This is a genomic window from Azonexus sp. R2A61 (assembly GCF_021401135.1).
In the GTDB taxonomy this organism is placed as follows: Bacteria; Pseudomonadota; Gammaproteobacteria; order Burkholderiales; family Rhodocyclaceae; genus Azonexus.
Map to the genome: position 1 here is coordinate 335592 of NZ_JACBFO010000003.1, position 53319 is coordinate 388910.

General features: G+C 62.8%; 60 protein-coding genes and 4 tRNA genes (2 of these 64 running past the window's edge). 35 read left to right on the forward strand and 29 right to left on the reverse strand.

All coding sequences use genetic code 11. From position 1 onward, the window contains the following. The 4 genes in view from L0962_RS11330 to L0962_RS11345 are tightly spaced (at most 60 nt apart) and all read left to right on the forward strand, a layout consistent with a single transcriptional unit that may run on beyond the window. Positions 1–349, forward strand: the final stretch of a protein-coding gene (locus tag L0962_RS11330) for a YCF48-related protein (protein WP_234086924.1). The gene continues 584 nt to the left of window position 1, outside the view; the window shows 349 of its 933 coding nt (coding positions 585–933); its start codon lies off the left edge, out of view; the stop codon is at positions 347–349. A gap of 20 nt (positions 350–369) precedes the next feature. Beyond that, a complete protein-coding gene (locus L0962_RS11335) occupies positions 370–2763 on the forward strand; it encodes an RND family transporter (RefSeq protein WP_234086544.1) in 2394 nt (797 codons plus the stop codon). 60 nt (positions 2764–2823) lie between these two features. Beyond that, positions 2824–4794, forward strand: coding sequence for a DUF1302 family protein (locus tag L0962_RS11340; RefSeq protein WP_234086545.1), 1971 nt, complete (start codon positions 2824–2826; stop codon positions 4792–4794). A gap of 22 nt (positions 4795–4816) precedes the next feature. Beyond that, entirely contained in the window at positions 4817–6133 is a 1317-nt protein-coding gene (locus tag L0962_RS11345; protein ID WP_234086546.1) for a DUF1329 domain-containing protein, read from the forward strand. Between the two features lie 157 nt (positions 6134–6290). Here L0962_RS11345 and L0962_RS11350 read toward each other — a convergent pair whose 3' ends face one another. From L0962_RS11350 to L0962_RS11405, 12 genes are all read right to left on the reverse strand, one after another. Then, positions 6291–6635, reverse strand: coding sequence for a hypothetical protein (locus L0962_RS11350; protein ID WP_234086547.1), 345 nt, complete (start codon positions 6633–6635; stop codon positions 6291–6293). Between the two features lie 107 nt (positions 6636–6742). Further along, a complete protein-coding gene (locus L0962_RS11355) occupies positions 6743–6913 on the reverse strand; it encodes a hypothetical protein (RefSeq protein WP_234086548.1) in 171 nt (56 codons plus the stop codon). A gap of 82 nt (positions 6914–6995) precedes the next feature. Continuing rightward, positions 6996–7964, reverse strand: a complete 969-nt coding sequence (locus L0962_RS11360) for an arsenic resistance protein (protein WP_234086549.1) — start codon at positions 7962–7964, stop codon at positions 6996–6998. Positions 7965–7970: 6 nt separating this feature from the next. Next, a complete protein-coding gene (locus L0962_RS11365) occupies positions 7971–8360 on the reverse strand; it encodes a DUF6858 family protein (protein WP_234086550.1) in 390 nt (129 codons plus the stop codon). Positions 8361–8369: 9 nt separating this feature from the next. Further along, on the reverse strand, positions 8370–8720 hold the full coding sequence (locus tag L0962_RS11370) for a NifB/NifX family molybdenum-iron cluster-binding protein (protein WP_234086551.1): 351 nt from the start codon (positions 8718–8720) through the stop codon (positions 8370–8372). Between the two features lie 6 nt (positions 8721–8726). Further along, a complete protein-coding gene (locus L0962_RS11375) occupies positions 8727–9026 on the reverse strand; it encodes a cyd operon YbgE family protein (protein WP_234086552.1) in 300 nt (99 codons plus the stop codon). Beyond that, positions 9016–9132, reverse strand: coding sequence for a cytochrome bd-I oxidase subunit CydX (gene cydX, locus L0962_RS11380; RefSeq protein WP_234086553.1), 117 nt, complete (start codon positions 9130–9132; stop codon positions 9016–9018). The genes L0962_RS11375 and cydX overlap by 11 nt, the downstream gene beginning before the upstream one ends. 12 nt (positions 9133–9144) lie before the next feature. After that, positions 9145–9768 carry a ubiquinol-cytochrome c reductase iron-sulfur subunit gene (gene petA / locus L0962_RS11385; RefSeq protein ID WP_234086554.1) on the reverse strand — a complete coding sequence of 208 codons (624 nt, stop codon included), beginning with the start codon at positions 9766–9768 and terminating at the stop codon, positions 9145–9147. 11 nt (positions 9769–9779) lie between these two features. After that, positions 9780–10922, reverse strand: a complete 1143-nt coding sequence (cydB, locus tag L0962_RS11390) for a cytochrome d ubiquinol oxidase subunit II (RefSeq protein WP_234086555.1) — start codon at positions 10920–10922, stop codon at positions 9780–9782. 9 nt (positions 10923–10931) lie between these two features. Then, complete coding sequence (locus tag L0962_RS11395; protein ID WP_234086556.1) at positions 10932–12488, reverse strand: cytochrome ubiquinol oxidase subunit I; 1557 nt, start codon at positions 12486–12488, stop codon at positions 10932–10934. Then, entirely contained in the window at positions 12478–12669 is a 192-nt protein-coding gene (gene cydP, locus L0962_RS11400) for a cytochrome oxidase putative small subunit CydP (RefSeq protein ID WP_234086557.1), read from the reverse strand. Before cydP ends, L0962_RS11395 begins: the two co-directional genes overlap by 11 nt. A gap of 34 nt (positions 12670–12703) precedes the next feature. After that, the gene (locus L0962_RS11405) at positions 12704–12994 is read right to left on the reverse strand and encodes a hypothetical protein (RefSeq protein ID WP_234086558.1); all 291 of its coding nucleotides are present in this window, start codon (positions 12992–12994) and stop codon (positions 12704–12706) included. 3 nt (positions 12995–12997) lie between these two features. Between L0962_RS11405 and ahpF the strand changes: the two genes are divergently transcribed. Then, on the forward strand, positions 12998–14554 hold the full coding sequence (ahpF, locus tag L0962_RS11410; RefSeq protein WP_234086559.1) for an alkyl hydroperoxide reductase subunit F: 1557 nt from the start codon (positions 12998–13000) through the stop codon (positions 14552–14554). Positions 14555–14637: 83 nt separating this feature from the next. Continuing rightward, entirely contained in the window at positions 14638–15111 is a 474-nt protein-coding gene (locus tag L0962_RS11415; RefSeq protein WP_234086560.1) for a hypothetical protein, read from the forward strand. A 70-nt stretch (positions 15112–15181) separates the two neighbouring features. Here the strand turns inward: L0962_RS11415 and L0962_RS11420 are convergent, their stop codons facing one another. Then, positions 15182–15802, reverse strand: coding sequence for a cytochrome b/b6 domain-containing protein (locus L0962_RS11420; protein ID WP_234086561.1), 621 nt, complete (start codon positions 15800–15802; stop codon positions 15182–15184). Then, the gene (locus L0962_RS11425) at positions 15799–17436 is read right to left on the reverse strand and encodes a tetrathionate reductase family octaheme c-type cytochrome (RefSeq protein ID WP_234086562.1); all 1638 of its coding nucleotides are present in this window, start codon (positions 17434–17436) and stop codon (positions 15799–15801) included. Before L0962_RS11425 ends, L0962_RS11420 begins: the two co-directional genes overlap by 4 nt. Positions 17437–17645: 209 nt before the next feature. Here L0962_RS11425 and L0962_RS11430 point away from each other — a divergent pair, with 209 nt between their 5' ends. Together L0962_RS11430 and L0962_RS11435 are read left to right on the forward strand one after the other, a co-directional pair. Further along, positions 17646–17879 carry a DUF3567 family protein gene (locus tag L0962_RS11430; RefSeq protein WP_234086563.1) on the forward strand — a complete coding sequence of 78 codons (234 nt, stop codon included), beginning with the start codon at positions 17646–17648 and terminating at the stop codon, positions 17877–17879. Positions 17880–17926: 47 nt separating this feature from the next. After that, positions 17927–18136, forward strand: a complete 210-nt coding sequence (locus L0962_RS11435; protein ID WP_234086564.1) for a DUF3460 family protein — start codon at positions 17927–17929, stop codon at positions 18134–18136. A 90-nt stretch (positions 18137–18226) separates the two neighbouring features. On the opposite strand, the gene L0962_RS11440 is transcribed toward L0962_RS11435, so the two are convergent. Together L0962_RS11440 and L0962_RS11445 are read right to left on the reverse strand one after the other, a co-directional pair. Next, positions 18227–20923: a bifunctional acetate--CoA ligase family protein/GNAT family N-acetyltransferase gene (locus tag L0962_RS11440; protein ID WP_234086565.1), complete on the reverse strand. Its 2697-nt coding sequence runs from the start codon at positions 20921–20923 to the stop codon at positions 18227–18229. Positions 20924–21014: 91 nt separating this feature from the next. Then, positions 21015–21419 (reverse strand): OsmC family protein, encoded by a 405-nt coding sequence (locus L0962_RS11445; RefSeq protein WP_234086566.1) that lies wholly within the window; start codon positions 21417–21419, stop codon positions 21015–21017. Positions 21420–21447: 28 nt separating this feature from the next. Between L0962_RS11445 and L0962_RS11450 the strand changes: the two genes are divergently transcribed. After that, the gene (locus tag L0962_RS11450; RefSeq protein ID WP_234086567.1) at positions 21448–21963 is read left to right on the forward strand and encodes a bifunctional 2-polyprenyl-6-hydroxyphenol methylase/3-demethylubiquinol 3-O-methyltransferase UbiG; all 516 of its coding nucleotides are present in this window, start codon (positions 21448–21450) and stop codon (positions 21961–21963) included. On the opposite strand, the gene L0962_RS11455 is transcribed toward L0962_RS11450, so the two are convergent. After that, positions 21956–22555 (reverse strand): arylesterase, encoded by a 600-nt coding sequence (locus L0962_RS11455; RefSeq protein WP_234086568.1) that lies wholly within the window; start codon positions 22553–22555, stop codon positions 21956–21958. The genes L0962_RS11450 and L0962_RS11455 overlap by 8 nt on opposite strands. Here L0962_RS11455 and L0962_RS11460 point away from each other — a divergent pair. Beyond that, positions 22554–23231 (forward strand): ABC transporter ATP-binding protein, encoded by a 678-nt coding sequence (locus L0962_RS11460; RefSeq protein WP_234086569.1) that lies wholly within the window; start codon positions 22554–22556, stop codon positions 23229–23231. The two genes, L0962_RS11455 and L0962_RS11460, sit on opposite strands and share 2 nt — an antisense overlap. Here L0962_RS11460 and hpnE read toward each other — a convergent pair. From hpnE to hpnC, 3 genes are read right to left on the reverse strand one after another with little or no spacing between them, the layout of a single operon-like run. After that, positions 23228–24445: a hydroxysqualene dehydroxylase HpnE gene (hpnE, locus tag L0962_RS11465; protein WP_234086570.1), complete on the reverse strand. Its 1218-nt coding sequence runs from the start codon at positions 24443–24445 to the stop codon at positions 23228–23230. The two genes, L0962_RS11460 and hpnE, sit on opposite strands and share 4 nt — an antisense overlap. A 4-nt stretch (positions 24446–24449) precedes the next feature. After that, positions 24450–25289, reverse strand: coding sequence for a presqualene diphosphate synthase HpnD (gene hpnD, locus L0962_RS11470; protein ID WP_234086571.1), 840 nt, complete (start codon positions 25287–25289; stop codon positions 24450–24452). Then, on the reverse strand, positions 25286–26101 hold the full coding sequence (gene hpnC / locus L0962_RS11475; RefSeq protein WP_234086572.1) for a squalene synthase HpnC: 816 nt from the start codon (positions 26099–26101) through the stop codon (positions 25286–25288). Before hpnC ends, hpnD begins: the two co-directional genes overlap by 4 nt. Positions 26102–26155: 54 nt before the next feature. Between hpnC and L0962_RS11480 the strand changes: the two genes are divergently transcribed. Further along, positions 26156–26240 (forward strand) — tRNA-Leu (locus tag L0962_RS11480). Positions 26241–26311: 71 nt separating this feature from the next. Here L0962_RS11480 and L0962_RS11485 read toward each other — a convergent pair. After that, a complete protein-coding gene (locus L0962_RS11485; protein ID WP_234086573.1) occupies positions 26312–27217 on the reverse strand; it encodes a LysR family transcriptional regulator in 906 nt (301 codons plus the stop codon). Between the two features lie 61 nt (positions 27218–27278). On the opposite strand from L0962_RS11485, the gene L0962_RS11490 reads away from it, so the two are divergent. From L0962_RS11490 to L0962_RS11505, 4 genes are all read left to right on the forward strand, one after another. Beyond that, positions 27279–27881: a cysteine hydrolase family protein gene (locus L0962_RS11490; RefSeq protein ID WP_234086574.1), complete on the forward strand. Its 603-nt coding sequence runs from the start codon at positions 27279–27281 to the stop codon at positions 27879–27881. A gap of 339 nt (positions 27882–28220) precedes the next feature. Next, positions 28221–28424 carry a cold-shock protein gene (locus tag L0962_RS11495; protein WP_234086575.1) on the forward strand — a complete coding sequence of 68 codons (204 nt, stop codon included), beginning with the start codon at positions 28221–28223 and terminating at the stop codon, positions 28422–28424. Between the two features lie 86 nt (positions 28425–28510). Continuing rightward, positions 28511–28765 carry a translation initiation factor IF-1 gene (gene infA, locus L0962_RS11500; protein ID WP_234086576.1) on the forward strand — a complete coding sequence of 85 codons (255 nt, stop codon included), beginning with the start codon at positions 28511–28513 and terminating at the stop codon, positions 28763–28765. Between the two features lie 77 nt (positions 28766–28842). Next, positions 28843–28980 carry a hypothetical protein gene (locus L0962_RS11505; RefSeq protein ID WP_234086577.1) on the forward strand — a complete coding sequence of 46 codons (138 nt, stop codon included), beginning with the start codon at positions 28843–28845 and terminating at the stop codon, positions 28978–28980. Between the two features lie 57 nt (positions 28981–29037). Here L0962_RS11505 and L0962_RS11510 read toward each other — a convergent pair whose 3' ends face one another. Further along, positions 29038–29250: a hypothetical protein gene (locus tag L0962_RS11510; protein ID WP_234086578.1), complete on the reverse strand. Its 213-nt coding sequence runs from the start codon at positions 29248–29250 to the stop codon at positions 29038–29040. A 180-nt stretch (positions 29251–29430) separates the two neighbouring features. On the opposite strand from L0962_RS11510, the gene L0962_RS11515 reads away from it, so the two are divergent. Continuing rightward, on the forward strand, positions 29431–30357 hold the full coding sequence (locus tag L0962_RS11515) for a bestrophin family protein (protein ID WP_234086579.1): 927 nt from the start codon (positions 29431–29433) through the stop codon (positions 30355–30357). A gap of 2 nt (positions 30358–30359) precedes the next feature. Here the strand turns inward: L0962_RS11515 and L0962_RS11520 are convergent, their stop codons facing one another. Together L0962_RS11520 and L0962_RS11525 are read right to left on the reverse strand one after the other, a co-directional pair. Then, on the reverse strand, positions 30360–31337 hold the full coding sequence (locus tag L0962_RS11520) for a DHHA1 domain-containing protein (RefSeq protein WP_234086580.1): 978 nt from the start codon (positions 31335–31337) through the stop codon (positions 30360–30362). Position 31338: 1 nt separating this feature from the next. Then, positions 31339–31539: a SlyX family protein gene (locus L0962_RS11525; protein ID WP_234086581.1), complete on the reverse strand. Its 201-nt coding sequence runs from the start codon at positions 31537–31539 to the stop codon at positions 31339–31341. Between the two features lie 237 nt (positions 31540–31776). Here L0962_RS11525 and L0962_RS11530 point away from each other — a divergent pair. From L0962_RS11530 to rpoS, 15 genes are all read left to right on the forward strand, one after another. Beyond that, positions 31777–31853 (forward strand) — tRNA-Val (locus tag L0962_RS11530). 134 nt (positions 31854–31987) lie between these two features. Beyond that, positions 31988–33904 carry a threonine--tRNA ligase gene (gene thrS / locus L0962_RS11535; protein WP_234086582.1) on the forward strand — a complete coding sequence of 639 codons (1917 nt, stop codon included), beginning with the start codon at positions 31988–31990 and terminating at the stop codon, positions 33902–33904. Positions 33905–33929: 25 nt separating this feature from the next. Then, a complete protein-coding gene (infC, locus tag L0962_RS11540; protein ID WP_234086925.1) occupies positions 33930–34457 on the forward strand; it encodes a translation initiation factor IF-3 in 528 nt (175 codons plus the stop codon). A 104-nt stretch (positions 34458–34561) separates the two neighbouring features. Next, positions 34562–34759, forward strand: coding sequence for a 50S ribosomal protein L35 (gene rpmI, locus L0962_RS11545; RefSeq protein ID WP_028995804.1), 198 nt, complete (start codon positions 34562–34564; stop codon positions 34757–34759). A gap of 11 nt (positions 34760–34770) precedes the next feature. Then, entirely contained in the window at positions 34771–35130 is a 360-nt protein-coding gene (rplT, locus tag L0962_RS11550) for a 50S ribosomal protein L20 (protein ID WP_234086583.1), read from the forward strand. A gap of 77 nt (positions 35131–35207) precedes the next feature. Beyond that, positions 35208–36254 (forward strand): phenylalanine--tRNA ligase subunit alpha, encoded by a 1047-nt coding sequence (pheS, locus tag L0962_RS11555; RefSeq protein WP_234086584.1) that lies wholly within the window; start codon positions 35208–35210, stop codon positions 36252–36254. A 21-nt stretch (positions 36255–36275) separates the two neighbouring features. Further along, positions 36276–38660, forward strand: coding sequence for a phenylalanine--tRNA ligase subunit beta (gene pheT / locus L0962_RS11560; RefSeq protein ID WP_234086585.1), 2385 nt, complete (start codon positions 36276–36278; stop codon positions 38658–38660). A gap of 10 nt (positions 38661–38670) precedes the next feature. Next, positions 38671–38979 carry an integration host factor subunit alpha gene (locus L0962_RS11565; protein WP_234086926.1) on the forward strand — a complete coding sequence of 103 codons (309 nt, stop codon included), beginning with the start codon at positions 38671–38673 and terminating at the stop codon, positions 38977–38979. Then, entirely contained in the window at positions 38963–39340 is a 378-nt protein-coding gene (locus L0962_RS11570; RefSeq protein WP_234086586.1) for a MerR family transcriptional regulator, read from the forward strand. The genes L0962_RS11565 and L0962_RS11570 overlap by 17 nt, the downstream gene beginning before the upstream one ends. A gap of 34 nt (positions 39341–39374) precedes the next feature. Further along, positions 39375–39451, forward strand: a tRNA-Pro gene (locus L0962_RS11575). A 107-nt stretch (positions 39452–39558) separates the two neighbouring features. Then, positions 39559–39882, forward strand: a complete 324-nt coding sequence (locus L0962_RS11580) for an H-NS family nucleoid-associated regulatory protein (RefSeq protein WP_234086587.1) — start codon at positions 39559–39561, stop codon at positions 39880–39882. A 2-nt stretch (positions 39883–39884) separates the two neighbouring features. Further along, a complete protein-coding gene (gene surE, locus L0962_RS11585; RefSeq protein WP_234086588.1) occupies positions 39885–40625 on the forward strand; it encodes a 5'/3'-nucleotidase SurE in 741 nt (246 codons plus the stop codon). 29 nt (positions 40626–40654) lie between these two features. Next, complete coding sequence (locus L0962_RS11590; RefSeq protein ID WP_234086589.1) at positions 40655–41287, forward strand: protein-L-isoaspartate(D-aspartate) O-methyltransferase; 633 nt, start codon at positions 40655–40657, stop codon at positions 41285–41287. Further along, positions 41284–42195 carry a peptidoglycan DD-metalloendopeptidase family protein gene (locus L0962_RS11595; protein WP_234086590.1) on the forward strand — a complete coding sequence of 304 codons (912 nt, stop codon included), beginning with the start codon at positions 41284–41286 and terminating at the stop codon, positions 42193–42195. Before L0962_RS11590 ends, L0962_RS11595 begins: the two co-directional genes overlap by 4 nt. 2 nt (positions 42196–42197) lie before the next feature. After that, positions 42198–43136, forward strand: coding sequence for an RNA polymerase sigma factor RpoS (gene rpoS / locus L0962_RS11600; protein ID WP_234086591.1), 939 nt, complete (start codon positions 42198–42200; stop codon positions 43134–43136). A gap of 24 nt (positions 43137–43160) precedes the next feature. Here rpoS and mltB read toward each other — a convergent pair whose 3' ends face one another. From mltB to L0962_RS11620, 4 genes are read right to left on the reverse strand one after another with little or no spacing between them, the layout of a single operon-like run. Then, entirely contained in the window at positions 43161–44183 is a 1023-nt protein-coding gene (gene mltB / locus L0962_RS11605) for a lytic murein transglycosylase B (RefSeq protein WP_234086592.1), read from the reverse strand. Beyond that, positions 44180–46123 (reverse strand): DUF3488 and transglutaminase-like domain-containing protein, encoded by a 1944-nt coding sequence (locus L0962_RS11610; RefSeq protein ID WP_234086593.1) that lies wholly within the window; start codon positions 46121–46123, stop codon positions 44180–44182. Before L0962_RS11610 ends, mltB begins: the two co-directional genes overlap by 4 nt. Then, on the reverse strand, positions 46120–47079 hold the full coding sequence (locus L0962_RS11615; RefSeq protein ID WP_234086594.1) for a DUF58 domain-containing protein: 960 nt from the start codon (positions 47077–47079) through the stop codon (positions 46120–46122). The genes L0962_RS11610 and L0962_RS11615 overlap by 4 nt, the downstream gene beginning before the upstream one ends. A 1-nt stretch (position 47080) precedes the next feature. Further along, positions 47081–48028, reverse strand: coding sequence for a MoxR family ATPase (locus L0962_RS11620; RefSeq protein ID WP_234086595.1), 948 nt, complete (start codon positions 48026–48028; stop codon positions 47081–47083). A 124-nt stretch (positions 48029–48152) separates the two neighbouring features. Between L0962_RS11620 and L0962_RS11625 the strand changes: the two genes are divergently transcribed. The 3 genes from L0962_RS11625 to L0962_RS11635 all read left to right on the forward strand — a co-directional run bounded on the left by L0962_RS11625 (position 48153) and on the right by L0962_RS11635 (position 50534). Beyond that, a complete protein-coding gene (locus tag L0962_RS11625) occupies positions 48153–49079 on the forward strand; it encodes a histone deacetylase family protein (RefSeq protein ID WP_234086596.1) in 927 nt (308 codons plus the stop codon). Positions 49080–49164: 85 nt separating this feature from the next. Then, complete coding sequence (locus L0962_RS11630; RefSeq protein WP_234086597.1) at positions 49165–50385, forward strand: aspartate kinase; 1221 nt, start codon at positions 49165–49167, stop codon at positions 50383–50385. A gap of 56 nt (positions 50386–50441) precedes the next feature. Further along, positions 50442–50534 (forward strand) — tRNA-Ser (locus tag L0962_RS11635). A gap of 108 nt (positions 50535–50642) precedes the next feature. On the opposite strand, the gene L0962_RS11640 is transcribed toward L0962_RS11635, so the two are convergent. Beyond that, on the reverse strand, positions 50643–51881 hold the full coding sequence (locus L0962_RS11640; protein WP_234086598.1) for an EAL domain-containing protein: 1239 nt from the start codon (positions 51879–51881) through the stop codon (positions 50643–50645). Positions 51882–52126: 245 nt separating this feature from the next. Between L0962_RS11640 and L0962_RS11645 the strand changes: the two genes are divergently transcribed. Continuing rightward, on the forward strand, positions 52127–53319 hold the 5' portion of the coding sequence (locus tag L0962_RS11645; RefSeq protein WP_234086599.1) for a Na(+)-translocating NADH-quinone reductase subunit A. The gene runs 148 nt beyond the window's last position; only the first 1193 of its 1341 coding nucleotides appear in the window; it begins with the start codon at positions 52127–52129; its stop codon lies beyond the right edge, outside the window.

A 53319-nucleotide genomic window follows, 5' to 3' on the forward strand; every position in this document is an offset into this window, starting at 1 on the left:
CGAGTTCTATCCCTACGCGGCGCTGTTCCGCAACGACCGGGAGGGTTGGGTCAGCGGCATTGCCGGTCAGGTGCTGCATACGGTCGACGGCGGCGCCAGCTGGAAAAAGCAGGTCAATGCCACGCAGGTCTCCCTCAATCGTCTGTTCATGCACGACGGTGTGCCGCACGCGGTGGGCAATGCCGGGGTGGTTGCTCGTCTCGTCGGCGACACCTGGCGTGCCGTGCCTTATCCGGACCCGGTGCCGGTCTTTCTCGGCGGCGGTGCTTCGCTGGCCGATCAGAAAGCCATCGTCATCGGTGGTCCGGGCGGTCTGTTGCGTGCGCTGGCCAGCGCGAATCAAGAATAAATTCCGGGAGCCATCGCATCATGGTGAGTCAATTCCGTCATTCCATCACGCACGCGCTGCATCGCGGCGAGGCGTGGATTTTTCGTAATCCCAAAATTGTCCTGTCGCTGGTTCTTGCCGTCACCGTGCTGTTCGGCATGGCCTTGCCCAAGCTGCGCGTGTTTACCGATTTTTCCGACCTGCTGCCGCAGAACCATGCCTACATCAAGGTGTACAACCGGCTGAAGGAGAATTTCGGCGGCGCGAACATGATCATCATGTCGGTCGAAGTCGAGCAGGGCACCATCTTCAACGACGAAACGCTGAAGCTGATCCACCAGGCGACCCAGGGGATCGACAACTTGCCGGGCGTCAATCACAACCTGGTCAGCAGCCTGACCCATCGCACGGCGCGCAAGGTCTTTCTCGACGATCAGGGCGGCTTCGCTTCCGAGTCCTACTACGATCCGTTGAAGCCGCGCCATACGGTCGCCGAACTGGAGCAACTGAAGAAGGATGTGGTCGCCAATCCGACCATCTACGGCCTGCTCGTCTCGCCGGACATGAAGGCGGCGCTGATCAAGGCGCAGCTCAACGAAGGCGACATCGACTATCCGACAACCTTTGCGGCCTTGCAGGAAGTGCGTGCGCAACTGGCGACGCCGGGGCACAAATTTCATATCACCGGCTCGCCGGTGCTGACCGGCTGGGTCTATACCTACCTGCATCAGATCGTCGAGATTCTCGCCTATACGCTGATTCTCCTGGCGACGCTGCTGATCGTGTACTTCCGGCGTTTGTACGGCATTGCGCTGCCCTTGCTCGGCATCGCGCTGTCGTCGATCTGGGGCCTCGGCTTCATGGCCCTGGCCGGCATCAACCTGGAACCGCTGTCGCTGCCGATTCCCTTCCTGATCGCAGCGCGGGCGACTTCGCACGGGGTGCAACTGGTCGTCCGCTACTACGAGGAGCTGGCGATCGTCCGCGATGGCCCGAAAGCGGCAAGAAACGCGCTGGATGCCCTGTTCCGTCCCGGGTCGCTGGCCATCATCGTCGATGCGGTGGGGATCGCGGTCCTGGTGCTCGGTGCCGCACCGTTCAACCACAAACTGGGTATCGCGGCCGGGTTCTGGGGATTCTCGGTGATCTTCACGGTGCATTTCATGGTGCCGCTGGCGCTGACCATCCTGCCGGCACCCAAGCGTCACGAGAACGGTAACGAGGGCGTGCGCAATTTCCTGGCCCGGGCCATGGCGCTGACCGGCGGTACCGACGGTGGTGCGCGCTCGATCCTGATCCTGACGCTGGTCGGTGCGATCGGCGCCAGCTATCTGGTGACCAAGGTTCAACTCGGGGAATCGGAACCGGGATCGCCGCTGCTGCATCGCGATCACGATTACAACGTGTCGACGACGGCGATCAACACGCGTTTTCCGGGTTCGGAAGAATTGCATGTCGTGGCGCGTACCGATGAAAAGGGCGGGATCAAGCGTCCCGAGGTGATGGCGGCGATCGAGCGCTTCCAGGCGCACATGCTGTCCGATCCGCAACTGGGCGGAACCAAGGCCATCCCGGGGGTCGTACGCGTGGTCAACAAGCTGATCCACAACGACGATCCGCGCTGGATGCAGTTGCCCGATGCGCAGGACGAAATCGGCGGCCTGATGTTCACCTACATGGCCTCCAGTCCGATTCCGGGTGCCCTCAAGGAGTTCGTGACGCCCGACGAGGATGAGGCGGACATGGTCTTCTACTACAAGGATCATCGGGCTGAAACGATCAACCGCATCGTTGCGCTGGCCGAGGAGGGCATCCGCAAGATCGAGGCCGAAGTCCCCGGCCTGCATATCGAACTCGGCGGCGGCATCATCGGCGTCACGGCGGCTGGCAACCAGGCCTTGCACACCGATCACATGATCATCATCCCGGCCGTGATGATCCTGGCCTTCCTGATCGTCATGGTCTATTACAGCTCCTTGCACGCCGGCTGGCTGATGGTCCTGCCGATGCTGTTCTCGACCTTGATGACCTATGCCTTCATGGCCGCCCTCGATATCGGCATCAACGTCAACACCGTGCCGGTGATCGCCGTCGGCGTCGGCGTCGGCATCGATTACGCGGTCTATTTCATGGATCGCATCCGCGAGGAGTTCGCGGCCCTGGGCGATATCAAGAAGGCGGTGATCAATGCCGTGGCGACGACCGGCTACGCAGTCAGCTTCACGGCGGCGACGCTGATCGCCGGCGTCGTCATGTGGATTTTCCTGTCCGATCTGCGCTTCCAGTCGGACGCCGCCGTACTGCTCTCCTTCATGTTGATCGTCAACGCGATCGCGGCGGTGCTGATCGTGCCTTCGTGGTGCGTGGTGTTCCGGCCGAAGTTCGTGACCGCGATTCACTACGACGAGGACGGCATCCTGGAAAACGACGAATAACACCCGGTCGACCGGGGAAATTGGCAAAAAACCTGTTCAACAGCCATTGGAGGGCTATTCATGGAGACAAAAGGAAACGGGGCGCACCGGGCGAAGCTGCTGACCGCATCGCTGGCTGCATTCGCCGGGACGGCGCTGGCCAGCGAGCTGCCGGCGCTGGGCGAGGATGAGTCGCCCTGGCAAGTCGATGTGACCTACGAGAATCACTCGGTCAGGCGGGAACATACCGGTCTCGCCAAATTCCGCAACACGCTGCAAGCCGAAGTGGACAAGCGGCTGGCTTCCGGCTGGCGCGTGCACGGCATCCTGCGCGGCAGCTGGGACGGTGTTTACCGGATGAACAGCGGCGAATACGGCAAAAAGGCGGGCGGTTCGATCGACATGCAGAGCACGACGCCGGGCGGCTATGTCACGAGCCCCTGGGGAACGGGGCCGGTCAATTACACGCTGGTTTCCGGCCTCGGCTATCCGGGGGCCGCCGGCAACGCCTTCGTCGACAACTACGGTCCGAACAATCCGAACGAAGGGCTGCGCGTGCTGGGTGATCGCTGGCACGACATCAACGGCGGGGTCGCCTTTGCGGTACCGGTTCGTCCCTGCGATTACGACAGCCGCGGCTGCCGCGATTTCGGTGGGTACGGGGACAAGAAGCTGTCGGAGCTGGAGGCGCCTGAATTCAACGAGCGTCTGGATTTCATCCGGGAACTCTATGCCACCAAAACCTACGATCTTGCCGATGGCAAGAGCCTGTTCCTCAAACTCGGCCGCCAGCAGGTGGTCTGGGGCCGTACCGACCTGTTCCGCGTACTCGATGTGATCAACCCGGTCGACTATTCGCGCAACAACATTTACGACGAGCTCTCCGACATCCGCATTCCGATGTGGATGATTCAGGCCGAGTACCGGATGGGGGCCAGCGAAACGATGCAGGATCGCAACCTGCAGTTCATCTGGAACATCGACAAGTTCCGGGCGAACAACCTTGGTCAGTGCGGCACGCCGAACACGATCCTGGATGCCGGCTGTTTCTTCCGCGGTATGGCCAACCTGTGGGACAACGGCGGCACGGTGTCCAACTTTGCCAACGTTGCGCCCGGCACCTTGCTGGCGACCAACTTCGGGCCCGGACAGATCGGCCTGAAGGACGTCCACTTGCCGGAGTGGAGTCTGAAGAACACGCAATTCGGGGTGAAGTACGAGGGGGTCACGATGAACGGCCTGTCCTTCTCGCTGAATGCGCTGACCTATCGTTCGCAACTGCCGTCGCTGCATGGCGGCAAGCGGGCGACCAACTCGTTTACCGGTGCCTACCAGAGTGCCTGGCCTTACCTGATCTCGTTCGACATGCATTTTCCGCGCGTCAACCTGATCGGCGGCTCGATGGACTTCCAGGTGCCGGCCGCCGGCGCCGCCGTGCGTGTGGAAGCGGCGTTTACCGACGGCGAGGAGTTTGCCAACACGGCGCGTCCCGAACTGTATTCGGAAAACAACGTGTTCCGTTCGGTGATCGGTGTGGACCGGCCGACCTTCATCCCCTTCATCAGCGAAACCTCGGCCACGTTGATCTCCGGTCAACTCTTCTATCAGCACATTTTCAATCACGAGTGGAAAAAGGGCGACCTGGGACCGGTCGGCATGCCCGACTGGAAGGACAGCGTGATCGGCACCTTGCTGATCAAGGCGTTCCTGAGGAATGGCACGGTCAGCCCGCAGTTCATCGTCGCCCACGATTTCATGGCACGGGCGACGGCACTGGCACCGCAGGTCGAGTGGAACATCAGCAACGATCTGAAACTGACCATCGGCGCCAACTACAAGGTTGCCGACGGACGCAGTCGCTGGGAGTTCGACGATTGCCGCTCGTGCAACCCGTTTGCCCCTTTCACCGCACCGAATGGCGATGCCAATCCGATGGTCGCCTATTCCCGCGGCCTGGCCGGCATGGAGCCGCAGGGACGTTTCCGGGCCGGCCCGATCGGTGCCGCGTTCAAGGAAAACGATCTGTTCCTGAAGTTGAACTACAAGTTCTGACCCACACCTGAGGAGACAACACATGAAAAAACGATCTTTCGCACTGCTTTCGCTGTTTGCCGTCGGCGCCGCAGGGACGGCCCTGGCTGCCACCGAGGCCGATGTCGAAAATTCCTTCAATCCCTACAAGGCCGGCATGCCGAGCTTTGCCGGGCTGAGTGCCGGCACCGTCATCAACAAGGGCAATGTCGACAAATTCAAGGATGTCCTCGGTGCCGGTGTGTACAAACTGATCAAGGACGGGGCGTTCGAGATGAAGGTGGGGCCGACGACCCAGTTCTCGATCTCCAAGGCCTATGTCGAAGCCACGCGCAGCAACCTGAACAAGACCAAGCTGGGCGACAAGCCGGGCGACATGATCAGCGGCTACGTGGCCGGCCGGCCCTTCCCCGAGGAGCCGGACGCCAAGGATCCGCGGGCCGGCGAGAAGCTGGCCTGGAACTACAAGTACGGCGTGAACTGGGGGGACGGCGCAATCATTTCGCCGTTCTACTGGAAGTACAAGAACATGCAGAGCGGGCAGGTGGAAAAGACCATCAAGTGGGATTTCCACTTCCTCAACTTCATGCACCGGACGAAGGACGCACCGGTCCCGGAAATCACGCCGAACCCGTCCGGCATCTTCCGCGCCATCTACGTCAAGGCGCACGAACCGCAGGATCTGAAGAACACGCAACTGCTGATCCAGCGTTTCGAGGATGATGCCAAGCTCGACGATGCCTATCTCTACCTCGGCTTCCAGCGGCGCGTGCGGCGGCTGGCGCAAGGCCAGGTCACCGATGCCTTCCTCGGCTCCGATCTGATGATCGAGGACTTCGAAGGCTATAACGGCCGCGTTTCCGACATGAAGTGGACCTACAAGGGCACCCGCAACGTGATGTTGCCGATGTGGAATCATGATGAACTGAAACTGGCCAGCGACATGCCGGCCGAGGCCGACGGCTACAAGTACGTCGATTTCGGCGGCCAGGGCGGTTGTTTTGCCGAGGGTAGCTGGCAGTTGCGCAAGGTCTATGTGCTCGAAGCGGTACCGGTGAACGCCAATCATCCGGTCAGCAAGCGGGTGTTCTACATGGATGCCCAGTTGCAGAACCTGAACGGCGCCAACGAAATCTACGATCGCAAGGGTGAATTGTGGAAGGTGTTTATGGTCGGCAAGTCGCACGCCGATCATCATCTGCCGGTCAACAAGGGGGCCGGCATCGGCATCGACGATGCCTTCTCGATGGTCGACCTGCAGTCCAAGCACTGCACGACTGGACAGTTCAAGGGGCAGGTCGATCCGAAGAAGAATCCGCCGCGGCTCTTCCAGGTGCAGAACCTGCGCGGCGGCGACTGATCTCTTTCTCTCAACACCCTTGGCGGGGTGTCTCTGCGGGATGGCGGCCGTTATCCGAACCGGCCAGCCATCTTTTTACGGGGGCCTGGCGCCCCCTTTTTTTGTGGTTTTTTTTATCGTTTGCTGCGGTCGACCGCAGCCATCCGGGAAAATCCGCTCAGCCTTTTCCGGCCTCGCGTACATCGCCCAGACGGGCGACGACCCGGTGTGCCGCTTCATTCAACTCGGGCAACAGCAGGTCGGCGGAGTCGCTCAGGCCGTTGTTGCTGAGATCGATGATTTCGTTGGCCAGCGCGTGAAAGTGGCGGTCGGCGGCGAGCAGGGCGGCGAGCAGGCTGTTGCTGCCTTCGGCCACCGCCGGTGCCAGGCAGCTTTCGAGCGTGCAGGCGCGATGCTCGGATAGCGGCATGTCGACGTATTCGCCGCCGGCAAAGGCGTTCAGGAACTGCCGCCGCCAGTGATTGTGCAACCGGATTGCGCCGTCGATATCGATCTGCGCCATGGACCATTCTCCCATCTGTGACTTGCCGCTCGTCGGCGGTTCTCCTTACGAGCCCGCATTATGCCGCAGCGGCGTCGGCAGACAGAAGTCCGGCGCGTTTTTTTCGTTCAGCCGAGTTGTTCCGCCTGCAATGCGCGGCGGCGCCAGCAGGCCGGGGTGGACAGGGCGGCAAGGTCGGGGCCGCGCTGGGCGAAGATCGCATGGGCCCGGGCCAGGCGCTTCTGTTCTTCCTCGGAGACACCGGCCAGCCGGTCGAACCATTTCTGCAGTTGCTTCATCGTGATGCTCCTTGCGAAATACTGGATAAGAAAACAGTATCTGCAGAATACACGAACAACTGGTGTTATGTACAGTATTTGTTTATTTGCCTTTCGGGCCGAACAGACGGTCGGTCAGCCTGACATACCAGGCCGCCGACTGCACCTGGATCACGTAGGCCAGCGTGATGACCAGTGCGGCGTCCGAACCGCCGCTGCCGAAGGCGTTCATGGCCAGCGCCAGGGCGATCGACAGGTTGCGCATCACCGTGCCGTAGACCAGCGCGATGGCGTCGCCGCGCGGCAGCAGGCTGCGCGCTAGCAGCGTGCTGAGCGCGTAGTTGATGCCGTAGAGCAGCAGCAGGGGCACGGCGACGACCAGCAGTTCCTGCGGCTGGGCGGCCAGCTGCTGCGCCTTCAGGGCCATCGCGACGAAAACGATGCCGAGTACGCCGAGCGTCGAGAACGGCGGGAAACGCGGTCCCCATTCCTTCTGGAAGGCCGCTTGGCCATGCTTGCGCACCAGCCAGGTCTGCGTCGCGTGGCCGGCGAGCATCGGCAGGAAGACGATGATGACGATCTGCAGGAAGACCGCCATCAGGTCTACCGGCACGCTGGCGCCCATCAGCCATTGCACGTAGAAGGGCGTCGCCAGCGAGCCGAGGATCAGGCCGAGAACAGTCATCTTGACCGCTGCGCCGAGGTTGCCGCCGGCAAAGCCGGTCCACGAAATGGTCATGCCCGAGGTCGGCAGCAGCGCGGCGAGCAGCAGGCCGATCGCGTAGTACGGACGTTCCGGAAACAGCCACAGGCCGAGGCCGTAGGCGACGAAGGGAATGATCAGGAAGTTGATCGCCTGGGCCAGTCCTTGCGCCTTGACGTCGCCGCCTTCGAGCAGCTTGGCGAGTTTCAGCGTGACCATCATCGGATAGACCATCAGGAAGGTCAGCGGCACGATCAGCGATTTCATCCAGCCGACCGGCGCCAGCAGACCGGTGACAAAGCCGAGCACCATCACCGACGGAATGGCGATGACGAGGTTCTTCGAAAGCAGCGAGAGCAATTTGAGCATGACGGTTTACCGGTCGCGCAAGGCCAGCGTCCAGCTTTCCATGGCCTGGTTGGCGGGCTGCATCGGTGCTTCCATGAAACTGACAACGAACTTTTCGGCATATTCGGCAATACCGATCGAGCGGGGACGGACGGCCAGCATCTGCGGCGTCGGGATGGCGAAGCCGAAGCAGAAGATGATGTCCACCGCAGCGAGTATCCCCGGTGCGATGTCGCCGCCGATCCTCGTTGTATGCGCGTGGTGGTCGAATACACCGATGAATTGCACCCTGGGGTTTTCAGCGATGCGTTCCTGGTAGTAAGCGATCAGCGCTGCCATCGAGGAGCGGGTGGTTTCATCTTTGCGGAGTTCCGTGACGAAGATCGGATACTTTTCCTGCAACAGGGTCTGTTTCATGAGCCTCTTTCAGTGGGAATGGTGATGGGATGGATTGGTCGATGCGATGGGAATGCCGGCGAGCAGGCGGTCGACCGCAGTGTCCGGATCGACGATGTCGGTAACGATGGGGCGGATCTTGCGGTCGACCAGCTGGCTGTGGAGTTTTTCACCGAGGCTGGCGGTGATCAGCAGATCGATGCCGGCCAGCACGGCGGGGAATTCGCCATGGCTGGCATGGAAGGTCGCTTCGATCGGCAGTTCGATCAGGCGCTTGGCGACCACTTGTCGGCCTTCGGTGTCGTAGATCAGGAAATTCCGGCATTTGCCGGCATGGGCCGTGATGGTCCGGCGATTCTGGGAGGTGACGGCGATGCGCATTTTCTTTCAGGCGAGTAAAGGCTGTCCGATCGCGTGCAGCCGCCAGACGGCGAGCGCCAGCGCGAACAGGCAGGCGGGGGTGGAAAACAGTCGCGCCGGCAAGGGATGACGCGGCAGGAAACCGACGCCGCGCACGAAGCCGGCGCTCATCGCCCAGCAAACGAGCAGTGCGGCAGGGTGGTCGGCACGGCCGGCGGCATCGGTTGCCAGCGCGGGCAGCACGGTCAGTGCCGCCAGGATGGCGAGGGCGATCGATAGCGGCAGCCAGGCGATGCCGGGCGAGTCGCGATGCGTTTCAGCGTTCATCGGGGCGGGGAAGGGCGCGTTCTTCCTCGAAATCGCCCCACAGCGTGTTGAGAATGGCGAGCAGCACGGCGAAGCCGATGCCGAGTACCCAGGCGAAATACCACATGATGTTTTCCTTTCAGGTCTTGTCGAATTCGTCGCTGCCGATGATCAGGCGGGTGTTCGTCAGATACTGGTGCGGCGGGATTTCCAGGTTGGTCGGGGCCGGTTTGTTCTTGAACACGCGGCCGGCGAAGTCGAAGGTCGAGCCGTGGCACGGGCAGAGAAAGCCGCCCGGCCAATCGGCGCCGAGCGCCGGGTCGCCGGGGGTGAAGGCGTTCGACGGCGAGCAGCCGAGGTGGGTGCAGATGCCCACGGCGACCAGCATTTCCGGCACCCGCGAGCGGGTTGCGTTGGCGGCGTAGGCGGGCTGCTGCGAGGCGACGGTCGAGCCGGGGTCGGCCAGCATCGGTTCGGCCTTTTGCAGCGCGGCGAGCATGGCCGGCGTGCGGTTGAGGATCCATACCGGCTTGCCGCGCCATTCGACGACCATCATCTCGCCCGGCGCCAGCTTGCCGATGTCGACTTCGACCGGCGCCCCGGCGGCGAGCGCGCGCTCGGAGGGCATCAGGCTGGAAACGAAGGGCACGATGGCGGTCAGCGCCAGCGCGCCGCCGGCACCGGCCGTGGCCATCATCCATTGGCGGCGGGCCGGGCTGTCGCAGACGGTGAAGGACTCACCGGAACACAGGCATTCGGACATGGCGTTCTCCCTTAGTAGGCGGCGTGGTCGTTCTCGCGGATGTAGGCGGCGGTGACCTTGCCGGCCATCACCTTGTAGGCCCAGCCGGTGTAGGCAATGATCAGCGGCATGAAGATCAGCGTCACCCAGAGCATGATGTTCAGCGTCAGCTGGCTGGAGACGCTGTCCCAGACAGTGAGGCCGGAGCGCAGGTCGGTCGACGAGGGCATCACGAAGGGGAACAGCGAGGCGCCGGCGGTGCCGATGACGCCGACGATGGCCAGCGACGAGGCGACGAAGGCGGCCAGCGTGGCGCGATTGACCGCCAGCAGCATGGCCGCCAGCGTGCCGGCGTAGGCCAGCGCCGGCAGCAGCAGCGTCGCCGGGTATTTGTCGTAGTTGGCCAGCCAGGCGCCGGGTTGGCGGATGACTTCCTTGTCGAGCGGATTGGGCAGGGCTGCAGGGTCGACCGTCGACACGATGGCAAAACCGTCGATGCCCTGCCACAGCCAGATGCCGGCCGCCGAGAAGGCGAGCAGCAGCAGGCTGCCGAAGATCAGCATGGCCGTCTGCGTGCGCCGCTGGACGGCGCCTTCGGTGCGGTGCATCAGGTAGATCGCGCCGTGGAAGGTGATCATCGCCGTCGACACGACGCCGCAGAGCAGGGCGAAGGGATTGAGCAGGGCCCAGAAGCTGCCGGTGTAGTAGGGCATCAGGTTGTCGGCGAAATGGAAGGGCACGCCCTGGAACAGGTTGCCGAAGGCGACGCCGAAGATCAGCGGCGGCACGGCGCCGCCGACGAACAGGCCCCAGTCCCAGGTCTGGCGCCAGGTCGGGTTGTTGATCTTGCTCCGGTAGTCGAAGCCGACCGGGCGGAAGAACAGTGCCCAGAGCACGGCCAGCATCGCCCAGTAGAAACCGGAGAAAGCGGTCGCGTAGACCAGCGGCCAGGCGGCGAAGATGGCGCCGCCGCCGGTGATGAACCAGACCTGGTTGCCGTCCCAGTGCGGGCCGACGGTGTTGATGACGATGCGCCGTTCGACGTCGTCCTTGCCGACGAAGGGCAGCAGCGTGCCGACGCCCATGTCGTGGCCGTCCATGATGGCGAAGCCGACCAGCAGGACGCCGACCAGCAGCCACCAGATGAGTTTCAGCGTGGGGTAATCGAAAAGCATGGTTGTTCCTCAGGCGTGAGCGTATTCGTTGTCATAGCGGCCGGTACCCAGGCTGCCCGGACCCTGCTTGGCGAAGCGCACCATCAGGTACATCTCGACCACCAGCAGCAGCGTGTAGAAACCGACGAAGCCGGCGAGCGAGCCGTAGAGGCTGCCGACCGACAGCGTCGATACCGACATGTGGGTCGGCAGCACGCCGTAGATGGTCCAGGGCTGGCGGCCGTATTCGGCGACGAACCAGCCGAGCTCGCAGGACAGCCAGGGCACCGGCAGCATCCACAGCGAGGCGCGCAGCAGCCACGGCTGGTCGGCGAAATTGCCCTTGATCGAGGACCACAGCGCGGCACCGAACAGCGCCAGCATCAGGAAGCCGAAGCCGACCATCAGGCGGAAGGTCCAGAACAGCGGGGCGACGCGCGGGATGGTGTCAGCTACGGCTTTGTCGATCATCTCTGGCGTCGCCTGGCTGACGTCGACGACGTACTTCTTCAGCAACAGGCCGAAGCCGAGGTCGCCGACGTGCTGTTCGAACAAGGCCTTGGTCTCGGCGTCTGCCGGGTTCTTGCGCAGCTTTTCCAGGGCGCCGACGGCGATCTGGCCGGACAGGATGCGTTCGCGGTTCTTCTCGCGGATTTCCTTGATCCCGGGAATCTGCTTGTCGAGCGAGCGGGTGCCGATGATGCCCATGACCCAGGGAATCTCGATGGCGAAATCGTTCTTCATTTCGGCTTCGTTGGGAATCGCGATCAGGTTGAAGCCGGCCGGTGCCGGTTCAGTTTCCCACATCGCTTCCATTGCCGCGAGCTTGGTCTGCTGCGCTTCACCGACGGTGTAGCCGGATTCGTCGCCGAGCACGATGACCGAGCAGATCGAGGTGAAGCCGAAGGCGGCGGCGATGCGGAAGCTCTTCTTGGCGAACTCGACGTCGCGCCCGCGCAGCAGGTAGAAGGCCGAGATCGACAGCACGAACATGGCGCCGGTGACGTAGCCGGCCGACACGGTATGGACGAACTTGGCCTGGGCGTCCGGGTTGAACAGCACGGCCCAGAAATCGACCATTTCCATGCGCATGGTCACGTAGCTGAATTCAGCGCCGACCGGATTCTGCATCCAGCCGTTGGCGATCAGGATCCACAGCGCCGACAGGTTGGTGCCGACGGCCATGAGGATGGTCACCAGTAGATGCTGCTTGCGCGACAGGCGGTCCCAGCCGAAGAAGAACAGGCCGATGAAGGTCGATTCGAGGAAGAAGGCCATCAGGCCTTCGATCGCCAGCGGCGCGCCGAAGATGTCGCCGACGTAGTGGGAGTAGTAGGCCCAGTTGGTGCCGAACTGGAACTCCATGGTGATGCCGGTGGTCACGCCGAGCGCGAAATTGATGCCGAACAGCTTGCCCCAGAAGCGGGTCATGTCCTTATATATGGTCTTGCCGGTCATCACGTAGGCGGACTCCATGATCACCAGGATCCAGGTCATGCCGATGGTCAATGGCACGAACAGGAAGTGGTACATCGCGGTGATCGCGAACTGTAGCCGGGACAGGTCGACGAGTTGCTCACTGAGCATTGCTTTCTCCTTGGCGTGGGGCGGCCGATGGATCTTGCGCGACATGACGGGCGACGGCGGCAGCATCCACCGGAACCCTGACGTCGCGGACGAAGCTCCACCAGATCATGGCGAGCAAGGTCAGCTTGAGGATGACGAGAATGACGAGTTCGCGGCGCAGGCGTCGGTCACGGGAATCCATGGCAGGCTCCAGATTGAATAACAGCTATGGCTTATCAATAGGCGTGCCAGTTGCCGATCGGGTTGTGTGCCGTTTCAAGGTATTGATTCAAAGGGAGTGAGGAAAATTTCGGCTGGCGGTTGCCACGGTCAACTGTCGGTTGTGGCAATAAATGTCCGTCAAAAATGGCGAAAATGACCTGTCGACCGCAGGGGCTGGCAGGCAGGGGGTGTGAATCGCCTTTGGCTATCGGAATGATTTGATGAATTGATTGGTTCAATCGGCTCCGGCTTTTTAAGATGCCAGCTGTCAATCCAATCGCACGCCAATCAATCAGGGAGCTCATGTCATGCTGGATACGCAAGTCAAGGAACAACTCAAGGCCTACCTCGAACGTCTGCAACGCCCGATCGAACTGGTAGCAGCGCTGGGCGACGATGCCGGGTCGCAGGAAATGCGGGCGCTGCTCGACGATATCGTCGCTTGCTCGGCCAAGGTTAGCCTGCGCGAGGAAGCCGACGCCCGGGTGCCGTCCTTCGGCATCGCGGTGCCCGGCGAAGCCGCCCGCATCCGCTTCGCTGGCCTGCCGATGGGCCATGAATTCACCTCGCTGGTACTCGCCCTGCTGCAGACCGGCGGCCATCCGCCCAAGGTCGATGCGGCGGTGATCGAGCAGATCAAGGGCCTGCCGGGCCCGCTCAAATTCGAGACCTTCATCTCGCTGTCCTGCCACAACTGCCCGGACGTCGTGCAGGCGCTGAACCTGATCGCCGTGCTCAACCCGAACGTGACCAGCACGATGATCGACGGCGCGCTGTTCCAGGCCGAAGTCGAGCAGCGTCAGATCATGGCCGTGCCGACGGTCTACCTGAACGATGCCGAGTTCGACCAGGGCCGGATGACGATCGAGGAAATCCTCGCCAAGGTCGATACCGGCGCCGCGGCGCGGGCGGCCGAGCAAATCGCCGGCAAGGAGGCGTTCGACGTGCTGGTCGTCGGCGGCGGCCCGGCCGGCGCGGCAGCGGCCGTCTATGCCGCGCGCAAGGGCATCCGCACCGGCGTCGTCGCCGAGCGTTTCGGCGGCCAGGTGATGGACACGCTGGGCATCGAGAACTTCATCTCGGTCAAGGAAACCGAAGGGCCGAAGCTGGCCATGGCGCTGGAAGAGCACGTCAAGGCCTACGACGTCGACATCATGAACCTGCAGCGTGCGGCAAAGCTGGTGCCGGCGGCCGAGCCGGGCGGGCTGATCGAGGTGCAGCTGGACAGCGGCGCATCGCTCAAGTCGAAGTCGGTGATCGTCGCCACCGGCGCCCGCTGGCGCGAGATGGGCGTGCCGGGCGAGAAGGAATACAAGGCCAAGGGCGTCTGTTTCTGCCCGCACTGCGACGGCCCGCTGTTCAAGGGCAAGCGGGTGGCGGTGATCGGTGGCGGCAACTCCGGCGTCGAAGCGGCGATCGACCTGGCCGGCATCGTCGCCCACGTGACGCTGCTCGAATTCGGCGACACGCTGCGCGCCGACGCGGTGCTGCAGAAGAAGCTGACCAGCCTGCCGAACGTGACGGTGATCAAGTCGGCGCAGACCACCGAAGTGACCGGCGACGGCCAGAAGGTGAACGGCCTGACCTACACCGACCGGACGAGCGGCGAGAGCCGGCACGTCGAGCTCGAAGGCATCTTCGTGCAGATCGGCTTGCTGCCGGCGACCGACTGGCTCAAGGGCACGGTAGACCTCAGCCGCTTCGGCGAAATCGAGATCGACGCCAGGGGCCAGACCAATGTGCCCGGCGTGTTCGCCGCCGGCGACTGCACGACGGTGCCGTACAAGCAGATCATCATCGCCATGGGCGCCGGCGCCACCGCTTCGCTCAGCGCTTTCGATCATTTGATCCGCAGCGGCCAGTAAGCGCCGATGCCGCTTCCCCGTCCGCCCGGCAAGGCGGATGGGGAAGTTTTCGTTTACGCTGCAAGTTCTGACAAGGAGTCCCCATGAATCCGAAAACCCTGTTGCCGCTGCTGTTCGTCGTTTGCACCCTCGGCGTCAGCGCGCAAAGCAACCCGCTGCAGACCGGCGATGCCTTGCCGGCCCTGAGTCTCAAGGATCAGCACGACAATCCGGCAAGCCTGCCGGCCGACGTCCGGCAGATCATCTTTGCCGCCGACAACGCCGGCGCCGGGCTGGCCGGCGACTGGCTGGACGCCCAGCCGAAGGACTGGCTGACGCGCACCCGGCGCGTCTATCTGGCCGACATCCACAAGATGCCCGGCCTGATCGCCCGCATGTTCGCCTTGCCGAAACTGCGCGACAAACCGTACAGCATCGTGCTCGGCCGGCAGGAAGCCGATCTGGCAGTCTTTCCGCGACGCAAGGATTGCGTCACGCTGCTGCCGGTCAACGACGGCAAGGTCGGCGAAGCGAGTTACGCTTGCGATGCGGCGAGCCTGCAGGCGGCGTTGAAGTAGCGCCGAGAAGGATGGGCAAAAAGGGCGGGGATGGACCCCGCCCGACACAGGCAAGGCGGTGCGGGTTTGTTCAGTGCGCTCCGTCGTCCCCGTCTACCTCTTCCCAGCCGGTGAGCATCGCCTTGATGTGAGCGAAAACCGTGTGGCCGGTGGTCGTCAGATAGACGTGGATGAAGAAGAAGGCGGTGATCAGGAAGGCGCCCAGCGTATGGGCGACGGCGACCCACTCGAGGTTGAGGTAGGTATCGATGCCGAGGTGCTGCCAGTCGCCGTAGAACAGGTAGAGCAGCCCGGAAACCCAGATCAGCGGCGAGATCACTGCGAGCAGCGCGAGGTAGGCCAGGCGTTGCAGCGGGTTGTGTTTCTGTACGGTGCTCTTGCGGAAAGGATGCGGTGCGTTGCGGAAGATGCCGATCAGGTAGTAATTGACCATCGCCAGCACGTTTTTCAACGATGGGATGTATTGCCGCCATTCGCCGGTCGTGAATTGCCAGAAGATCGTGAATGCCCACAGCGTTAGCAGCGTCCAGGCGGCTAGCGTGTGCAGGCGTACTGCTTTTGCGAAACCGATCAGTTCGTAGCTGCCGTGAATTTCGAAGCCGCTGATCATCATGCCGATGATCAGCAGGGCTTGCGACCAGTGCCAGAAGCGCTCGTAGCGCTTGTAGATGTAGATGCGTTGGGTGCTCATTGCTTGTTCTCCTGACGACGGGTGAGGATGCGGGCCAAACCGTGGATCAGCCCACCGCCGATAGCGCCGACGATGGCCAGGCCGCCGAATAGGTCGATCCAGGGGTTGCGGTCGCGGCCAGGTAGATAGATACCCTCGATCTTCGCCAGCCGTCCTGTCGCGTCACGGGTGTGACATTCGGCGCAGGGAACGGCCTTTTCCTTGGGGGCGACCATGTGGGTGATGAACCAATTCATCCGCGTTTCGATGAAGCCGAATTCGCCGCTGTAGGGCAGGCCGGCGTATTCCATTCCGGCCCGAATTGACTTTGCGTAGTCGTAGTTCTTCCACAATGCTGTGTCGTCGTCGCCGAACACGTGGTTGACCACCAGCGTGTCGTTGACCGGGTCGTAGGCCTGTTTGCCGCGCATCACCTTGAATGGCCAGATCCGTGATGAGGGATCGCCGGCCGAGCCTTCGATGCGGTTGAGTTCGAGCACGCCGTCGGTGGCGATGTAGGCCTCAAGCTTGTCGGTGATCGTGACCTGCTGGACGGTGCCGTTGTACCACTTGTATTCGGGGCGGACGTTCTCGCCGTAGGAAAAATCGCCCTTGGCCGCTGAATATGTCAGATGGCCGTGTTCATCCTTGATGAACAGCGGTTTCCCGTCGGCCCCCATCTTGCCGGCGGTGGACCAATCCCACAGCATCTTGGTCGGGATGCCGCCGCGGGCGAATTCGGGGATGTGGCAGGTCTGGCAGGCGACTTTTGCGGTGTGCGCGTTGAGTTTCGCCTGCCGGTGAGGTTCAAAGCCATGGCAGGATTCGCAGGTCGCTCGATTGCGGTCGTCCTTGGGCAGGTCGATGCCGTGCGGATCCCGGGCGGTCGCCGCATAACGGCTGCCCGAGGGCTGGTGGGCGTTGAAGGTATGGCAGTCGGAACAAGCCATGTCGGCACCGTCCTTGGCCATATGGACATCGAGTTCGCGCGACGGTGTCTTCAGCGAGGAGTCGAGGTCGCCGTGCTTGACGCCATCGCCGCCGCCACCACTGAAATGGCAGGCGCCGCAGTTGGCGCGACCGGGTTGGCCGACGTGCTGGGCGATCTTTGTCAGGTCGGGGGCCTTGAACGGTTTTTTGCCTGGCGGGCCTTCCATCGGTTCGAACTCGCGATCGGCATAGAGCGGATGGCCTGCGTTTGTGCCGAATTTCTTGTAGGTGCCTGTGGTGTCGTGGCAGGCCAGACAGTCGACGTTGTCCTGATTGGTGAAATCGAAGCCTTGGTCTGTCCAGCCATAACCGGCATGGCAACTGGTGCAGCGCGGTTCGTTGGAGAGCGGCGAGCCGCAGAAGTTGTTGGCGGCCCATTTTTTGCCTAACATTTTGCCGGTGGTCGGGCTTTTCGTTTCCCAGGTCCAGTGCACGCTTTTCATGACCTGGTGACCGGCGGTGTTGTGGCAGGTCAGGCAGGCCTTGGTAACCTCAGGGCCGCTTTTGAACGGGCCTTTCAGGAGATCCAGTTTGCTGTGGTCGGTGGTCGATCGCTCGACGGGGGTGGCGGCCGGCTGGCCGGCGACGGGTATGGCGACCGCCGGGGAATTCAGCAAGGTCAAGGCGAGGCAAAGGCCTGCGCACAGATTCACATGAAATCTCATGTGGGCTCCAGTGTCATGGTTGCAGGAGGCCGACCTCCCCAAGTCGGACACTTCCTGCGGCGCAGGCTAGCTTGTAGGGGATGGATTATAAGAAAATGCTGATTCATGGCAAGAAAAATGATTTTCTTGCGGTCGACCGCAGCACGCTTGAAAAATCGGCAGGGCGGCCGTAATTAGGATCGTGAACGTTGATATCGGGAGCGACTGCGATGAATGTCATCTACAACAGCGAACACTTTTCGGTGCTGGCCTATCCCGCCCAGCAGGGATTCGAACTGGTCGACAAGGACGCCGGCCGCATGCGTTTCCTGTACGGCGCCGCGGCTTCCGTCTTTCGTGCCGAGATCGACCGGATTCCCGAGGAAGCACGCGATTTCGAGACCATCGACGCCTTGCTCGACGGCTATTGCACCGGCAGTGCGAGTCCTATCGTCATTCATTGACGTGCTAGAATCGCCGCCATCGTAAAACTGTCCGAGGAAAGCCGAACATGGGTGTTGTCGATAGCGGTTACGTGTCCGATCACACGCGCTGGATGAACGAGCAGCTGGAAAAGAATCCGGAATGGGTCGAGGACCAGAAGGTCGGCCGCGCCCTGTGGTGGGACAAGAAGCAGGAAGTCGACGCAACGGCGCGCAATGCCGAGTCCAAGGTGGCGCAGAAGCCGTATCCCTACGACGTCAATTTCTTCGGCGAATAAGCCGCCGCAAGCCTTCTGCGGTCGACGTGCCGCAGACAGCAAAAAGCCGAGGTTTTCGCCTCGGCTTTTTTGTCGACCGCAGCCGGTATATCAGCCGGTCAGCGGCTTGACGACGCGCTTGACGGCGGTGTCCTCCGGGTGCGGATGGATGGTGAAGCCGAGACTGGTCATCAGCCGGAACATCTTGCTGTTGGTCGACAGCACGTCGCCGACCACGGCACGATACCCCTTCAGGCGGGCGCATTCGATCAGTGCCGCCATCAGCTTGCGGCCGACGCCGCACTTCTGCCAGTCGTCGCCGACGGCGAGCGCGAATTCGACCGATTCGCCGTCCGGGTTCAGCACGTAGCGGGCGACGCCGATCTGCGATTCCTTGCCGGTTTCCTCGTCGACCGTGGTGGCGACCAGGGCCATTTCGCGGTCGTAGTCGATCTGCGTGAAGCGCACCAGCATCGTCTGGGTCAGTTCGCGCAGCGTGTCCATGAAACGGTAGTAGCGCGATTCGTCCGACATGTTCTTGACGAAATCCTGCGTCATCTCGGCATCTTCCGGGCGGATCGGGCGGATGGTGACGATCTTGCCGTCGTTCATCTGCCAGTCCTGGACCAGGTGCACCGGATACGGGTAGATCGCCATGTGCGCATAGCGGTCGCCGGTGGCGCTGGCCGCGTGGTCGATGACGATGCGCGCATCGGCAGCGATGGCGCCCTGTTCGTCGACGATCAGCGGGTTGAGGTCGAGCTCGATGATCCACGGCAGTTCGCAGACCATTTCGGAGATGCACAGCAGCACTTCCTTGAGCGCCTCGCGGTCGACCGGCGGCATGTTGTGGAACTGGTCGAGGATCTTCGCGGCACGCGTCGAATCGATCAGGTCCTTGGCCAGGTACTTGTTGAGCGGCGGCAGCGCGACCGAGCGGTCGGAGAAGATCTCGACGTCGAAACCGCCGGCGCCGAAGGTGATCACCGGTCCGAAGATCGGATCGCGGAAGACGCCGATCATGATCTCGCGGCCGTTCGGGCGGGACAGGAAGGGTTCGATCGAGACGCCGTTGATCTTGGCGTTCGGATGGCGCTTCTCGACGGTGTCGATGATGTCGTGATAAGCGTTGCGCACGGCCGGCGCGTTCTGGATGTTCAGGCGCACGCCGCCGGCGTCGGACTTGTGCGGCAGATCGGGCGAATCGACCTTCATCGCCACCGGGAAGCCGATCTGCTCGGCGAGCAGCAGGGCTTCGGTGGCGGTGCGGGCGACCATGGTCTGGGCGACCGGCACCTTGAAGGCGCGCAGGATGGCCTTGGATTCCATTTCCGACAGCACCTTGCGCCGCTCGGCGAGCAGCGCCTCGATCAGCATCTTGGCGCCTTCGGCCTCGGGCCGGCCGTAGTGGCGGGTCGGTTCCGGCGTCTGCAGCAGCAGCTTCTGGTTGCTGTAGTATTTGGAGATGTGGTGGAACAGCTCGATCGCCGTTTCCGGCATGCGGAAGGCCGGGATGCCGGCGTCTTCCAGAGCCTTGCGCGCATCCGCCACCTGGGCTTCGCCCATCCAGCAACAGATCACGCGGCGGTTGAGCTTGTCGAAGATCGAAATGATCGCCTGGGCGACGCCCATCGGATCGGTCATCGCCTGCGGCGACAGCATGACCAGCGTGCTGTCCACGCCCGGATCCTGCGAAATGGCCAGCAGCGCGTCGCGGTAGCGTTCCGGCGTGGCATCGCCGCCGATGTCGATCGGATTGCTGTGCGACCAGGTGGCGGGCAGCACCTTGTTCAGCGTGCCCATCGTTTCGATGCACAGTTCGGCGAGCGGGATGTCGAGGTCGCCGGCGCGGTCGGCCGCCATGGCGCCCGGCCCGCCGCCGTTGGTGATGATCGCCAGCCGCTTGCCGGCCGGGCGGAACTTGGAGGCGAGCGCCTTGGCGGCATAGAACAGCTGGCCGACATTCTTGACGCGGACGACGCCGGCCCGGCGCACGGCGGCATCGAACACGGTGTCGGAGACGGCAGCCATGCCGGAGTGGGCGGTGGCAGCCATCGAGCCGGCCTCGTGGCGGCCGGCCTTGAGCAGGATGATCGGCTTGATCCGCGCCGCCGAGCGCAGCGCACTCATGAAGCGGCGGGCGTGGCGGATGCCTTCCACGTACATCAGGATGTAGTGGGTGCGGTTGTCGTAGATCAGGTAATCGAGGATTTCGCCGAAATCGACGTCGGCAGTCATGCCCAGCGAGATCACCGATGAGAAGCCGACCTGGTTGGCCTTGGCCCAGTCGAGTACCGCCGAGCACATCGCACCGGACTGCGAGACCAGCGCCAGGTTGCCCGGTGCGGCGCTGATCTTGGTGAAGGTGGCGTTCAGGCCGAGTTCCGGGCGGATGATGCCCAGGCAGTTGGGGCCGAGGATACGCACGTTGTAGGAACGGGCGATTTCCATGACCTTGCGTTCGAGCGCGGCACCGACGTGGCCGGCTTCGGAGAATCCGGCGGCGATGACGATAACGTTGCGCACGCCGCTGCGCCCGCATTGCTCGATCAGCTGCGGCACCGTTTGCGGCCGGGTGGCGATCACCGCCATCTCGACGCGGGCACCGATTTCCTCGATCGATTTGTAGGCCTGCTGGCCCTGGATCGTCTCGTGTTTCGGATTGATCGCGTACAGCCGGCCCTTGTAGCCCGAGCTGAGGATGTTCTTGAAGATGACGTTGCCGACCGAATTCTCGCGGTCGGAAGCGCCGATCACGGCCACCGACTTCGGTTCGAAGAGGGCGGTCAGATAGTGCTGTTCCAGCATGATGAGCCTCTCTGCAGGCAGTTATTGTGCAACGCAGAATTCTGGCATAAACCCCCGGTCAATGCCATGCAATGCAAGGGGTTATACGGGTTTACCGCAGGGTGTCGTGTACCACGAAGGCGGCGGTCAGCGCCCGGTGCACCGGACATTTGCCGGCAATTTCCAGCAAGCGCCGGCGCTGCTCGTCGTCGAGCGGGCCCTGCAGCTCGATATCGCGGCTGATCCGGTCGCGCGACACGCCGTCGATATCGACCTTGTCATGGCTCAGTTCGACGCGGATGCCGGTCAGCGGCCATTCCCGGCGCTCGGCGTACATGCGCAGGGTCATCGACGTACAGGCGCCGAGCCCGGCCATCACGAAATCGAAGGGTGCCGGTCCGGCATCGCTGCCGCCCATCGCGTACGGCTCGTCGGCAATCAGCCGGTGCTGGCCGGCAATCACCTCCTGCTGGTATCTTCCCTGGCCGTTCTCACTGACGATCACTGTTCCCGACATGGCAGCTCCTCCTCAAAACGTTTCACCGATGATACCGCCTTCGCCGTGGATCGCACGCCATCTGGCGGCCATTCCGGCCGGCGGCTGCGTGCTCGATCTGGCCTGCGGGCGCGGTCGACACGCGCGCCTGCTGGCCGCCGGAAATCATCCGGTGCTGGCGGTTGACCGCGACAGCGCGGCGCTGGCCGAGTTGGCCGGCGTGCCGGGCATCGCCACCGCCTGCCTCGACCTGGAAGGCGACGACTGGCCGCTGGCCGGCCGCCGTTTCGCCGGCGTCGTCGTCGCCAATTATCTGTGGCGGCCGCGGCTGGCCGAGGTTTTCGCGCTGGTCGAGCCGGGCGGCGTGCTGATTTACGAGACTTTCATGATCGGCAACGCGGCTTACGGCAAACCGTCGAATCCGGATTTCCTGCTGCGTCCGGGCGAACTGCGGGCTGCGGTCGACGCCGCCGGCTGGCAGGAAATCGCTTTTGCCGAAGGTTATGCCGAGGTACCGAAACCCTGCGTGCGGCAGGCCATCGCGGCGCGCCGGCCGCTCACTTGAGCAGCGGCTGCAACGCGGTCCACACCGGTTCGAGCAGCAGCGGCTGCGCGGCGGCGGTCGGGTGCAACTGGTCGGCCTGGAACAGTTCCGGCCGCGCGGCGACCGGTTCGAGCAGGAAGGGCAGCAGCGCGGTGCGGCGGCTTTTGGCGATGTCGCCGAAGGTGGCGAAGAACTGCTGGGCATACGGGCCGTAATTGGGCGGCAGGCGCATGCCGGCGATCAGCACGCGGGCACCGGACTTCTGGGCGGCCTCGGTCATCGCCTCGAGATTGGCGCGCATCTGGGTGACCGGCAGCCCGCGCAGGCCGTCGTTGGCGCCGAGCGCCAGGATGACGATGGTCGGTTGGTGCCGACGCAGCGCGTCGGCCAGCCGCGAACGTCCGCCGGCGGTGGTTTCGCCGGAGATCGACAGATTCACGACGCTATAATCCAGACGCTGCTCGCCCAGCCGTTGCTGGAGCAGCGACGGCCAGGCCTGTTCGGGCCGGATGCCGTAGCCGGCGGATAAGGAATCGCCCATCACCAGCAGGTTTCGGGCGGCGCAGGCGGGCAGGGCGGTGAACAGGGCAATCAGGACAAGGATCAGGCGCATGGCGGATGACAGGGCGGTAGTCGAGGTGATCGGGCTGGGCAAGACGGTGGATAACGGCGGTGTGCCGCTGACCATCTTGGAGGATATCGCCTTCCGCGTGGCCGCGGGTGAAACGGTGGCGATCGTCGGGGCCTCCGGCTCCGGCAAATCGACGCTGCTCGGCCTGCTGGCCGGGCTGGATCAGCCGAGTGCCGGCGAGGTGCGTCTCGACGGCGTATCGCTGGCCGGGCTCGACGAGGATGCGCGGGCGGTGCAGCGCGGCCGGCTGCTCGGTTTCGTGTTCCAGTCCTTCCAGTTGCTGCCGGCGCTGACCGCGCTGGAGAACGTGATGCTGCCGCTCGAGCTGGCCGGTTTGCCGCAGGCCGAGGCGACGGCGCGCGGCTGGCTGGAGAAGGTCGGCCTCGGTCACCGTCTGGCGCATTACCCCAAGCACCTGTCGGGCGGCGAGCAGCAGCGCGTTGCGCTAGCCCGTGCCTTCGCGCCCGATCCGCGGCTGATCCTGGCCGACGAGCCGACCGGCAATCTCGACGCGGCGACCGGCCGGCAGATCATCGAATTGATGTTCGAGCTGAACGCGACGCAGGGCAAGACCCTGATCCTGGTGACGCACGACGAGGCCATCGCTGCGCGTTGCGGTCGCGTGCTGCGTATCCAGTCCGGCCGGCTGGCAGCCTAGGCGAGCAGCGCGCGCGCTGCGCGCAGGCCGCTGCGGACGGCGCCTTCGAGCGTTGCCGGGTAATCGGCCCAGGTGGCGTCGCCGGCCAGTACCAGCGAGCGGTGCGGCGTTCGCCAGTCGGGCCGCGGCTGCTGCGGTCGACTGCTGAAGGTCGCCCTTTTTTCGCGGATCACCTTGTGCCAGCTGGCGGTTTCGCCGGGCCGGATTTCCCGGGCCAGGGTTGCGGCCAGTTCGTCATCGCCCAGCATTTCCCAGGCGCCATGCCCGCTCAGGACGCAGCCGAACAGGCCGTTGCCGCGGTCGACGACCCATTGACCGGTTTTTCCATGCACCGCGAACAGCGGGAAGGAAAGCGCGGTTTCTGCCGGAAACTGCAGGTAGACCGTAGCAATCGGCTCGTAGTCGAAGTCGATGGCGGCGGGCGGATGGAGGGCGCCGAGATGCTGCGGCGCGACGGCGAGTACGGCGGCATCGAAAGTTTCGCCGTCGATCCCGATGCCGTCGGCGCGTGGCTGCAGGGCGCCGATCCGCCGGCCGAAATGCAGCGTCGCGCCGTGCGCCGTCAGCCAGCGGCAGGCCGGGTCGGGCAACAGTTCGCCGAGCGTGACGCGTGGCAGCAACAGGTCGGTATCGGCGCGGCGGGCGCTGCCCAGGCTGTCGCGCAGGACGTTGGCGAACAGTTGCGCGCTGGCGCGTTCGGCCGGTGTGTTTAGCGCCGCTAGGCAGAGCGGTTCCCACAGGTGGCGGCGCAGCGTGCCGGTCTGGCCGGCGGCGTCGAGCCAGGCGGCGACCGTGACGTCCTGCGCCAGCCGGAAGCCGCGCCATTTGACGCTTTGCATCCAAAGGGCGGTTTTCAGCTTTTCCGGCCAGTCGACCGCAGCAGCGCCGAACAGGCCGGCGGCGACGTTGAGCGGCGCCGGCAGGCGTGGCAGGGCGAGGTGGAAACCGCTGTCGTCGATCACCTGCAGCGGGCGACGGTCGAACAGGCGGTCGGGGTCGGCGCCGAGTTTGCGCATCAGCGCCAGCGTGTCGCGGTAGGCGCCGAGCAGGATGTGCTGGCCGTTGTCGAGCGGTCGGCCGTCGATGTGCACGCTGCGCGCCCGGCCGCCGGCAACGCGGCCGGCCTCGAACAGCGTCACTCCGGCGCCGCCGGCCGTCAGCTCGACGGCGGCGGCGAGACCCGCCCAGCCGGCGCCGACGACGGCGACTTTCACGGGGTCAGCCCTTGATCCAGGTCTTGGCGGCCAGCCACAGCTTGCGCGTGGCGGGCAGCGAGATGCGCTGGTGCAGCACCTGGAAGTTTTCGGCGCGGATTTCGTCGAGCAGCGTGCGGTAGATCGCCGCCATGATCAGGCCGGGCCGCTGATTCTTGCGGTCGACCGCCGGCAGCAGCGAAAACGCCTGTTCGTAGTATTGCTGGGCGCGCTCGTACTGGAACTGCATCAGCGCCGTGAAATTGTCGGAATACTTGCCGTTCAGCAGGTCCGAGGCGGGCACGTTGAAGCGCTGCAGTTCGTCGACCGGCAGGTAGATGCGGCCGCGCCGCGCGTCCTCGCCGACATCGCGGATGATGTTGGTGAGCTGGAAGGCCATGCCCAGGTCGTGCGCGTATTTCAGTGTCTGGCGGTCCCGGTAGCCGAAGATTTCGGCCGACAGCAGGCCGACCACGCTGGCCACGCGGTAGCAATACAGCGACAGCCCCTTGAAGTCGAGATAGCGCGACTGCTGCAGGTCCATCTCCATGCCGTCGATGATTTCCAGCAATTGTTCGGCCGGCAGATGGACCGTCGCGCCGACCGCCTTGAGCGCCAGGCCGACCGGATGCTGCGGTTCGCCGTCGCCGTCGCCGACGCGTAGCACTTCCTGGCGCCACCAGGTGAGCTTGGTCGAGGCCAGCGCCAGATCGCTGCATTCGTCGACCACGTCGTCGACCTCGCGGCAGAAGGCGTAGAGCGCCATGATCGCCTGGCGCCGTTCGAGCGGCAGGAACAGGAAGCTGTAGTAGAAGGAGGAGCCGCTGGCGGCACACTTCTCCTGGCAATAGTCGTGCGGATTCATGGCTTCATTCTAACGGAGCGGCCGAGCATGACGGCCCAGTCGCGCAGGCCCAGCGTCGGGCGCTGGCGGAATACGTCGCCGCGCACCGCCTGGATACGGTCGAGGATGCGCAGGCCGCCCTGCACGGTCAGCCGGATTTCCCAGCCCAGCCGGCCGGGCAGGGCGTGAACCAGCGGCGTGCCGCGGCGCATCAGCGAACGCGCGCGGTCGACCTGGAAATCGATCAGTTTTTGCCAGCCGTCGGAACATTCGCCCCGGGCGATATCTTCCTCGTCGATGTCGAAGCGCTTCATCTCGACGATGGGCAGGTAAATCCGGTTTTTTTGCCAGTCGACCGCAACATCCTGCAGGAAGTTGATCAACTGCAGCGCCGTGCAGATGCAATCCGATTGTTCGAGATGTCCGGCTTCCGTCCGCCCGAACAGGTGCAGCACCAGCCGGCCGACCGGATTGGCCGAGCGCCGGCAGTAATCGGCCAGTTCTGGATAATCGCTGTAGCGCGCCTGGACGACGTCCTGTGCAAAGGCGTCGAGCAGGTCGTGGAACAGCTGGATCGGTAGCGCGTGTGCCGTAATGACCTTGGCCAGTTCGCGAAACAGCAGCGTGCGCGGCGTGCCGCCGGCGGCGATGCAATCCAGTTCGTCGCGGTAAACGCCGAGACCGGCCAGCCGCTCTTCCGGTGTTGCCACGCCTTCGTCGGCAATGTCGTCGGCGTTGCGCGCAAAACGGTAGATGATCTCGATCGGCCGGCGCAGATGCGCGGGCACCAGCAGCGAGGCGACGGGGAAGTTTTCGTAGTGATCGACAGGCATGGGGCGGCAAGTATAGGGGTGAAGCGGTCGGCAGTGATAGAATGCGCGCCGCCCGCCCAGGTGGCGAAATTGGTAGACGCACCAGATTTAGGTTCTGGCGTAGAAATACGTGGGGGTTCGAGTCCCTTCCTGGGCACCAGCGGTCGACAGAAGGCTTTCAGCGATGAAAGCCTTTTTGTTTTCCGGCGACCGCCAGCCTGGCTGCCGATATCACGCAAAGCTGGCTTCGTCGCGGCGAAAGCGTTCGACCAGCCAGTCACTGACGGTACGAATGCGCGGCACGTCGCGCAGTTCGCGCGGTACGACCAGCCACATCTCGCGGCTGAGCACGCTGTCGTTGCCGGACAGACAACGCAAACCGGCATGGCGTTCGCCGACCAAGCGCGGCAGGATGGCCAGGCCGAGGCCGTCGGCCACGGCAGTCGCCAGCGCATCCAGATTGTTGCAGCGGAAAGTCACGTTCTGCTGGCCGATATGCTCGGACAGCCAGCGCATTTCCGGCACCTGGTCCAGCGAACGTTCATAGGCGACCCACGGTGCCGTCTGCCAGGAACTCGCCAGCAGCGGTTGCCCCGGTCCGTAAACGCCGTAACCGAGCCGCCCCAGGCAGCGGACCACCAGATCGCCGTCGGCCGGCCGCGCCAGGCGCACGGCGATGTCGGCTTCGCGACGTCCCAGATCGAGCGATTTGCTGCTGGCGATGATCTCGATCGCCAGTTCGCGATAGCGGCTGCGCAGATCGGCCAGTTGGCGGGCGAGATAGTGGGCGGCCAGCGCGTCGACCGCAGTGATCCGGATCACGCCGCGGACCTGCGTCTGACGGTCGGCGGCCAGGTGGCACAGGGCGGCCATTTCCGCCTCCATGCGCTGTCCGCGGGCCAGCAATTCCTCGCCGACTGGGGTCGGCGTCATCTGACCCCGCAGACGCTCGAACAGCGGTGTGCCCATCGCCGATTCAAGTGTCCGCAGGCGGCGCGCCACTGTCGTCTGGTCAACGCCCAGTTCCCGTGCCGCGGCAGCCAGCGAGGCGCAGCGGGCGAGCACAACGGCGTAGCGTATGTCGTTCCAGTCCGGCGTTGCTGCAAAATTGCCGGCGGCGGTGGCAGGTTTATCCATTTCGCGTGGGCCGTGCCAAGCCTATGCTGGCGGCCATTCAAACCCCAAAGGAGATCGCATCATGCCCAAGCCCGTCACCCTGCGCAACCTGAGCGGATTGCCCGCCGAACCGCCTTCTCTGGCGGAGTCGGCTCTGGTTCTGATCGATTGCCAGAATACCTACCGCGAAGGGGTCATGGCGCTGAGCGGTGTGGAAGCCGCACTCGATGAAGCCGCCAGTGTGCTGGCCCGCGCCCGCCGGCTCGGCGTACCCGTGATCCACATCCAGCACGATGCCGGTCAAGGTACGCCGTACGACATCAGCGCGCCGGTCGGCGCGATTGCCGACAAGGTGGCCCCGATCGCCGGCGAATCGGTGATCGTCAAGCATTACCCGAATTCCTTCGTCGGTACCGATCTCGAGCAGCAGTTGAAGGCGACCGGCCGCAAGCATGTCGTGTTCGTCGGATTCATGACTCACATGTGCGTCAATTCGACGACGCGTGGCGCCTTCAATCTCGGTTTTGCACCGACGGTTGTCGCTAGTGCCACGGCCACCCGCAATCTGGCCGATCCGCAGGGCAATATCGTTCCGGCAGCCGTACTCCAGGCCGCCAGCCTGGCTGCACTGGGCGACCTGTTTGCGGTTGTCGTGCCGGATGCCGCCGCACTGCCCGACGCCTGATCAGCCGGTCGGGCTTGACTTTCCGCCACGAAGCATCCGCCGCTTTTCCGGCCGAGGCTTCGTGGCGGTCGAGCGGGATAGGACAGTGGAAGCAAAATGCCAGTCCGGGGCTTCCGCTGATTCCGGCGAATGCCTTGTTGGCTCTCGTTTGGCAAGAATGTTTGCCATTGGCAAGATTCTCCTGTATCGTGCGCGTCAGCGAATTTAAGTAGTGTCGTTGTTTAGTCGGTTTAGTACCCGTAGTTCTACGGCGCCTTTCCCTTCATTCGTACCTCGCCGTCTTGATTCGCCCCTTCCCCGGGGCTCCGCCCCGTTAAACACATTACGGAGATTCAAGACATGGCTACTGGCATCGTCAAATGGTTCAATGATTCCAAGGGTTTCGGCTTCATCACCCCGGACGGTGGTGGCGAAGACCTGTTCGCTCACTTCTCGGCAATTCAATCCAAGGGCTTCCGCACGCTGGCCGAAGGCCAACGCGTTTCGTTCGACGTGACGACCGGCCCGAAGGGCAAGCAAGCCAGCAACATCCAGGTGGCCTAAGCCACCCCGCAAGCCGGGCCTGCGGCCCGGATGCCTATCACCGGGGGCGGTCCCGTCCCCGGTTTTCATCCTTCACTGGAGCCAATATGGCTAAAGAAGAATTGCTGGAAATGCAAGGCGTTGTCGCGGAAGTGCTTCCCGACTCCCGTTTTCTGGTCGAACTGGAAAATGGACATTCGCTGATTGCCTATACGGCAGGCAAGATGCGCAAGCATCACATCCGCATCATCGCCGGCGATAAGGTTACTCTGGAACTGTCACCCTACGATCTTTCCAAGGGACGCATCACGTTCCGTCAGATCGAGGGGCGTACGCCTCCGACGCCGCGAACCAGGCGTTGAGCCTGGACGGGTGGTATTTGAAAGACTGAATGAATCTGGAACAACAACGGGCAGCAGCCCGAAAACTCTGCAGTAAATTGGACATCACTGTCCTGCCTTATGGAAATGCCTGGTGGTTGCTCGGTGAGCGCGTCAATCAGGTGATCGGCGAAATCGCCGGCCTTTCCGAATCCTGTCTGACGCAAATGCGGCGCCCCTGTTTCACCCGCGCCTGACGCCGCTTGCGGGCCGGCTGGCCGTTTGTCGGCCGCGGCCCTGTCCATCGCAAGTCCTCAGACTTCGTCGTCGGCACGTACCCGGCAACGGCCGACCGGGCTCAGGCTCGACAGCTTGCCGTAGGGCGCGGTTTCCCGGGCAATCCGGCGTGCATCGCGGGCCGGGATCGGTGCTCCGCGATGAATGTGGATGGATACCTCGCTGCCGGCCTTGGCGGCAATTCTGGCCAGCCAGTGGTTGCAGAATATTTCTTCGCGATCAGGTGTCATGGTGGTCTCCGTGGACTGATGAAGGATTGTTGCCGAGCCCGCGTTTTTTTTCTGTAGTGTTGCGTAACCGCGCGTAACCTTATCGCTTCGCCGCTCGGCAGGGCGAGTAGAATCCCCCGCTTTTTCGTGCCCGGCTGCGGTCGACCGCAGCAACGCGCCATTTTTGCCGAGGTTTTCGCCATGATTGTTCGTCCGCGTCTGCACTGGTTTCGCCTGCTTTTCGTTTGGCGCGGTTCGGTGCTGCCGCAGATTGTCGGCCGACTGGTCGTCATCTTTATCGTATCGGTCGTCAGCGTTGCGCTCAGCGGTTGGTGGTTGCAACATTTTCCGCAGTCGGCACTGAGTATTCCGCCATTCACGCTGATGGGCATTGCGCTGGCGATTTTTCTAGGTTTCCGGAATTCCGTCAGTTACGAACGTTTCTGGGAAGCACGCAAGCAGTGGGGCAGCCTGCTGATCGTTGCCCGCAATCTGATCAACAAACTTGGCGTCTGCCAGCCCGAATCTTCGGTTGCCGGGCTGCGCGAGCAGGCGGCGAGACGGGTGACTGCTTTTGCCTATGCCCTGAAGCACCAGTTGCGGGGTACCGATCCGTCGGACGATCTGCGCTTGCGCTTGTCTTCCGAGTGTCTGGCGACGATCGACGGCAAGCTGTTCCCGGCGCAGATCATCCTGCAATCCATCAGTGAGCAGGTGGGCATGCTGCGCCACGACGGTCGCCTTTCCGAGATGGCCTGGCTTGCTTTGGCGCGCGACATCGATCGGCTTGGAGAAGTGGCGGGGGCCAGTGAACGTATTGCCAGTACGCCGATTCCCTACACCTATCGCGTGCTGATGAACCGTACCGTCGTCATCTACTGCCTGTTGCTACCGATCGGCCTGACGACGACGCTGGGTTGGCTGACGCCGCTGATTGCCACTTTTGTGGCTTATTCCTTCTTGGCGCTGGAGACTGTCGGCGAGCAACTGGAGGATCCTTTCGGGATCGAGGCCAATGATCTGGCACTGGACGCCTTGTGCCACACCATCGAGAGTGCGGCCTGCGAACTGGCCGGTGTCGCGCCGCTGGGGCAGGCGCCGCGGGTCGAGGACTTCGTCCTGACCTGAAATCAGCTGGCCAGCAGGACTTCCTTGAGAAAGTTCTCGACCGGCATCCTGAAACCGGCGGCGCCGGGGTGTCCGCCGCCGCCGTAATGGCTGGCGATCCGGCCGGCGTCGATCCCGGGCAGCGAGCGCAGCGATGCTCGCACGATGCCTTGTGGTGCCAGGTGCCAGATCAAGGCGATGCCACCGGCCCGTAATGCCAGCTGATGACCGAGTTCCGAAGCAAACAGTGCATTGGCGTTGATGGCCAGGGCATCAACGCGCAGCCAGTGGGTCTCGCCGTCGCAGATGGTGCCCTGGCCGTGGCGCAAGGCCTGCAGCGGATCGATCGGATTGCCGCGCAATTGGGCCGGAATCACGTTGGGGCTGAGTGCCAGTCGTTTGATTTCTGCTTGCAGGAAATCCTCGATGGCCTGGCCGCGTTGCAAAAAGCCGGGGTAGGCCGGGCTTGCCGGGGTGTGCAGGTGGTCAGCCAGTTGGTTCCAGTGCTCGAAAGCGAATGGCTCCAGATGCAAGGCCCGGCAGAAGGGGCGGGTGTCGGGCAGGGCGAAGCGCCACAGGTCGATGTCCTCGACGTGGCGCAGCAGTAGCGGTATCGGCTGGTCAGGATGAAAATGTCGCCAGGCCAGGGTGGCACCCGATTGATCGAGATTGAAGACGACGCGCAGGCCGAGCGCTTCGTTCACATGAATTTCCCCGTCGTCGCCAAGATTCTGCAGGTGCTCGACCCACGGACTGCGGGCCGTGGCATGGTGATCGAGCTGGGTCGTGGAGCGGGCCTGTCGGGCAATCGCCTCGAGCGATGTCGGCGGAAAGGCGAAGTCGAGTATGTAGACGTCCTGGTCGGCGACGTCTTCTTCTCGCCAATCGTCGCCATGATGCAGTGGCCGGTAGCGTGCCGCATCGCCGAAACGCCGCCAGGCGGCCCAGGCGGCACCGAAGCCGTCGAGACAGTCGGCGTGGAAGTAAATGGTGGCGGACATCTCAGTAATGCGGTGGAATTTCGTCGCGCAGGCTGCGCTGTTCCTGTGGCATGGCATTTTCCATCTGGTCGCGCAGTTTGCGCAATTCGCTGGCAAGTAGCTCGATCTGGCGCTGTTGCTGATAGATCAGCTTGTTTAGTTCCTCAATCTGGTCCTCGCTGAAGCTGATCTTGATTTCCAGCTCGGTCAGGCGTTCTTCCATGGTTGGCTTTCGTGTTTTCGGAGGGGGAATTGTCGGTTTTTCGTCGCCGTCGCGCTACCCGCTTTTCGTAGAGCAGGGGCAGGGTGGCGCCGATCAGCGTCAGGGCGCAAAGTAGGAAAACAAGCCATCCGGCGTTCATCTGCGGTCCACGGAGTTGAAATGCAAATTTCAGGGATGCAAAAATTTTAGCCAAAATGTTGACTTATTTCATGGGGCGTCTATAATGCGCGCTTCTTCAGGCGGTTAGCTCAGTTGGTTAGAGCGCCACGTTGACATCGTGGAGGTCGTTGGTTCGATTCCAATACCGCCTACCAAATTCCTGACGGAGCCGTTTTGGTCACTTTCCGAACTTGCACTGCAGTTCAGAAACTCTAATCGAGTCGGCTTTCGTTCATCCAAAAAAAGTGCGGCTCAGCCCGCACTTTTTTTTCGTCCAGAGAATCTTGTCATGCCCGATATCAAACTTCCCGATGGTTCCATTCGTTCCTTCGCGCAGCCGGTCACCATCGCCGAAGTGGCGGCCAGCATCGGTGCCGGCCTGGCGCGTGCGGCGCTGGCCGGCAAGGTTAATGGCAAGCTGGTCGATACCTCGTACCTGATTGAAGAAAACATCGATCTGGCCATCGTCACCGATCGCGACGCCGATGGCTTGGAACTGATCCGCCACTCGACGGCGCACCTCCTGGCCTACGCGGTCAAGGAACTGTTCCCGGAAGCTCAGGTGACCATCGGCCCGGTCGTCGAAAACGGCTTCTATTACGACTTCGCCTACAAGCGCCCGTTTACGCCGGAAGATCTGGTTGCCATCGAAAAGCGCATGGCCGAACTGGCGAAAAAGGATATTCCGGTGACGCGCGAAGTCTGGAATCGCGACGACGCGGTCAATTTCTTCCTCGGTCAGGGCGAAAAGTACAAAGCCGAACTGATCGCCGCGATTCCCGCCGACCAGCAGGTTTCGCTGTACCGCGAAGGCGATTTCATCGACCTCTGCCGCGGTCCGCACGTACCGTCGACCGGCAAGCTCAAGGTGTTCAAGTTGATGAAGGTGGCTGGCGCCTACTGGCGTGGCGACCATCGCAACGAACAGTTGCAGCGCATCTACGGTACCGCCTGGGCGAAGAAGGAAGACCTCGACGCCTACCTGCACATGCTGGAAGAAGCGGAAAAGCGCGACCACCGTCGCCTGGGCAAGCAGTTTGACCTGTTCCACATGCAGGACGAGGCGCCCGGCCTGGTTTTCTGGCACCCCAAGGGCTGGTCGGTGTGGCAGGAAGTCGAGCAGTACATGCGCAAGGTGTACCGCGACAACGGCTACCAGGAAGTCCGCTGCCCGCAGATTCTCGATCGCTCGCTATGGGAGAAGTCGGGGCACTGGGATCACTACAAGGACAACATGTTCACCACCTCGTCGGAAAACCGTGATTACGCGGTCAAGCCGATGAACTGTCCGGGGCATGTCCAGGTGTTCAATTCCGATCTGCGATCCTATCGCGAGCTGCCGCTGCGTTACGGCGAGTTCGGCTCCTGTCACCGCAATGAACCGACCGGTGCGCTGCATGGCTTGATGCGTGTGCGCGGTTTTGTTCAGGACGACGGTCACATCTTCTGTACCGAAGACCAGATCGAGTCCGAAGTGACGGCGTTCAACGCGCTGGTCAAGCAGGTTTATGCCGATTTCGGCTTCAACGACGTCGCCGTCAAGCTGGCGCTGCGCCCGGAAGGGCGGGTTGGTTCCGACGAAGTCTGGGATAAGGCCGAGGATGCGTTGCGTCAGGGCTTGCGTGCTTCCGGTCTGGAGTGGACCGAGCTGCCGGGCGAGGGGGCTTTCTATGGACCGAAAATCGAGTTCCATATCAAGGATGCGATCGGTCGCTCCTGGCAGTGCGGCACCATGCAGGTCGATTTCTCGATGCCGGGCCGGCTCGGTGCCGAATACGTAGCCGGCAACGACGAGCGCAAGGTGCCGGTGATGCTGCACCGGGCCATCCTCGGTTCGCTGGAGCGCTTCATCGGTATCCTGATCGAGAACTTTGCGGGGGCTTTGCCGCTGTGGCTGGCGCCGGTTCAGGCGGTGGTGCTGAATATTTCGGAAAAACAGGCGGATTACGCTGCCGATGTTGCGCAAAAGCTTCACCAGGCAGGCTTCCGGGCCGAGGCGGATTTGCGTAACGAGAAAATTACCTATAAAATTCGAGAACATAGCTTGAACCGGCTGCCTTATCAGCTTGTTGTAGGCGACAAGGAAAAGGCGGACGGACTGGTAGCCGTGCGTACACGCGGTGGTCAGGATCTCGGACAAATGACGGTCGAGGCACTGATCGAGCGACTCCAAGGGGAAGTCGCGGCGCGTAGTGGCACGGCTTAATTATTGATATTTCGGGGGTTTTACCATCGCTCAGAACAAGACCCATCGGTTGAACGATGAGATCACGGTGCCGGAGATTCGTCTCCAGGGCTTGGAAGGTGAACAGTTAGGTATCGTCAGCATTCGTGCCGCGCTGCAACTGGCGGAAGAAGCTGGCGTTGATCTGGTGGAAATTGCGCCGACGGCAAAGCCGCCGGTTTGCCGGATCATGGACTACGGCAAGTTCAAATACCAGGAAGCCAAGCGGGCACATGAAGCGAAGCTGAAGCAGAAGCAGGTGCAGGTCAAGGAAGTCAAACTGCGCCCTGGTACCGACGAAAACGATTACCAGATCAAGCTCAGGAACATGACGCGCTTCCTGGAAGAGGGCGACAAGGTCAAGGTGACCCTGCGCTTCCGGGGACGCGAAATGGCGCACCAGGAATTCGGGATGCGCCAGTTGGAGCGGATCAAGGCGGACGTCGACGCGATTGGCGCGGTCGAACAGATGCCGAAGATGGAAGGGCGGCAGATGATCATGGTCATCGCGCCGGCCAAGAAGCCGAGCAAGTAAGTTGTAAGCAGTATCTGCGGTTCGCCGCAAGAAGAAGTGCTTTCAGGTAGTGCAAGCGTTCCCGCCGGGAGCCACCTGACGGCATGACATTAAGGAGCATTCAAATGCCCAAGATGAAGACCAAGAGCAGCGCCAAAAAGCGCTTTTCGGTCCGCGCTGGTGGTTCCATCAAGCGTGGTCAAGCCTTCAAGCGTCACATCCTGACCAAGAAGACCACCAAGGTTAAGCGTCACCTCCGCGGTGCCGCAGCGGTGAACGAGCGTGATGTCGCATCCGTTCGCGCCATGATGCCCTACGCGTAAGGAGATAGCACATGTCCCGAGTCAAACGTGGTGTAACCGCCCGCGCCCGTCACAAGAAGGTCCTGGCCCTGGCCAAGGGTTATCGCGGTCGTCGCAAGAACGTCTATCGTATCGCCAAGCAGGCGGTGATGAAGGCCGGTCAGTACCAGTACCGTGACCGTCGTCAGCGCAAGCGTCAGTTCCGTTCCCTGTGGATCGCCCGTATCAATGCCGCCGCTCGTGAGCTGGGCATGAAGTACAGCACCTTCATGAACGGTCTGAAGAAGGCCAACATCGAAGTCGACCGCAAGGTCCTGGCCGATCTGGCCGTCTTCGATCAGCCGGCGTTTGCCGCCCTGGCCGCCCAGGCCAAGGCCAAGCTCGGCGCCTGAGCTTAAGCTCTTGAGAAAAAAGGAGGCGCAAGCCTCCTTTTTTGTTTGAATATCGTGCTTTACGTTGGTAGAAGTTCATGGACAATCTCGACCAGATCGTGCGCGAGGCCCAAGCCGCCTTTGCCGCCATTTCCGATCCCGATGCGCTGGAGCAGGCCAAGGCCCGTTTCCTTGGCAAGAGCGGCCAGATCACCGAACTCCTGAAGGGGTTGGGCAAGTTGCCGCCGGAAGAGAAGAAGACTGCCGGTGCGGCGATCAATGTGGCCAAGACGGCTGTCGAGCAGGCCCTGAACGAGCGCCGTGAAGCCATCCGCAAGGCGGCGCTGGAAGCGCGCCTGGCTGAGGAAGCGCTGGACGTCAGTCTGCCCGGTCGCAGCGAAACGCGCGGTGGCCTGCATCCGGTGACGCGCACCCTGGAGCGCATCGAATCCTTGTTTGCCTCGATTGGTTTCGAAGTCGCCGACGGCCCGGAAATCGAGGAAGACTTCTTCAATTTCACTGCCTTGAATACGCCCGAGGATCACCCGGCGCGTTCGATGCACGACACTTTCTACCTGCAGAACCCGGACGGCAGCGTTGCCGACAAGGTGCTGCTGCGTACCCATACCAGCCCGATCCAGGCGCGTTACATGCAGGCGCATGTGGCCCGTTACGGTCAACGGGAGAAAATGCCGGAAATCCGGATCATCGCGCCGGGCCGCGTCTACCGCGTCGATTCCGACGCGACACACTCGCCGATGTTCCATCAGGTCGAAGGTCTGTGGATCGGCGAAGACGTTTCCTTTGCCGATCTCAAGGGCGTGATCGCCGATTTCCTGAAGAGTTTTTTCGAAACCGACGAGTTGACCGTACGTTTCCGTCCGTCCTTCTTCCCGTTCACCGAGCCGTCCGCCGAGATCGACGTGGCCTTCATGAGCGGCGCGTTGAAGGGCCGCTGGCTGGAAATCGCCGGCTGCGGCATGGTGCATCCGAACGTGCTGCGCCACGCCGGCATCGATCCGGAAAAGTACACCGGCTTTGCCTTCGGTTTCGGTCCCGACCGCCTGACCATGCTGCGCTACGGCGTCAATGACCTGCGCCTGTTCTTCGAGGGCGACCTGCGTTTCCTGCGCCAGTTCGCCTGATCCCGCTTTCGAGACATCACCATGAAATTCTCCGAATCCTGGTTGCGTACCCTCGTCGATCCCCAACTGACGAGCGAGGAACTTTCCCATCTGCTGACCATGGCCGGCCTCGAGGTCGAGGATTTGTCGCCGGTCGCTCCGGCTTTCGACAAGGTCGTCGTCGCGCAGGTGCTGGAAGTCGTCAAACATCCCGATGCCGACCGCCTCAATGTCTGCCAGGTCGATATCGGCAGCGGGACGCCGCAGCAGATCGTCTGCGGCGCGCCGAACGTGGCGGCGGGTCTGAAGGTGCCGTGCGCGCTGCCCGGCGCCGAACTACCGGGCGATTTCAGGATCAAGATTGCCAAGGTGCGCGGTATTGAGTCCTCCGGCATGCTCTGCTCGGCCAAGGAACTCGGCATCGCCGAAGAGGCTTCCGGCCTGCTCATCCTGCCGGCCGACGCGCCGGTTGGTCAAAGCATTCGCCAGTACCTGGAGCTCGACGATCAGGTGTTCGAGATCAAACTGACGCCCAACCGAGCCGACTGCCTGTCGCTGCTCGGGGTGGCGCGCGAAGTCGGTGCCATTACCGGCGTCGCGACGAATTTGCCCGTCGTCGCGGAAGTGCCGGCCAGCATTGCCGACCGCCGCGCCATCGCTCTCGATGCTCCGGTTGCCTGCCCCCTCTACTTCGGTCGTGTCGTCAAGGGTGTTGACGCCAAGGCGCTGACGCCGGAATGGATGAAGCGTCGGCTGGAACGCAGCGGCATCCGTGCGATTTCCGCGCTGGTCGATATCACCAACTACGTCATGCTTGAACTCGGGCAGCCGCTACACGTCTTCGACGATGCGAAGCTGGAAGGCGCCGTGCATGCGCGCTTGGCGCGCCCGGCTGAAAAGCTGTTGCTGCTGAACGAGCAGACGGCTGCGGTCGACGCCGATGTTCTGATGATTTCCGACGATGCCAAGCCACTGGCGATGGCTGGGATCATGGGCGGTGAGGAAAGTGGCGTTACCCTCGAGACGCGGGACCTGTTCCTTGAGTCTGCTTTCTTTGCGCCAGCGGCGATTGCCGGTCGCGCCCGGCGTTACGGATTTGCATCGGATGCCGCGCACCGCTTCGAGCGTGGCGTCGACTTCGGTGGGACGCGGCGTGCCATCGAGCGTGCCACGCAGCTGATCCTTGAGATCTGCGGCGGTCAGGCTGGTCCGGTCGTTGAAGCCAAGGCGGAACTGCCGGCGCGTCAGCCGGTTCGCCTGCGTACCGCAAGGGCAGAAAAGGTACTCGGCGTGCCGCTCGGCAGCGAGCGGATCGCCGGCATTTTCCGCGGCCTGGCACTGCAGTTCACGCAGCAGGGCGACGATTTCCTGGTGACGCCGCCAAGCTGGCGTTTCGACATGGAAATCGAGGAAGACCTGATCGAGGAAATTGCGCGCCTGGTCGGTTATGACAATATTCCATCACCGGCACCGCGCGCGCGCATGGCGATGCTGCGTCAGCCGGAGGCGCAGCGGCCGGCTTACCGCATCCGTCAGATGTTGGCTGACCGCGGTTACCAAGAAGTCGTCAATTTCGCCTTCGTCGATACCGCCTGGGAAACTGATTTCGCCGGGAAGACCGACGAAGCCGATCGGATTCGGCTGGCCAATCCGATTGCCAGCCAGATGGCGGTGATGCGGTCGACCCTGTTCGGTGGCCTGATTTCAAACCTGCTGACCAATCTCAAGCGGAAACAGGGACGTGTCCGTCTGTTCGAGGTTGGCCGGGTTTTCCGGCGCGATACCGAAGCAACGCCCGTGTCGGGCTTTGCGCAGCCGTGGCGACTGGGTGGGCTGGCTTACGGCACGGCGTTGCCGGAAGGCTGGGCCGATGGGGGGCGTAAGGTCGATTTCTTCGACGTCAAGGGTGATCTGGAGGCGTTGCTGCTGCCGGCAGAGGCTGTTTTCGAGCGCCTGACGCATCCCGCCCTGCATCCGGGGCGTGCGGCGCGAATTCTGCTCGACGGGCGGGAAATCGGTTGCGTCGGCGAATTGCATCCGGAATGGGTGCAGAAATATGATTTGCCGGTTGCGCCCATCCTTTTTGAACTCGATTTCTCGGCCCTCAAACAGATCGTTGTACCGGTCTATGGCGAAGTTTCCAACTTCCCGCCGGTTGTTCGCGACCTGGCCGTGGTCGTGGATCAGGACATTGCACTGCAAAGCATCCTGGAGGGTTTGAAACCGGTCCTTTCTTCACTCGTGCGCGATATCCAATTGTTCGATCTTTACGTAGGAAAGGGCGTCCCGGAAAACAAAAAAAGTCTTGCTTTCCGGATAGTTATGCAAGATACTCAACGCACTTTGCAAGATTCGGAAGTGGATGCGGTCGTGCAGCAGATCGCCAGTGAACTGGCGCAGAAATTCGACGCAGAACGACGAGCCTGACGAAAGAAAGATAACGATGACGCTGACCAAAGCCGAACTCGCCGACATCCTTTTCGAGAGAGTTGGACTCAACAAGCGGGAAGCCAAGGACATGGTCGAGGCTTTCTTCGAGGAAATCCGCAATTCGCTGGAAATCGGAGATGGTGTCAAGCTCTCCGGTTTCGGCAATTTCCAGTTGCGCGACAAGCCTCAGCGCCCCGGGCGCAACCCCAAGACCGGCGAAGAAATTCCAATCACCGCGCGACGCGTCGTGACCTTCCATGCCAGTCAGAAACTGAAGTCCGATGTCGAGCTTGCCTTCGATGGACGTACGGCCTAAAACAGCCGGTAGCGAAGAGCTGCCGCCGATCCCTGCCAAACGCTATTTCACCATCGGTGAAGTCAGTGAGTTATGTGGCGTCAAACCCCATGTGCTGCGTTACTGGGAGCAGGAATTCAATCAGTTGAAGCCGGTGAAGCGGCGGGGCAATCGCCGCTACTACCAGCATCATGAAGTGCTGCTGGTTCGCCGCATTCGCGAGCTGCTTTACAATCAAGGGTTTACGATCAGCGGTGCACGCAATCGACTGGATGAGACTGGTACGGTCGACGCCGCGCTGCCGGTGCAAAGCACTGAAAAGGTGCCGGCTGTCGATTTGCGCAGCGAATTAATATCGATTATCGACATGTTGCGCGTTTGAAAGTCGGTATTTTCGGGTATAATCTTTGGCTCGTCGGGGCGTAGCGCAGCCTGGTAGCGCACTTGCATGGGGTGCAAGGGGTCGCGAGTTCGAATCCCGCCGCCCCGACCAAAACACTAAAACCGGTTTAATAACCGGTTTTTTTGTTTTATCGGTTGAAAAAATATCCGGTTCAATTTAAATTGTTTTCGCCTTATTTATAAACCTTGGAGGTTAATATGGATTTGTCGAAACTTTCGCTGGTGGAATTGCGCGATCTGCAGCAGCAGATTCCGGCTGAATTGAAGCGTCGTGAAGTTCAGGAAAAAGCCGATGCACTGAATGAACTGCGTGCTTTTGCCAAAAGCCGGGGATTTTCCCTTGATGAATTGGTCGGCAAGGAGTCGGCAAAAGTCAAGGCACCTTCCGCCGGTAGCAAAGTCAAGGTCAAATACCGTCATCCGCAGAATGCCGAACTCGAATGGACCGGCCGCGGTCGCAAGCCGAAATGGGTCGAAGCCTGGCTGGCCGATGGTGCCTCGCTGGATGCACTGCTCGTCTGATCGTGCGCATCCTGCTCAGTAACGACGACGGCTATTTTGCCCCGGGCTTGGCGGCACTGGCCGAAGCCCTTGCCGGTCTGGGCGAAGTGACCGTCGTCGCGCCGGAACAGAATCGGAGTGGAGCGAGCAATTCGCTGACCCTGGATCGGCCATTGATGCTGAAGCAGGCCGCAAACGGGTTTTATTATGTCAATGGAACGCCGACCGATTGCGTCCATTTGGCGGTCACCGGCATGCTGGATCAATTGCCCGATATTATTGTTTCCGGTGTCAACGCCGGCGCGAATATGGGCGATGACACGATTTATTCCGGTACTGTGGCGGCGGCAACGGAGGGTTATCTGCTGGGTATTCCTTCGATTGCCGTTTCGCTGATCAATTTCGAAGGGCGCTATTTTTCGACGGCCGGTCGGGTGGCCAGAGATTTGGTCGAGCGCTATATGAAACAACCGATCTGGGATCCGGTTTTATTGAATGTAAATGTCCCGGATGTGCCTTATGAGGCACTTCAGGGGATGGAGGTGACGCGCCTCGGGCGGCGTCACAAGGCAGAACCGGTCGTGCGCATGACATCGCCGCGCAAGGAAACGGTTTACTGGATCGGCGCCGCAGGCGCAGCTGCCGATGCGGGTCCGGGAACCGATTTCCATGCGGTCGAACACAGACGGGTTTCAATCACGCCCTTGCAGATTGATCTGACCCACACCACGCAACTCGACACGATTCGTCACTGGATGCAATGAATACGCGATTCGGGCTTCAGGGTATCGGCATGACGTCGCAGCGAACGCGTTCGCGAATGGTCGATCGCCTGCGCGAAAAAGGGATCGCCAACGAAGCCGTGCTCAAGGCGATGGGTGCCGTGCCCCGACATGTTTTCGTCGAGGAAGCTCTGGCTTCCCGAGCCTACGAGGACACGGCATTGCCATTGGGCATGGGGCAGACGATATCGCAGCCTTACATCGTGGCACGCATGGTCGAACTGCTGCTCAAAGGTCGCACTGGTCTGGGCAAGGCCCTGGAGATCGGCGCCGGTTGCGGATATCAGGCAGCGGTGCTGGCACAGCTTACCAACGAAGTCTATGCCGTCGAGCGAATCGGGCCGTTGCTGGAAAAAGCCAAGGCCAACATGCGTACGCTGCAACAGTTCAATGTGCGCCTGAAGCATGGTGACGGCCACTTCGGCATGCCGGAAGCGGCACCGTTCGACAGCATCATTGTTGCCGCCGCCGGCGCCGCCGTGCCGCCCGAACTGGTCCGTCAACTGGCGCCGGGCGGGCGACTGGTCTTGCCTGTCGGCGGCGATGCGCAGTATCTTTCCCTTATCGAACACACACCACAGGGCTACACGGAAACGCGACTGGACCCCGTCCGTTTCGTTCCGCTACTGCCCGGAGTCCAATGATTAGAATCTTCCTGACGCTGTTTCCGCTGCTCTGGCTGGCAGCTTGTTCCCAGGCTCCTGCGCCGACCGTCGATCGCGCACCGACCGCGCAAGCCCAGCGTGTTGCGGGCCCCGGCGAGTATCAGGTCAAACGTGGGGAAACCCTGTACCGGATCGCCAGGGACCACGGCATGACGGTTCAGGAACTGGCGGCGCTCAACGCGATCGAAGATCCCTCGGTACTGCGCGAGGGGCAAATCCTGCGCTTGAAGCCTGCTGGCGACAAGCCAGCGGTTGCCGGTGAAACGGTGGCGACGCCGGTGGGTGTCGGCAGCGCGGTCGAGACCCGTTCGCTTGATGCGCCGGTCGCCTCGGCGCCGACTGCGCCGGGAGGCGCGATCAAGGCGCCGAAGGGTGGCAAGGAACCTTATTCCGATGAAGCTTATGCCCGGCTGAACAAGAGCGATGCGACGCCGGCCGTGGCACCTGCCACGGCACCGGCGGCTCCGCCAACCGCGGCTACGCCACCGCTGACGACGGGCGCCGATACGGCTGCGGTTGAAGGGGTTACCTGGGCCTGGCCGACGACGGCCGCCGTGAAGAGTACTTGGGGGCAGGCCGGCAACAAGGGTTACGACTTCGCCGGCAAGCAGGGCGATCCGGTAGCCGCCTCCGGCGATGGCCGTGTGCTGTATGTCGGCGAGGCGCTTGCCGGTTACGGCAAGCTGGTGATCGTCAAGCACAGCACCGATCTGCTGTCGGTCTATGCCCACAACAGCAAGGTGCTGGTCAAGGAAGGGCAAAGCGTCAAGCGTGGTCAGAAGATCGCCGAGATGGGCAGTACCGGTACCGACAGCGTCAAGCTGCACTTCGAAATCCGCAAGCAGGGCAAGCCGGTCGATCCTGCGCCGTATCTGCCGAGGCGTTAGCCATGCGTGACGAGGCCGAGGACATCGACGACGAGGAAGAAGACCTGGCGGCGATCGAGTCGGCCACCGAGCCTGCTTTTGAAGCCGAGGTGCCGGCCGGTGAAATCGAGTTGCTCGAAGACGTCACCCAGCTATATCTGAACGAAATTGGCGCCAAGCCGCTGTTGACCCCGGAAGAAGAAGTGGCGACGGCACGCCGTGTGCGGGCCGGCGATTTTGCGGCGCGCCAGAAGATGATCGAGCACAACCTGCGGCTCGTCGTGAATATTGCCAAGCACTATCTGAACCGGGGCATTCCGCTGCTCGATCTGGTCGAAGAAGGTAATCTCGGCCTGATCCACGCACTTGAGAAGTTCGACCCGGAGCGCGGTTTCCGTTTCTCGACCTATGCGACATGGTGGATACGCCAGAGCATCGAGCGCGGCATCATGAACCAGTCGCGGACGATCCGTCTGCCGGTGCATGTGGTCAAGGAAATCAATGTCGTGCTGCGCGCCATGCGCCATCTGGAATCGGCGGAAAGCCGCGATTCGACGATCGAACGGGTGGCGCTCCTGATCGACCGGCCGGTCGAGGATGTCCGGCGCATCCTGTCGCTGAACGAACATATCGCTTCGCTTGATGCACCGCTCGAAATCGATCCCGGCCATAGCATGGTCGAACTGATCGCCGACGAGAGCGGGCGCGACCCCGAGTCCCTGTTGCAGGAGCGCGAGGTCGATTCGCTGCTTGGCGACTGGCTGGCCCAGTTGCCGGAGCGTCAGCGACAGATCGTCGAAAGGCGTTACGGCCTGAATGGTGCCGAGGTGGCGACGCTGGATACGATTGCCGGTGAAATGGGCCTGACCCGTGAGCGGGTGCGCCAGATCCAGATCGAAGCACTCGACCGGCTGCGCAAGATCGTCAAGCGCGGCAACATCAGCCGCGATTCCCTGCTCTAGCGCCTGGCCGGCCGGCTGCTGCGGTCAACGGCCGGAAAAAGCACTTTTTTCCACGGTCGACCCTGCCATCCGCTGGCGGATCGCTTCGGCCAGTTGGAAAACCGACATCGCGTAGAAGCTGGAGCGGTTGTAGCGCGTGATCACGTAGAAATTTTCGTAACCCAGCCAGTATTCGGTTGCCTTGCCCGGGCTCACCAGGTCGACCAGGGTGACCGTTGCCGAATCGTCGGCATCGCTGCGCAGGCCGGCCTGACGCAGGGCGGCTACCGACAGCGTCGGGCGAATGCCGGCCTCGATCCAGGCCGAAGCGGGCTCGCCATTCAAGCGGGCCGGGACGGCGACCGGTTGTCCGGCTTGCCAGCCGTGCTGTTCGAGAAAGCGGGCAACGCTGCCGATGGCATCGTCCACGCTGTTGTTCAGGTCGACGCGCTGGTCGCCGTCGAAATCCACCCCGTAGCGCCGCTGGCTGCCCGGCATGAACTGCGGAATGCCGATCGCGCCGGCGAAGGAACCTTTTACCGCCAGTGGATCAAGCCCGTTTTCGCGGGCCAGCAGCAGGAACTGTTCGAGCTCCGTCCGGAAGAACTCGGCTCGCCGCGGATACTGGAAGGCCAGCGTGCCCAGCGCCTCGAGCACGCTGAAACCGCCGGTGTTCTGACCATAGACCGTCTCGACGCCAATGATCGCAACGATCACTTCTTCCGGTACGCCGAACAGTGCGCGGGCGCGCGTCAGGGCCAACTGGTTTTCCTGCCAGAAACGAGCGCCGCCGGCGATTCGCTGTTCATTGATGAAGCGCGGACGGTAGCGTTCCCAGGAGCGCTGGGTCGGCGAACTTGGCGGCGCGATCAGCTTGAGCACGCGATCATTGACGCGTACCGCGGCAAACTGGGCGAGCAGCCGATCGGCATCGAAACCCTGGCGTTGGGCGAGATCCTGAACGAAAACCGCCGTTTCCGGCAGGGCCGCCAGCGAATCCGCGGGCGGTGCAGCCGCGACAAACTGGCTCAGGAACAGGGGAAGCAGGGCGAGCGGACGAAATTTCAAAGCAATCTCCAGCGGGGCAGACGGTCGACCGCAAGACGCAGGTCGGCCAGGGTGTTCTTGGTCGGCGGGCCGTAGCGCGCCTGAATGTAGGCCGCAACCACCGGGGCCAGGCATTCGGCCGTATGCGGCGACTGCTCGTGCAGACGGGCAAGCAGCATGTGCGGCGTTTCACCGGGGGCGCAGTCTACCCGCAAACGGCGCAAGGCACGATGCCAGAGGCGAATTTCCGGGACCGGCCGGGGCCGGCGCAGCAGGATGAGCGCGGCGCTCAGCGCGAGCAGTGTCGACAGGGCGCCGCCGAGCAACAGGCCGAGGCTGCGCCAGTCGGCATCGGGCCAACCCAGGCGCTGCAGCAGTTCGCGCTGGCGCGTCGTGTCGTAACCCAGGACCTGCTGATTCCAGGCGTTGTTCAGCGCTTCCCAGCCGAAGCGCAGTTCGCGCAGCCAGTCGCTGCCCAGACGCAGTAGCGGCGGCAGCGGTTCGCCGGGCGGCAGGGCGCCGGCGATGCCGAGTTCGATGCGCAAGGGGGAGACTGCGGCCGTGGGGTCGACGCGCTGCCAGCCGCGATTTTCCAGCCAGACTTCGGCCCAGGCATGGGCATCCGACTGGCGGACGGTCAGGTAGCCGTCGCGCGGGTTGATCTCGCCGCCCTGGTAGCCGGTGACGACCCGCGCCGGCACGCCGGCCGCCCGCATCAGCACGACGAAGGCGGCCGCATAATGCTCGCAGAAGCCGCGGCGCGTCTCGAACAGGAACTGGTCGATGCCGTTGTCGCCGAGCAGGGGAGGCGTCAGCGTGTAGTGAAAGGCTTCCTCGCGAAAATGACGGAGCGCGAGGGCGACGATCCGTGCCGGCTCCCGCGCCTGGTTCCGCCAGCTTTCGGCCAAGCGACGCGTGCGCGGGTCGGTTTTTGCCGGCAGGGCCAGGTTGACCGCAAGGGTACGCGGGTCTTCCTCGACATTGAAGCGATAGTCGAGTGCGGCTTGCATGCGCAGTCGCTGGCGGGCTTCAAGCGGCTTGTCGGCAACGACGCTCAGGCGACTGTCGAGGCGTGCCGACGCCGGCCAGGCGAGCGGCGCATCGAGGGCCATCAACCAGCGCTGCTGATTGGCTTCGAGCGTACTTTCATAGGCGATGCCCGGCCCTTCGGCGATCACCCGGGCGACCGGCGCCTGCCGTGGGTGACGCAGCCAGCGGCGGCCATCGAAGTTTTCCAGGACCGGTCCGCGCCAGTAAAGACGTGCGCGTGGCGGTATGGGGCCGGCGAAACTGACGCGGAAGGCGATTTCGTCGCTGCGCGCCAGTTGCGCGATGCTGCCCGGCGCCATGTCTTCCGACAAGCCGGTCCTGCCGGCATGGGCATCGGCCGGCAAGCCCCACAGCGGTCCATCGATGCGAGGAAACAACAGGAACAGCGCGATCATGAACGGCACTGCCTGGATCGCCAGCATGCCGGCCTGGCGGAGGTTGGCGCGCCAGTCGTCGGGGCCGCCGTGCAGGCGCACCAGGCTTGCGGTCAACAGCCAGAAAGTGAACAAAAGCCAGAGCCCGGTCAGGATGTCCTGATTCTGGAAATAATGGGTCAACAACAGGAAGTTGCCGAGCGCAACGATGACCATCGCATCGCGCTTGCTGCGCAGTTCCAGGAATTTCATTGCCATGAACAGGACCAGCAGCGCAACGCCGGCCTCGCGGCCGAACAGCGTGCCGAACGTCAGCCAGATGCCGGTCCCGCCGCTCAGGGCGATCAGCGGCGGCAGCCAGCGCGGCAGCGGTCCGGCGTGACGCCACCAGCGCCAGGCGACCAGGGCCAGCAGTGTGGCGGCGAAGGCGTTCAGCCAGCCGGCTTGGTCGATGGCATGCGGTGCCGTGGCGGCTAGCGCGGACAGCCACAGCCAGGGCAGGACGCCGCGTTCGATGGACGGGCGTGTCGGCATCATCCGGGATACCTGGCCAGTTCGCCGAGGCAGCGCTCGAGTTGCGCCGGGCCGGCGGCAACTGGAATGCTCGCGTTCGGCAGCGCCAGCGAATAGGGCAGGCCGGCGGCGTCGGCCTGCAGCAGCCAGCCGGACAGGATCGACAGCCGGGTCTCGAGGTCGGCGGCGGGATCGGTTAGCTGCCAGTCCAGTTGCAGTTCGCCGCCCTCGCCGCCGGCGAACTGTTTGGCCAGCAACGGCCGCTCGCCGTCGTCGCGGGCGCTCGCCTTCCAGGCGACATGGCGCATCGGGTCGGCCGGCTGGCGCTGGCGCAGGCCGGCAAAATCCTCCTGGCCTTCCTGGTGCTGCCCCTGTCCGCCGTCGCTGCGCGCCCGGGCCGGTGGCAGCGGGTGGAGCAGCGGCGTCGGATAGATCAGGCTGTGCAGGGGCGGCTGGAGATAGGCCCAGGCAGTGAACAGGCCGAGCGGATAGACCGTCTGCAGGCGGATGCGCGGCACCGCGTGTTCGCCGCGCCGGGCCGCCGGCAGGATCACCCGGATCAGGTTTCGTCCTTGTGCCGGAATGTCGCAGCGCGACGGCGGCCGGTCCGCGCAGGCCAGTTCGATGGCACGTCGTTCGCGCGTGTCATCGTTCTCCACGACGATCTCGCACAATGCCGTTTCGCCGGCGAATACCGGCGGACAGCGGACGGCGGTCAGGTGCAGGCCATGAAGGTTGCGGAAGGTGTGGATCATGCCGGTCAGGCACAGGCCGCCGAGCAGGAAAACCAGGGCGTGACCGAGGGCCAGCGCGTAATTGATCGCGGCCAGCAGCATGGCCAGCAGCGTGGCGGCGAACAGCAGGCCTCCGCGCGTCGGCAGGATGAACACCCGCCGCTGGCCGAGCCGGATGGTGCCGGCGGCATCGGTGCGCCAGCGGAACAGATGGCGTTGCAGGAAGCGCTCGACGGCGGCGCGCACGTCAGGGAATGGCGACCTGTGTCAGCAGGCCGTCAACCGCCTCGCGGCCGACCATGCCGCCGTGCTGCACGCTGACCAGCCGATGGCGTGCGACGGCGACGAAGACAGCCTGGACATCGTCCGGTAGGACCATGTCGCGACCGGCCAGCCAGGCCCAGGCGCGGGCTGCGGCCAACAGGGCGATGCCGCCGCGCGGTGACAGGCCGTGGCGGAACTGCGGATTTTGCCGGCTGGCTTCGATCAGCGCGTGAACGTAATCGATCAGCGCGGGGGAAACGTGCAGCGTTTCGACTTCGCGTTGCAGGCGCAGGATGTCTGCCGGCGTCAGCAAGGGCGTCAGCAACTCGCTGTCGCGTCGTCTGCCGCCGCCGGCCAGCAAGGCTTTTTCGGCGGCGGCGTCCGGGTAGCCGAGTTCGAGGCGCATCAGGAAACGGTCAAGCTGCGATTCGGGCAACGGAAAGGTCCCGATCTGGTGCGACGGATTCTGCGTGGCGATCACGAAAAACGGGCGCGGCAGGCTGCGCGTTTCGCCTTCGATGCTGACCTGGCCTTCTTCCATCGCTTCGAGCAGCGCGCTCTGCGTTTTCGGCGTCGCCCGGTTGATCTCGTCGGCCAGCAGCAACTGGGCAAAAACCGGCCCGGGAACGAAACGGAAATCGCCTTGCCCCCGGTCGTAGATCGACACGCCGGTGATGTCGGCCGGCAGCAGATCGGCGGTGAATTGGACACGGGAGAAATGCAGGCCGAGCAAGCGTGCCAGCGTATGCGCCAAGGTCGTTTTGCCGAGGCCCGGCAGGTCTTCGATCAACAGGTGGCCACCGGCCAGCAGGCAACTCATGGCCAGGCGGATCTCCCGCTGCTTGCCGAGAATGACGTTTTGCGCCGCATCGAGTACGGGAGCGAAAACTTGCGGTCGACCGTCCTTGCCGGGCGATTTTGTCGGTGTCATGAAGGTTTCCTGCGGGGCGGTAACAGCCCATTCTAATGCTTGAAGCGTCGCGAGAAATGGGACGATAATGGCAATATGACGAGCGCCGTCCAGTGCGCCGCATCGCAGAGAGAGAAAACAACAAGTGACCAGCACTGCTTTCATCACCCATCGTGACTGCCAGCTGCACGACATGGGGACGCATCATCCGGAATGTCCGCAACGCCTGACGGCGATCAACGATCACCTGATCGCTCAGGGCATTGACGCCTATTTCGTTTATTACGACGCACCGCTGGCCACCTTCGAACAACTGCTGCGCGTGCACCCGGCCGCGCATCTGGAGCGCATCAAGCGGGCGTCGCCGGAAATGGGCATCGTCCATCTCGATCCGGATACCGCGATGAATCCGCACACCTGGCAGGCTGCATTGCGGGCTGCCGGCGCCGGTTGCCAGGCGGTCGACCTGGTGATGCGCGGCGAAGTGGAGAATGCCTTCTGCGCTGTCCGCCCGCCCGGCCATCACGCCGAGAAGAGCACGCCGATGGGCTTCTGCTTCTTCAACAACATTGGTGTTGCCGCAATGCATGCAGTCAAGGTGCATGGCCTGAAGCGCGTCGCCATCATCGACTTCGACGTGCATCACGGCAACGGGACCGAGAACTGTTTTGCCGGCAACGAAAACGTGCTGATGTGCAGCATTTTCCAGCATCCCTTCTATCCCTATTCCGGTGCTGACAACCCGGCGGCCAACATGTGCAACGTGCCGCTGGCTGCCGGTTGCGGTGGCGAGGAATTCCGCGACGCAGTGCTCCAGGTATGGACGCCGCGACTGAAGGAGTTCCAGCCCGAAATGATCTTCATCTCGGCCGGTTTCGACGGTCATTACGAGGACGACATGGGCGGCCTGAAGCTGGTCGAGAAGGATTTCGCCTGGTGTACCGAGCATCTGAAGAAGCTGGCTGCCGAAATGTGCGGCAAGCGTATCGTCTCCATGCTCGAGGGCGGTTATGTGATGACCTCGCTGGCGCGCAGCGTCGGTGCCCATCTGCGGGTACTGGCCGATCTCTGAAACCCGCGGTGTACGCATTTCAGTAAAAGGCAGGGTGGGGTAAAATCCACCCTCTTTTTGTTTACACGTATAACCGGACGAATCCATGGCGTTGATTGTTCAGAAATACGGCGGCACTTCGGTGGGCAACCCCGAACGCATCAAGAATGTCGCCAAGCGCGTCGCCAAGTTCCACGCGCAGGGCCACCAGGTCGTGGTGGTCGTTTCCGCGATGAGCGGTGAAACCAACAAGCTGATCGCCCTGGCCAAGGAAATTTCGGCCTCTCCCGATCCGCGTGAACTGGACCAGATCTGCGCCACCGGCGAGCAGGTCACCATCGGCCTGCTGGCGATGGCCCTCAAGGAAATCGGTGTCCCGGCCCGCAGCTATACCGGCGGTCAGGTCAAGGTCCTGACCGACAACACTTTCACCAAGGCGCGCATTCTGTCGATCGACGAGCACAACATGCGGGCCGATCTCGATGCCGGCAAGGTCGTCGTCGTCGCCGGTTTCCAGGGCGTCGATGCCGACGGCAACGTCACCACGCTCGGCCGTGGCGGTTCCGATACCTCCGGCGTGGCGCTGGCCGCCGCGCTGAAGGCCGACGAGTGCCAGATCTACACCGATGTCGATGGCGTTTACACCACCGACCCGCGTGTCGTGCCGGAAGCCAAGAAGCTCGACACCATCACCTTCGAGGAAATGCTGGAAATGGCCAGCCTCGGCTCCAAGGTGCTGCAGATCCGCTCGGTCGAATTCGCCGGCAAGTACAAGGTCAAACTGCGCGTGCTGTCCAGCTTCCAGGATGAAGGCGAGGGCACGCTGATTACTGTTGAGGAAGACAAGAACATGGAACAACCGATCATTTCCGGTATCGCCTTCAATCGCGACGAAGCCAAGCTGACCATGCTCGGCGTACCGGATACCCCGGGCATCGCCTACCAGATCCTGGGCTCGATCGCCGACGCCAACATCGACGTCGACATGATCATCCAGAACGTCGGCCACGACGGCACCACCGATTTCTCCTTCACGGTCAACCGTGGCGACTACGCCAAGGCCCAGGGCATCCTGGAAACCGTCAAGCAGAAGCTGGGCGCCCGCGAAGTCACCGGCGACAACAAGATCTGCAAGGTCTCGGCGGTTGGCGTCGGCATGCGCTCGCATCCGGGCGTTGCCTCGAAGATGTTCAAGGCGCTGGCCGACGAAGGCATCAACATCCAGATGATTTCGACCTCCGAGATCAAGATCTCCGTCGTTCTCGACGAAAAGTACCTGGAACTGGCCGTGCGCGTGCTGCACCGCACCTTCGGTCTCGACCAGTAAAAGTTTGACCAAAGGGCGCGGAGCCTATATCATCCGCGCCTCGTTGTAGCAGGCAAGGACACGTGGCCGAGTGGTCGAAGGCACACCCCTGCTAAGGGTGCATCCGGGCAAAACCTGGATCCAGGGTTCGAATCCCTGCGTGTCCGCCACCCAAGGGTGGTCATCCAGGCCGGCAGCGAAAAGTGAAAGCCCTGATCATTCAGGGCTTTTTCTTTTCCGGCGTCGCAAGAGGTGTTGTGCCGCTCCGCGACGGCCTCTCATGCGGAGTTGCCAAAGCCTGCTGCCGCGGCCAGTTCGAGCGGTTTCGACAAGAGGTAGCCTTGTGCGCAGTCGACGCTCAGCCGCTGGAGTTGCTCTAGTTCCGAGAAGGTTTCGACGCCTTCTGCAATGACCAGGCTGCCGATCTCGTGGGCGAAACTGGTCAATCCCCGGGCCAGGGCGCGACGCTTGTCGTCGGTGTCGATGCAGTGGGTGATGCTCATGTCCAGCTTGATGATCTCCGGGGCGAGATTGAGGATGTGACGCATGCTGGAATATCCGGCGCCGGCATCGTCGACCGCAAGACGGGCGCCATGCTGGCGATACGGAGCGAGTGCATCGGCCAGGGCGCCGTAGTCATGGACGGCAGCGTGCTCCGTCACTTCGAGTACCACGCGCGACAGATCGCTCAGCGGGGCGAGCACTGGCGACAGTTGTCCCGAAAGGATCAATTCCGGCGAACAATTGACGCTCAGGCTGCATTCGCCGGGCAGGCGATTCAGGGCGGCGAGGGCCTTGGTGATCGCCAGCAGTTCGAGTTCCTGGCCGAGACCGGCCCGGGCGGCCTTGTCGAACCAGCGGTCCGGCGTGTGGCGCGGTTCGATGTCGAAGCGGGACAAGCTCTCGAAACCGCGCAAGCGCTGGTCGGCGATGTAGCAGATCGGCTGGAACACGATACGCGGTGCCCCCTGTTGCATCGCTGTCCGGATTTCGTCGGCCTGCGCCTGTTGCATGCGCCGGAAAACATCGCTTTCGTCGAGACGTACCGCCAGGACTTCGGCGAGCGCATGCATCAATTGCAGGTCGCGTTCTCCCAGCGATGGATTGGGGAGGTAGCTGAAGCAGCAAAGCGTTCCGTAAATCTGGCCATCCTCGAGTTTGACCGGCACGCTGAGGTGCGAGCCGATGGGGATGGCGCGTGTCGCCGGAATCGATTGTGTCGCCGCCACCAGCGAGGTGTCCGGGATGCATTCGGGTAATTCTCCGTTGACGACCTTGAGGCAGTAGCCTTCTTCGAGCGGAATGCGCTGGTCCAGTCGCAGGGGGCCGTCCGGTACGCTGTCGAGGTATTCGATCCGCCGATCGGGGGCCTCGAAGTGCGAAACGAATGCGACATCCATGGCCAGGTGTTTCCGGATGGCCTTGAGTACGCGGTCGGTTCCTTCGGTGCAAACCCCCGGCCCAAGTAATCGGGCGAGATGGTGGCTGTTGCTTGCCTGTTCGATGACGGCTTGCATGGCGGACCTCCTTGCATTTGATCGAGCTGACGCTTTTATTCTATGGGCATTTTTGCGACTTGCAATGGCGATCTGGCCTTCGGCAGCCAGTCTTTCGCGGGGATGGCTTCGTCATGTCCTGGATATTTACGGAATACTTACAGATTCTGCCGAGGGTCGGTTAAAATCGAGAGCTTGTCTGCGAGGCGGTGGCTGCTTGCGGTCTACCGGCCAGGGTTTGAAAAAACAAGGATTGGGCTTGGCGAATGATCAGAATTAAACGTGGTCTGGATCTGCCCATCACCGGAGCGCCAGAACAGCGTATCGAGTCCGCCGGACCGGTGCGTAGCGTGGCTGTCATCGGGTTCGACTATCACGGCATGAAGCCGACGATGGCCGTCCAGGTGGGTGATCGGGTCAAACTGGGACAGCTGCTGTTTTCCGACAAGAAAACACCCGGCGTCCATTTCACGGCGCCCGGCGCCGGTGTGGTCAGCGCGGTTCATCGCGGGGAACAGCGCGTTCTGCAGTCGGTGGTGATCGATCTGGATGGCGACGATGCCGTCGAATTCGCCAGCTACACCGACGCGCAGCTCGCTGACATCGATCCGGTACGGGTTCGGGAGAATCTGCAGCAATCCGGCTTGTGGACAGCCTTGCGCACACGTCCCTTCAGCAAGGTTCCTGCGGTCGACGCCGTTCCGGCATCGATTTTCGTCACGGCGATCGATACCCACCCGCTGGCCGCCGATCCGGCGCTGGTGATTGCCGAAGCCCCGGAAGACTTTTCCCGCGGCCTGCGTATCCTGGCCCGTTTAGCCAAGGTTTTCCTCTGTGTGGCGCCAGAAACCGACATTCCGGACGCCGGCCTGGCCAACGTGCAGGTCGAGGCTTTTGCCGGTCCGCATCCGGCCGGCCTGGCCGGAACACATATTCACTTCCTGGATCCGGTCGGTGCCCACAAGAGCGTGTGGACGATTGGCTATCAGGATGTGATCGCCATTGGCCGATTGTTTGCCAGCGGCCGCTTGTCGGTCGAGCGGGTCATTGCGCTGGCCGGGCCGGTGGTGGCCAGGCCGCGTCTGCTGCGGACACGCCTGGGGGCCAGTCTGGAGGATCTGACTGTCGGCGAATTGCAGCCCGGGAAGCAGGTGCGCCTGATTTCCGGTTCGGTCTTCGGCGGGAGAACGGCGCGCGGCGCCTGTTCCTGGCTGGGTCGCTATCACCAGCAGGTTTCCTGTCTGGAGGAGGGGACGGACCGGGAATTCCTGCACTACCTGCGGGCCGGTAGCGACAAGCATTCGGTGATGAACCTCTACGTCTCGAAGCTGATGTCGGGCAAGCTGTTCAACTTCACCACCAGCACCAACGGCAGCCCGCGGGCGATGGTGCCGATCGGCAATTACGAGGCCGTGATGCCGCTCGACATCCTGCCGACCCAGCTGTTGCGCTACCTGAT

What these genes read in the sequence shown, in the direction of transcription:
- L0962_RS11335 (WP_234086544.1), top strand. Translation starts at nt 370, where the DNA reads ATGGTGAGTCAATTCCGTCATTCCATCACGCACGCGCTGCATCGCGGC.
- L0962_RS11340 (WP_234086545.1), top strand. Translation starts at nt 2,824, where the DNA reads ATGGAGACAAAAGGAAACGGGGCGCACCGGGCGAAGCTGCTGACCGCA.
- L0962_RS11345 (WP_234086546.1), top strand. Translation starts at nt 4,817, where the DNA reads ATGAAAAAACGATCTTTCGCACTGCTTTCGCTGTTTGCCGTCGGCGCC.
- L0962_RS11350 (WP_234086547.1), bottom strand. Translation starts at nt 6,635, where the DNA reads ATGGCGCAGATCGATATCGACGGCGCAATCCGGTTGCACAATCACTGG.
- L0962_RS11355 (WP_234086548.1), bottom strand. Translation starts at nt 6,913, where the DNA reads ATGAAGCAACTGCAGAAATGGTTCGACCGGCTGGCCGGTGTCTCCGAG.
- L0962_RS11360 (WP_234086549.1), bottom strand. Translation starts at nt 7,964, where the DNA reads ATGCTCAAATTGCTCTCGCTGCTTTCGAAGAACCTCGTCATCGCCATT.
- L0962_RS11365 (WP_234086550.1), bottom strand. Translation starts at nt 8,360, where the DNA reads ATGAAACAGACCCTGTTGCAGGAAAAGTATCCGATCTTCGTCACGGAA.
- L0962_RS11370 (WP_234086551.1), bottom strand. Translation starts at nt 8,720, where the DNA reads ATGCGCATCGCCGTCACCTCCCAGAATCGCCGGACCATCACGGCCCAT.
- L0962_RS11375 (WP_234086552.1), bottom strand. Translation starts at nt 9,026, where the DNA reads ATGAACGCTGAAACGCATCGCGACTCGCCCGGCATCGCCTGGCTGCCG.
- cydX (WP_234086553.1), bottom strand. Translation starts at nt 9,132, where the DNA reads ATGTGGTATTTCGCCTGGGTACTCGGCATCGGCTTCGCCGTGCTGCTC.
- petA (WP_234086554.1), bottom strand. Translation starts at nt 9,768, where the DNA reads ATGTCCGAATGCCTGTGTTCCGGTGAGTCCTTCACCGTCTGCGACAGC.
- cydB (WP_234086555.1), bottom strand. Translation starts at nt 10,922, where the DNA reads ATGCTTTTCGATTACCCCACGCTGAAACTCATCTGGTGGCTGCTGGTC.
- L0962_RS11395 (WP_234086556.1), bottom strand. Translation starts at nt 12,488, where the DNA reads ATGCTCAGTGAGCAACTCGTCGACCTGTCCCGGCTACAGTTCGCGATC.
- cydP (WP_234086557.1), bottom strand. Translation starts at nt 12,669, where the DNA reads ATGGATTCCCGTGACCGACGCCTGCGCCGCGAACTCGTCATTCTCGTC.
- L0962_RS11405 (WP_234086558.1), bottom strand. Translation starts at nt 12,994, where the DNA reads ATGAGCTCCCTGATTGATTGGCGTGCGATTGGATTGACAGCTGGCATC.
- ahpF (WP_234086559.1), top strand. Translation starts at nt 12,998, where the DNA reads ATGCTGGATACGCAAGTCAAGGAACAACTCAAGGCCTACCTCGAACGT.
- L0962_RS11415 (WP_234086560.1), top strand. Translation starts at nt 14,638, where the DNA reads ATGAATCCGAAAACCCTGTTGCCGCTGCTGTTCGTCGTTTGCACCCTC.
- L0962_RS11420 (WP_234086561.1), bottom strand. Translation starts at nt 15,802, where the DNA reads ATGAGCACCCAACGCATCTACATCTACAAGCGCTACGAGCGCTTCTGG.
- L0962_RS11425 (WP_234086562.1), bottom strand. Translation starts at nt 17,436, where the DNA reads ATGAGATTTCATGTGAATCTGTGCGCAGGCCTTTGCCTCGCCTTGACC.
- L0962_RS11430 (WP_234086563.1), top strand. Translation starts at nt 17,646, where the DNA reads ATGAATGTCATCTACAACAGCGAACACTTTTCGGTGCTGGCCTATCCC.
- L0962_RS11435 (WP_234086564.1), top strand. Translation starts at nt 17,927, where the DNA reads ATGGGTGTTGTCGATAGCGGTTACGTGTCCGATCACACGCGCTGGATG.
- L0962_RS11440 (WP_234086565.1), bottom strand. Translation starts at nt 20,923, where the DNA reads ATGCTGGAACAGCACTATCTGACCGCCCTCTTCGAACCGAAGTCGGTG.
- L0962_RS11445 (WP_234086566.1), bottom strand. Translation starts at nt 21,419, where the DNA reads ATGTCGGGAACAGTGATCGTCAGTGAGAACGGCCAGGGAAGATACCAG.
- L0962_RS11450 (WP_234086567.1), top strand. Translation starts at nt 21,448, where the DNA reads ATGATACCGCCTTCGCCGTGGATCGCACGCCATCTGGCGGCCATTCCG.
- L0962_RS11460 (WP_234086569.1), top strand. Translation starts at nt 22,554, where the DNA reads ATGGCGGATGACAGGGCGGTAGTCGAGGTGATCGGGCTGGGCAAGACG.
- L0962_RS11455 (WP_234086568.1), bottom strand. Translation starts at nt 22,555, where the DNA reads ATGCGCCTGATCCTTGTCCTGATTGCCCTGTTCACCGCCCTGCCCGCC.
- hpnD (WP_234086571.1), bottom strand. Translation starts at nt 25,289, where the DNA reads ATGAATCCGCACGACTATTGCCAGGAGAAGTGTGCCGCCAGCGGCTCC.
- hpnC (WP_234086572.1), bottom strand. Translation starts at nt 26,101, where the DNA reads ATGCCTGTCGATCACTACGAAAACTTCCCCGTCGCCTCGCTGCTGGTG.
- L0962_RS11485 (WP_234086573.1), bottom strand. Translation starts at nt 27,217, where the DNA reads ATGGATAAACCTGCCACCGCCGCCGGCAATTTTGCAGCAACGCCGGAC.
- L0962_RS11490 (WP_234086574.1), top strand. Translation starts at nt 27,279, where the DNA reads ATGCCCAAGCCCGTCACCCTGCGCAACCTGAGCGGATTGCCCGCCGAA.
- L0962_RS11495 (WP_234086575.1), top strand. Translation starts at nt 28,221, where the DNA reads ATGGCTACTGGCATCGTCAAATGGTTCAATGATTCCAAGGGTTTCGGC.
- infA (WP_234086576.1), top strand. Translation starts at nt 28,511, where the DNA reads ATGGCTAAAGAAGAATTGCTGGAAATGCAAGGCGTTGTCGCGGAAGTG.
- L0962_RS11510 (WP_234086578.1), bottom strand. Translation starts at nt 29,250, where the DNA reads ATGACACCTGATCGCGAAGAAATATTCTGCAACCACTGGCTGGCCAGA.
- L0962_RS11515 (WP_234086579.1), top strand. Translation starts at nt 29,431, where the DNA reads ATGATTGTTCGTCCGCGTCTGCACTGGTTTCGCCTGCTTTTCGTTTGG.
- L0962_RS11520 (WP_234086580.1), bottom strand. Translation starts at nt 31,337, where the DNA reads ATGTCCGCCACCATTTACTTCCACGCCGACTGTCTCGACGGCTTCGGT.
- L0962_RS11525 (WP_234086581.1), bottom strand. Translation starts at nt 31,539, where the DNA reads ATGGAAGAACGCCTGACCGAGCTGGAAATCAAGATCAGCTTCAGCGAG.
- thrS (WP_234086582.1), top strand. Translation starts at nt 31,988, where the DNA reads ATGCCCGATATCAAACTTCCCGATGGTTCCATTCGTTCCTTCGCGCAG.
- rpmI (WP_028995804.1), top strand. Translation starts at nt 34,562, where the DNA reads ATGCCCAAGATGAAGACCAAGAGCAGCGCCAAAAAGCGCTTTTCGGTC.
- rplT (WP_234086583.1), top strand. Translation starts at nt 34,771, where the DNA reads ATGTCCCGAGTCAAACGTGGTGTAACCGCCCGCGCCCGTCACAAGAAG.
- pheS (WP_234086584.1), top strand. Translation starts at nt 35,208, where the DNA reads ATGGACAATCTCGACCAGATCGTGCGCGAGGCCCAAGCCGCCTTTGCC.
- pheT (WP_234086585.1), top strand. Translation starts at nt 36,276, where the DNA reads ATGAAATTCTCCGAATCCTGGTTGCGTACCCTCGTCGATCCCCAACTG.
- L0962_RS11570 (WP_234086586.1), top strand. Translation starts at nt 38,963, where the DNA reads ATGGACGTACGGCCTAAAACAGCCGGTAGCGAAGAGCTGCCGCCGATC.
- L0962_RS11580 (WP_234086587.1), top strand. Translation starts at nt 39,559, where the DNA reads ATGGATTTGTCGAAACTTTCGCTGGTGGAATTGCGCGATCTGCAGCAG.
- L0962_RS11590 (WP_234086589.1), top strand. Translation starts at nt 40,655, where the DNA reads ATGACGTCGCAGCGAACGCGTTCGCGAATGGTCGATCGCCTGCGCGAA.
- L0962_RS11595 (WP_234086590.1), top strand. Translation starts at nt 41,284, where the DNA reads ATGATTAGAATCTTCCTGACGCTGTTTCCGCTGCTCTGGCTGGCAGCT.
- rpoS (WP_234086591.1), top strand. Translation starts at nt 42,198, where the DNA reads ATGCGTGACGAGGCCGAGGACATCGACGACGAGGAAGAAGACCTGGCG.
- L0962_RS11610 (WP_234086593.1), bottom strand. Translation starts at nt 46,123, where the DNA reads ATGATGCCGACACGCCCGTCCATCGAACGCGGCGTCCTGCCCTGGCTG.
- L0962_RS11620 (WP_234086595.1), bottom strand. Translation starts at nt 48,028, where the DNA reads ATGACACCGACAAAATCGCCCGGCAAGGACGGTCGACCGCAAGTTTTC.
- L0962_RS11630 (WP_234086597.1), top strand. Translation starts at nt 49,165, where the DNA reads ATGGCGTTGATTGTTCAGAAATACGGCGGCACTTCGGTGGGCAACCCC.
- L0962_RS11640 (WP_234086598.1), bottom strand. Translation starts at nt 51,881, where the DNA reads ATGCAAGCCGTCATCGAACAGGCAAGCAACAGCCACCATCTCGCCCGA.